Below are 57,671 nucleotides of genomic sequence, written 5' to 3'. Positions count from 1 at the left end.
ATCTGAAGCGCGCCGTCGATTTGCCGGGTGCGAGCTCCGATCTGCGCGCGGCGTATCTGTGGACGCTGGTCGACTACGGCAGCGACGGCGATCTGCGCGAAGCGCTCAAGCGCTGGCGCGGCAGTGCCGATCAAAGCTCGGCCTTGTGGGAGCCGTACGCAGCCGCCGAAATGCGCCTGAACCGGCCCGTCGCGGCGCTCGAATATCTGCGCCGCCAGTCGGCGATGATGTCGCGCGATCCGCTGTGGCTGCTCACCTATGCCGACGCGCAGGAGCAGGCGGGGCATGACGGCCTCGCGTGGTCGATCCGCAAGAAGGTGTGGCTGCAGATGCAGCAGGACGAAGCGCAACTCGTGAAGCTGCATGGCGCGCAGCGCGCGGCGATGCGCGGCCGCACCGCGCAGGACGCCGAGACGCTCGAAGACCTGCGTGGCCGACGCGTGACGCTCTCGGCCGAATACGCAACGGGCGATACGTCCGCTGCGCTGCTCGACAGCCTGATGTCGGCGCGGCCCGCATCGGCTGACAATGCCATCGCACGCCGCACGATGATCGGCACGGCGAAGGGGCTGCCGGGCGGTGCGCCGCTGGACGGCGCAGGGTTGCCGGAGAACGCGCGCGTACGCGGCGCCGTCGCGAAGGAAGTGGCCGTGGCGTGGGCGCTGTCGAAGGAAAGCAATCCGCTGGCGAAGCGCTGGCTCGCGCAGCAATACGCGGAGCGCCTGTCGCGTCCCGCCGATGCGCAGCTGACCATCGCGCTTGCGGAGAACGATATCCCCGAGATGGAACGCCTCCTCGCGGTGGAACGCTCGCGCCTGCCCGTCAACGACCGCATCGACGCGACGATCGCCGTCGACCGGCCGGATCGCGCGCAGCAGCTCGCGTTCAACGCGCTCGACGGCGCGCCGGAAGACACCGACCTGCATACGCGCGTGACGGAAACGACGCTCGACTGGCCGCAATCGATCGACGCCGATGTCGTCAATCACATCGAGCATCCGCTCGATTACGTCGAGACGACGCTCGCGGCCAGCCGCAAGATTGCCGAGCGCTACCTCGTCGGCGTAACGGCCGTGCAGCACTTCCAGCATTCGACGGACATCACGCAGCTGGTCAACGTGCCGTCCGTCGACCGCTGGCTCAACATCTACGGCGAGCGGCAAACGCGCGATACGTCGTTCACGATCACGGGCGGCCGGCGCGTCGGCTCGGCCGCGTTCTATACGCTCGATCTCGCGGGCGAAGTGGGGCGCAACTCGCCGCTGACACTCGGCGTGCGCGCGGGCCGCAACCAGGTCGCGGATGAAAACCAGACGCTGCTGATCGGTGGCATGAAGGACAACGTGATCGGCGATCTGACCTACCGGATGACGGAGCGGATCACGCTCACGGGCAGTGTCGAAGCGGACCGCTTCTATAGCCAGGCGCGCAACTACATCGGCAGCGGCGTGCTGTCGACGGCGGAAGTGACTTACCGCATCCGCACGACTTACCCGGACTACACGTTGCGCGCGCTGATCACGCACGGCGGTTACGGCGCAAGCGGCCAGCCTGACGCGCTGTTCACGCGCCTCCTGCCGACTGCCTTGCAGCCCGCGACCGCGCAGGACTTCATGCCGGACACGTACACGCAATACGGCTTCTACTTCGGCTTCGGCAACGATCTGCTCGAGCAGTACACGCATGCATGGCGTCCTTTCTTCGACGTGGGCATCGTGCATGACTCGATTCAGGGTTGGGGGCCGGACGTGAGTCTCGGCATTGCAGGCGCAGTGTTTGGCGGCGATCACCTGGCGGTGTTCCTTCAGCATCAGCGCGTGTCGAAGATCGGCACGCCCGTCACGTTGCTGGGCGCGCGGTACAAGTGGTTCTACTAATTCAGGTTCTACTGATTCGGGTTCTGCTGATTCGGCGAATTGGGACGATAACGACATTTCTGAGGAGTGGTTCGATGAGCAACATCAACGGCTGGACACGTTTGATCAAGTGGGTGGCGGCAGCGGCCGCTTCGGCGCTGGTGCTGGGCGCATGCGGTTCGATTCGCCAGGCGGGCTCGCCTGCCATCGAATCGAAGGACTCCGTCGCCGTCGTGACGATGGCGAACTTCACGGAAACGCCGGCAGCGGGCAGCAGCGCTGCGGCGATTGCGGCGAATGCGTTGCGTCAGAACGGCTTTGCCGATGTGCGTCTCGCGCCTGTCGATGCATCCGCGAATGCGATGTTCGACACCGCGCAGCGCGATATCGGCGAGAAGAAGCTCGCATGGGCGCGTGAGCAGCGCGTGAAGTACGTGCTGACGGGTGCTGTCGAAGAGTGGCGCTACAAGGTCGGCGTGGACGGCGAGCCCGTCGCGGGCGTGACGTTCGAGCTGATCGACGTGGCGTCGGGCCAGGTCGTGTGGAGCGCGACGGGTTCGAAGAGCGGCTGGACGCGCTCGAGCCTGTCGAGCGTCGCGTCGTCGCTGATCGGCAGCCTGCTGTCGCCGCTGCGCACGCGCGGCTGATGGCGTCGCGCGTCTGTCATGTGCTTCGTGACATGCGCGCGGCAATCTGCAATACCAGAGCAACTCGACACGTGATGAGGAGTCGGCCGTGAATACCGTCAGCGCGCAAAGCGCCGCCAGTGCCGCCAGTAGTGCGGCCAAACCGCGCCAATCGAACCCGTTCGGCAACCTGAGCGCGTGGCGGCGCCTCGTCGCGCCCGCGGTGTCGCGTCCGTTTTCCATCGTGGAGACGGTCGTGTTCATCGGCGTGGTCTTCGCGGTTTCCTATACGCTCGATCGCAACGATCCGTTCCTGCTGCACACGGGCTTTCCGTGGCTGTGGTTCGCGCCGCTCATCATCGCGCTGCGTTACGGCACGCTGCTCGGCCTGCTCGGCTGCGCGATGCTGATCGGCGCCTACCAGGTGTTCACGCAGGTGCTGGTGCAGGGCAGCACGGCCGCATGGCCGACGCTGTTCTTCACGGGCGGCGTGCTGCAGACCATCGTCGCGGGCCACTTCGGCGATACGTGGGGCAGCCGCGCGCAGCGCGCGAACGCGATCAACGACTATCTGAACGACCGGCTCGTCGCGATCACGAACAGTCACTATCTGATGCGGCTGTCGCACGAGCGCCTCGAAAAGGACCTGTTGACGAAGCCGACCACGCTGCGCGATTCGATCACCGAGCTGCGCCGCATTTCCGTCGCGCATGGTCTCGATACAAAACCGCATGGTTCAGGCGACATGCCCGGCACGCGCGAACTGCTCGAATTCGTCGCGCAGGCCTGCCAGATCGAAGTGGCTGCGCTGTATCCCGTGCATGACGGTAAGGTGGGGCGCGACGCGCTCGCGCATATCGGCGATACGTTCGACTTCGATCCGCGCGACGAACTCGTGCAGCGCGCGCTCGAAACGCGTGCCGTCGCGCATCTGAAGAGCGAAGAGCGGCCGGTGACGAACACGCATCTGCTGGTATGCGCGCCGCTGATTTCCGCCGACGGCACCATGCTCGCGATGCTCGCCATCCGTCGCATGCCGTTCCTGTCGCTGAATTTCGACAATCTGCAACTGCTGCTCGTGCTGCTCGGCTACTACGCCGACGGCGTCGAGCACTCGCAGCAGGTGCGCGATATCCAGCACGCGGTGCCCGATTGCCCGTACGAATTCGCGCTCGACGTGAGCCGGCTCACGCGGCTCGAACGCTCGGCAGGCATCACGTCGTCGCTGGTGGCGCTCGTGTTCCCTCATGACGATGCCGGCGATTCGTTCTTCGAGCACGTGATGCGCCGCCGTCGTTCTCTTGACCTGATGTGGCCGGTGAAATCGGCGGGGCAGTCGGTGCTGCTGAACCTGATGCCCGCAACCGACGCAACGGGCGTCGATGGCTATCTCGCGCGGATCGAATCGAGCCTGCGCGCGCAGTTCAATCTCGACCTCGAAGGCGCGCGCATCGGCGTACACACGCTGCATCTGGGCGGCGACGAGCCGGGCGTGGCGTTGAAGCGTCTTCTTCTGCGTAGTGGTCTCGATGGATAAGGCCACCGCAAACCGCTCCAGCGGCGGCGGGTTCGTTGCCGCACTGGTTGCCATGCTCGCGGTGCTGGGCATCGTCATCGTCGCCGGCATTCAGTGCGTGGGCATCGTGTACTTCGCGAATACGCCCACCGCGTACGATCCGCTGCTGCCCGCCGTTGCGTTCAATGTGGTGTGCGGCGTGCTGCAGGCGCTGCTGTTCCGTCTGCTGCTGCCGCTGCGTTATCGCGAGCCGCGCGCGTGGAGCTTGCTGCTGCTCGGGCTTGCTTGTACGTTCGTGCCGCTGCTCGGCGGCCTCGTCGTGCTGGTGAGCTGCATCTGGGCGGCGTGCTATCCGGCCTCGCATGCGGACGACGAAATGGGCGACGTGCCCGCGCCCGAGTTCGTCACGTATCTGATGTCGCGCGTCTCGCACGGCGGCGGCGCGCGCTTGCAGGCGCGGCTCGTGAACACGAAGGTGGCAGCCGCCGATCGCCTGTCGGCGCTCGTTGCGATCCAGAGCATGCCGACCCGCACCACGGGCACGCTGCTGCGCGATCTGCTCGCGGACCCGGTCGAAGACGTGCGCCTGATCGCGTACGGCACGCTGGATCAGGCGGAAAACGACGTGATGCAGCGCATTTTCCATGCTGGCAAGGCGCTGGAATCGGCGCAGTCGGAAGGCGATCGTCATGCGATCAACCGGCAGCTCGCCGAGCTGTATTTCGAACTGATCTATCAAAACCTCGTGCAGGGCGTCGTTTATCGGCACACGCTCGAACAGGCCGACCGCCATGCGCGCGCCGCGCTCGAAATCGACGCGAGCGACGCCGCGCTGTGGATGATTCGCGGCCGCCTCGCGCTGACCAACGGCGCCGCCGACGAAGCCGCGCAGCACATGGACCGCGCGCAATCGCTCGGTTTTCCGCGCGAGCGTCTGGTGCCGTGGCTTGCCGAAGTCGAATATCTGCGCGGCGACTATGCGCGCGTGTCCGAACTGCTCGCGTCGCTCGGCAATGCCGCGACGCTGCCGATGCTCAAACCTGTTGCGCGTTACTGGTCCACATGAAACCGTCACTGATGCGCCGCGCTGCGGACGCCGATGTCTGCCTGCTGCTCGAAGGCACGTTCCCGTATGTGCGCGGCGGCGTGTCGAGCTGGGTCAACGAAATGCTCCGCTCGTATCCGGAGATCCGCTTTGCGATTGCGTTCATTGGCAGCCGCGAAGAGGACTACAAGGCGGCTGCCTATGCGCTGCCCGACAACGTCGTACACTTCGAGGCGCACTATCTGTACGAGACGTCCGGTGCGGACGATCAGGCGGCACGCGAAATTCCCGGCGATGCGCAGGCGTTCGCGCAATCGGCGGCGCTGCACGAAGCCTGGCGCAACGGCGGCGAAGTCGATGCCGGCGCGATGATGGCCGACATGGTGCAACTGATTGGCGACAAGGCGCCGCTCAGCGAGGAACAGTTCCTGACGAGCCGCGCGGCGTGGGACTTTATCGTCGATCAGTATCACCGCTACTGTACGGACCCGTCGTTTACCGATTACTTCTGGACCGTGCGCATCATGCACAAGCCGCTGTGGCAGCTCGCGCGCGTCGCCGAGCAATTGCCGCCCGCGAAGGTCTATCACACGGTATCGACGGGTTATGCGGGCTTTCTGGGCGCCTTGCTGCACTACCGGACGGGGCGGCCGCTGCTCGTGTCCGAGCACGGCATCTATACGAAAGAGCGCAAGATCGATCTGCTGCAAAGCCAATGGATTCGCGACAACCGTGGCGCGTTCGAGCGCGATATTTCGAAGATCAGCTATTTCCGCGAACTGTGGGTGCGTTTCTTCGAAGCGCTCGGCAAGCTCGCCTATGACGCCGCCGACGATATCGTCGCGCTGTACGAAGCGAACCGTCAGCGGCAGATCACGGACGGCGCGCAGGCCGCGCGCACGCGCAACATTCCGAACGGCGTGGACGTCGACGGTCTTGCTCCGCTCGTCGAAAAGCGCACCGTGCGGCCGCGTAACGTGGTCGCGCTGATCGGCCGCGTGGTGCCGATCAAGGACATCAAGACTTACATTCGCGCGCTCTTCATTGCGTCACGCGCGATGCCTGATATCGAAGGATGGATCGTCGGGCCTGAAGAAGAAGATCCGTCGTACGCGCAGGAATGCCGCGCGCTCGCGGAAAGCCTGGGTCTTGCGAACAACGTGAAGTTTCTCGGCTTTCAGCGCATCGACGAGATTCTGCCGAAGGTCGACGTGCTCGCGCTGACGTCGATCAGCGAGGCCTTGCCGCTCGTCGTGCTGGAAGGTTTCGCAGCGGGCATCCCGTCGATCACGACGGACGTGGGTTCGTGCCGCCAGCTGATCGAAGGCTACGGCGACGAGGACCGCGCATTGGGCGCGGCGGGCAGCGTGGTGCCGATCGCCAATCCCGCTGCGTTCGCGCAAGCCGTGCTCGATCTGCTCGGCGACGAGCCGCGCTGGCTTGCGGCGCAACAGGCGGGACTGGCGCGCGTGCGGCGTTTCTATACGAAGGCGCAGATGATCGATCAATATCGTGTGCTGTATCAGCGTTTGATGGCGGCGCCTTCGCAAGTCAAAGCGGCTGAAGGCAAGCAGGGCGGCGGTTGCCCGATGCATGCGGGCAGGGCGGCAGCGGCACAGTCGACGCAGTCGGCACAGACGGAAGGGGTGCGCTGATGGCTGGCATTGGTTTCGAGCTTCGCAAGATCCTGAAGCGGCAGACGCTGTTCGGCGTCGCGCGCGCTTACGCGTATGCGGGGTTGATCAGCTCCGGCCCGCTGATCCTGTCGATCTTCGGCATTCTGATCATCGGTGTGATGAGCCTCGCGTTCGTGATACCGAAGTACGCGATCGTGCAGTTCCAGGTGTCGGTGACTTATCTGATTGCGTGCAGTCTGATCCTCACGGGGCCGCTGCAACTGTCTTTCACGCGCTTCATTTCCGACCGGATCTTCGAGAAGCGCGACGACCTCGTGCTGTCGAACTACAACGGCGTCGTGCTGGTTTCGACGGCGGCCTCGGGCGTGCTCGGCGTGCTTGCCGTCGCGTTCGGCTTTCAGGGCGAGCCGCTGATGTATCGGTTGCTGATGGTGGCGGGCTTCGTCGTCGTCAGCAACATCTGGATCGCGGTGATCTTCCTGTCGAGCGTGAAGCAGTACCGGCAGATTCTCTTTGTGTTCGCGATCGGCTATGGCTGTACCGTCGCGTTCGCGCTGATGCTCAATACGCACGGGCTGTCGGGTTTGCTCGGTGGCTTCGTCGCCGGGCATGTCGTGCTGCTCGCGGGTTTGTCGGGGCTCATCTATCGCAACTATCGCAGCCCGCGCTTCATCTCGTTCGAGGTGTTCCAGAAGCGCTTCGCCTATCCGAGCCTGGCGATGGTCGGGTTCCTGTTCAACCTCGGCGTGTGGCTCGACAAGTTCATGTTCTGGTATGCGCCGGGCACGGGATCGAAGGTGATCGGGCCGCTGCATGCGTCCGTCATTTACGACATTCCCGTTTTCATCGCCTACGTGTGCGTGATGCCGGGCATGGCGACGTTCCTGGTGCGCATCGAAGCCGATTTCGTCGAATACTACGACCGCTTCTATGACGCCGTGCGCAGCGGCGCAACGCTGCGCCATATCAACGACATGCGCGACATGATGGTCGGCAGTGTGCGCGCGGGCCTGTATGAGATCGTGAAGATTCAAGCCGTCGTGCTGCTGCTGATTCTCGCGTTCGGGCACCTGGTGCTCGATGCGCTCGGCATTTCGTCGCTGTATATGCCGCTGATGATGGTCGACGTGATCGCCGCGAGCCTGCAGGTGTTGCTGCTCGGCCTGCTGAACGTGTTCTTCTATCTCGACGCGAGGCGCACCGTGTTGCGTCTGTGTCTTGCGTTCGTGCTGTTGAACGGTATCCTGACGGGTATTACGCTGTACATGCAGCCGGATTATTATGGTTATGGCTTCGCGCTGACGCTGCTGATTCTCGTCGCTGCCGCCGTGCAACTGCTGGATCGCAAGTTCAGCAAGCTCGAATACGAAACTTACATGCTGCGCAACTGAACGGTTTATGACAGCCAGTTCGTTCGCCCGTCTGGGCGTTTCGTGGATCGTCGTCGCTTGCGCGGCGGTGGTCATCCTGTTGCTGTCGGTTGCGTGGGTGCGGCCCGCGCTGGCCGCCTGCAAGCGGGCTTCGTCGACAGGGATCGGGGCGGTTGCGTTCTTCTACGGCGCGAACGTGCAGGCCGAGCGCTTCGAACCGTTCGATACCGTGGTGATCGAACCCGACAGCGGTTTCGATCCGCGCGCGCATACGGCGCATTGCCCGAACTGGTACGCGTATGTGAGCGTCGGCGAAGTGACGAAAGAGCGCGCGTACTATGCGCAGATGCCGAAGACGTGGTTCGCGGGCAGCAATGCGGCGTGGTCGTCGACGGTTGTCGATCAGAGTGCTTCGGGATGGCCCGCGTTTTTCGTCGACCAGATCATCAAGCCGTTGTGGGAACGCGGCTATCGCGGCTTTTTTCTCGATACACTGGATTCGTATCAGCTCGTCGCGAAGACGGACGCCGAACGGATGCAGCAGCAGGCGGGTATTGGCGCGGTGTTGCGCGAATTGAAGGCCCGCTATCCGCAAGCGCGCCTGATACTGAACCGGGGTTTTGAAATCCTGCCGCAGGTGCATGATCAGGTTGCGGCCGTCGCGTTCGAATCGCTGTTCGGCCGCTGGGATCAGGCGAATCAGCGCTACGACGAAGTACCCGGCAACGACCGCGAATGGCTGCTCGCCCAGGCCCGCGAGATACACGAGCGCTACAGCCTGCCCGTCATTTCAATCGATTATTGTCCGCCGGAAGACGAAGCCTGCCGCCGTCAGATCGTGCAGAAGATCAGCACGCTCGGCATCGTGCCGTATGTGGCCGATGGCGGGTTGCAGACCATCGGCATGAGCCACTCGATCATCAAAGACGCCGAACCGCTGACGAAGGTCTCGCTCACGCGCTAAGCGGCGGGTTCGCGTATCAACAAATCAGCGCAACTGCGTGACGGCCAGCAGCAACACCATGCTGCCGATTGCGCCATCCAGCACGCGCCAGGCGGTGGCGCGCTTGAACAGCGGCGCAAGCGCGCGCGCTCCATAGCCCAGTGCGACGAACCAGATCGCGCTGACGGCCATTGCGCCGACCGCGAACGCGGCGCGCGACCCTTGCGCTTCACGCGCACCTGCCGTGCCGATCAACAGAAACGTATCCAGATACACGTGCGGATTGAGCCAGGTGAACGCGAGCGTCATCAGCACGATGGGCAGCGCGCGTTGCGCGGGCGGTGCGGTGTCGGCTTTCGCATCGGCATCGAGGGTGGCATGGCCGGGGCGCACCGCGCGCACCAGCGCGCTGATGCCGAACCACGCGAGGTACGCGAGACCCACGTACAGCAGCGCGTGGATGAAGATCGGATAGCGCTCGACGAGCACCGACGCGCCACCGACACCCGCGCCGATCAGCAGGATATCGGACAGCGTACACAGCAGCACGATCTTGCCGATATGCGAGCGCATGATGCCTTGACGGAGCACAAACGCGTTTTGCGCGCCGATAGTGACGATCAACGAGGCGCACAACGCGGCGCCGTGCGAAAAAGCCAGCCAGTTCATGATGGTGTATGGAGAGAAGGAATCGGATGCGTGAGTGTGCCGTCGTCGATAGAATAAGAGAAACTAATTTCCGTAACGCCGCTTAAGGAACGCTAATGCTCGATTATGCTTTGCTGGATGCGCTTGCGGCCGTCGTGCGCCACGGCTCGTTCGACCGCGCGGCGGCTGCGCTGAACGTGACGCCTTCCGCCGTGTCGCAGCGGGTGAAACTGCTGGAGGAGCGCGTCGGCAGCGTGCTCGTCAAACGCGGGCAGCCTTGCACGGCGACGCGTTCGGGCGCGCTGTTGTGCCGGCATACGGAGCGTGTGCTATTGCTGGAAGCGGAACTCAACGGGCGCATGCCTGAGCTGCCCGGCGCGCTGCTCGAACCGTGGCCGACCTTGCGCGTTGCGGTGAACGACGACAGCGTCGGCACATGGTTCATCGACGCGGTTGCAGACTTTTGCGCGGAGCGCGGCATGCTGCTCGATCTGGTGATCGACGATCAGGACCATACGGCGCAGCGGATTCGCGACGGCAGCGTGCAGGGCGCCGTGACGACGCAATCGGAGCCGGTTCAGGGCTGCCGCTCGACGCGTTTGGGGCGCATGCGTTACCGCGCCGTCTGCACGCCCGCCTTTTATGAACGCTATTTCAGCGAAGGCGTCAGTCGCGACACGCTGCGCGGTGCGCCGTGCGTCGACTTCAATCCGAAAGATCAGCTGCAAAAGCGCTTCGTACACAAGATCACGCGTGGCGAAATCGATGCGCCGACGCACTGGATTCCGCACGTATCCGGCTTCTTGCGCGCGTGCGCGACGGGGATGGGTTGGGGCATGTGCCCGGAGCGGATGATCGCCGCGCAACTGGAAAGCGGCGAACTGATCGATATGGCGCCGGGCAAGCATCTCGACGTCGATCTGTATTGGCAGAGCTGGCGGCTGTCGATCGGTTGGCTCGACGACTTCGGGGCTGCGTTGCGCAAGCGGTCCGCCGAGTTTCTCGACTGACCGCCTGCCGTTCTGTATGTGACCCTCGGCTCAATGCAGCCGGATCACGGGATGCACGCGGCGTCGCAGCCAATGGCTCGCCGTATCGAGCGCCATGCGTGCGAAGCCGGTGACCGTCATCACGTGCCGGCGATAGATCAGCCGGTACACGACGGTGGCGAGCCAGCCGTCGACGAACACAGGCCGCTCGCGCAGGCCGCTCAGGCTGCCGATCGTGCCCACATCGCCGAACCCGACCAGCGTGCCCGCATCGCGATACGTGAACTCGGGCAGGGCTTCACCGCCGACACGGCACTTCAGCGCGCGTGCCAGGAACATCGCTTGCTGATGCGCGACCTGGGCGCGCGGTGCAAGAAAGCCGTCCGCGTGCGAAGGGCAGGCCGCGCAATCGCCGAGCGCGAAGATGTTCGCGTTATTCGTGGTTTGCAGCGTGCGCGTCACGAGCACTTGCGCATTGCGGTTCACGTCGATGCCGTCGAGCACGCGCAACACAGGCGGCCCGGCGATGCCCGCGGTCCAGATCGCGATGTCGCTCGGCAGATGCTGGCCGTCGTGGGTGAGCACGGCATCTGCGCGTACTTCCGTCACACGTGTCGTCGTGAGCACGTCGACGCCGAGCCCGCCGAGTATCCGCTGCGCGCGCGCCGAGATGCGTTGCGACAGCGCGGGCAGCACGCGCTCCGTACCTTCGATCAACCTGATGCGGAAGTCGCGCTCCGGGTCGAGTGCGAAAAGGCTATAGCGGTGCATCAAACGGATGCTGTCGCGCAACGCCGCTGCAAGCTCGACGCCCGTCGCGCCCGCGCCGATGATATTGATCGACACCGGCTGCACCTGTTGCGCGCCGCTTACGCGCCGCACATGATTCGCCCGCGTGCAGGCATCAAGCAGCTTGCGGCGGAACGATTCCGCGTGCGTGACAGACTCCAGCGGCAGCGCATTTTGCTCCGCGCCCTTGACGCCGAAGTAGTTGGTCACGCTGCCGAGCGCCAGCACGAGCGTATCGAATGCAATTTCACGTGCGGGGAGCACTTCGCGGCCATTGTCATCACGCGTTGCGCTGATCGTGATGTGACGCTCCGCGCGATCGAGCGATTGCAGCGCACCCTGCTCGAACTCGAAGCCATGACGCCGTGCCTGCACCGCGAATTGCAGCTGATGCGTGGCGGGATCGATCTGGCCTGACGCGGCTTCGTGCAGCAGCGGCTTCCAGAAGTGCGTCGGCGAGCGGTCGACGAGGACGACTTGCGCATGCCCGCTCTTGCCGAGCGATTCGCCAAGACGCGTTGCGAGTCCCAGTCCACCCACGCCGCCGCCAACGACGACGATTCGGTGCGGCGCAGTTCGTGTGCTACTTGCGGTGTGTCGATCGATCGAGGTCATGATGCGTACTCTCCTGAAACGTTTTCAATGCGGATTCATGCGTGAACATCATCAGTTAGGTCGAGTATAGAATTGAGCGAAACCGCAGCACAATTTAATGTTTGTACCGAACATATAGGTTTTAACTTATGTTAAAGGCAGCGACGTTTCGTCAATTGAAGACGCTTCATACGGTGGCGAAGCTTGGCAGCGTGTCGGGCGCGGCTGAAGAACTGCGGTTGACGCAGCCCGCCGTGTCGCTGCAAATCCGCTTGCTGGAAGACGCAGCGGGCGCGCCGCTCCTGCAGCGCGTGGGACGCGGCGTGCAACTGACGGCGGCGGGCGAGATCCTCGCGCGCTATGCGCTTGAAATTCTCGACCTGTGGAATGGCGCCGCCGACGATCTCGCCGCGTTGCACGGCGAGCAGGGCGGCACGCTGCGCATCGGCGCGATCACGACGGCCGAGTACCTGATCCCGCCGTTTCTCGTGCGCTTTACGGAAGCGCGTCCGCAAGTGAAGGTGCAGTTCAAGGTGGGCAATCGCGCGGACATCATCCGCATGCTCGCGACACATGAAATCGATCTCGCCGTGATGGGCAGCCCGCCGCGTGAATTGCGCACGGTCGCTACCGCATTCGCGAAGCATCCGATGGCATTCGTCGCGTCACCTTCGCATGCGCTGATGAAAAAGAAACGCCTCACGCTTGGCGATCTGGAATCGGCGAACCTGTTCGTGCGCGAGCGGGGCTCGGGCACGCGCTCGACGGTCGAAAACCTGTTCAGGCAGGCGGGTCACAAGCTTCATATCGGTTCCGAGCTGTCGAGCAACGAGGCGATCAAGCAACTGGTGGAAGCGGGGCTCGGCATTTCGTTTCTGTCGCTGCACGCGTGCTCGCTGGAATTTCAGGCGGGGTTGCTGGCGCTGTTGCCGCTGCCCGACAACCCGATCGAACGCGACTGGTATGTGATGCATGTGTCCGACAAGCGCCTGCCGCATGTCGCGAGCCTGTTCCGCGACTTCCTGATCGAACAGGGTGCGAAGGGCAGCGTGCCAATTCCGATGCCTGCCGTTACGGCCGCGAGGAAGCGCCGCCGCGCGTGAAATCTGCCGATTCTTTTCGACGTTTTGCATGTCGCAAGCCGCTTTCGAGACTTTCAGCGACGTGGCTTTCTGTGTGAGAAGCCTTTCTGGGCAAGGATTTCCGGTTACATCGACCGATATCGAAGTAAAGGTTGCGCCGACGATATTTTTGCCCGAATTGTTTCTCTTTACAGTGGCGACCAGACATTCGTTAAAAAGCGGACGCCGCCAGCCAGTCGCGAGCCGCGTGATTTCCCTGGCCGTCAGAGGAGTCGGAGACATGAGCAGCAGCCCCACCGAGATCAACAACAGCAGCATCACGACAGTCGAGACCTTTGGTTTCGAACGCATTCCCGACGCGTCCCGCTATGCGCGGCCCATCGATCTGTTCCGCCTGCTGTTCGGCGGCTGCAATACGTTTTCCACTTCCGTGCTCGGCAGCTTTCCCGTGCTGCTCGGCCTGTCGTTCTGGGCGGGCGTCGCGTCGATCGTGATCGGCGTGCTGGTCGGCTCGTGCATCCTTGCGCCGATGAGTCTGTTCGGCATGCGCAACGGCACGAACGATCCCGTTTCGTCGGGCGCGCACTTTGGTATTCATGGACGGATCGTCGGTTCGTTTCTCGCGTTGCTGACATCCGTCGCGTTCTTTTCGCTCGCAGTGTGGAGTTCGGGCGATGCGCTCGTGGGCGGCGCGAATCATCTGCTCGGCTTGCCTGTGAACGGCTTTACGCTGAGCGCCGCGTACGGCATCTTCGCGGTGCTCGTGTTGACGGTGTGTATCTACGGCTTTCGCTTTATGCTGTGGGTCAACAAGATTGCAGTGTGGACGGCGAGTTTGCTGTTCATCGCGGGCATCTTCGCGTTCGCCGGTCCGTTCGACAGCCACTACGCGGGCAAGTTTGCGATGGGCGCGGTCGGTTTCTGGCCGGCTTTCGTGAGCGCGGTGCTCGTCGCGCTGAGCAATCCCGTTTCGTTTGCATCGACGATGGGCGACTGGGCGCGCTACATTCCGCAGAACACGCCGAGGCATCGCACGATGCTGGCCGTGATGGTCGCGCAGATCGCGACGTTCGTGCCGTTCTTCTTCGGCCTCGCGACGGCGACGATCATCGCGCAGAAGGCGCCTGACTTTATCGCGTCGAACAACTATGTTGGCGGATTGCTGGCGATCTCGCCGAACTGGTTCTTTCTGCCTGTGTGCCTGATTGCGATCATCGGCGGCATGTCGACGGGTACGACGGCGCTGTACGGCACGGGCCTCGACATGTCGAGCATGTTCCCGAAGCTGCTCAACCGCGTGCGTGCGACGTTCGTGATCGGCTGTGCTGCGATCGGCTTCATCTTTCTCGGGCGCTTCGTGTTCAACCTCGTGGAAAGCGTGTCGACGTTCTCGGTGCTCATCAACACATGCAGCTGCCCGTGGATGGTGATCATGATCATCGGCTACGTGACGCGTCGCGGCTTCTATCTGTCCGACGATCTGCAGGTGTTCAATCGCGGCGGACGTGGCGGCCATTACTGGTTCACGCACGGCTGGAACTGGCGCGCGATGGGCGCGTGGGTTCCGAGCGCGCTGACGGGCCTGTGCTTCGTCAATCTGCCGGATCAGTTCGTGGGCCCGCTCGGCGAACTCGCGGGTGGCCTCGATATCAGCTTGCCCGTTGCGTTGACGATGGCTTGTACGCTGTACGTGACGCTGCTGCAATGCTTCCCCGAGCCGGACGGCGTATATGGACCGCAAGGCCGACGATGGCTGCGCGGCAGCCACAAGGCCACGCATGCGCATATCAAGATGGTCGAGCCGCGCACGGCGGAAGGCATGCGAGGCAACAGGATGGCGGCGCCGCGCGAAGAAGTATTCGACACGCAGGATGCCGCGTAAAAAAAGAGAGCATGCCGATGGTGGCATCATTATCAAAGATTGGAATAGAGCAGGTGAGAAGATGAGCGAGTCGGTCAAACGCGCATTCGAAGGTGTCAAGCTGTTTCCGTTCTGGCTGGATAATCCGGCGGCGCCTGCCGTCGAACGCGAGCTGATCGGGCCGACCACGGCCGATCTCGTGATTATCGGCGGCGGCTTTACGGGTTTGTGGGCAGCGATTCAGGCGAAGGAGAACGATCCTCGTCTGGACGTCGTGCTGATCGAAGCGGGCAAGATTGCATATGGTGCGTCGGGCCGTCCGGGCGGGATTATTTCGACGTCCGTGATGCACGGGTTGCCGAACGCGACGCGTGTCTTCCCGAAAGATCTCGATGTGCTCGAGCGTCTGGGCCAGGAGAATCTCGACGGGTTCAAGGAATCGCTCGTGCGTTATGGCATCGAAGCTGATGTCGAATGGAACGGCGAAATGACAGTGGCCGTCGACGAGAAGCATCTTGACCATTTGCAGAATGACTTCGAACTGCATGTGTCGCATGGTCATGACGTGGTGTTGCTCGATAGTGCGAAGGCTCGCGAGCAACTGGATTCGCCATTGTTTGCAGGTGCGATGTGGTCGCGCAATCGTAGCGGGACGATTCATCCGGCGAAGCTTGCTTGGGGGCTCAAGGCGGCTGCCTTGAAACTTGGCGTGCGGCTGTATGAGCATTCGCCGTTGACGCGTCTTGAAGATGCTGGCAAGAAGATGATCGTGCATACGCAGGCGGGGCGGATTGATACGCCGCGTGTGTTGCTCGGCACGGGTACTGCGAATGTCGGTGTGTCGGATATCAACCGGCGGGTGATGCAGGTGCGTGATCACATCGTCGCGACGAGTCCGCTGACCGACGAGCAAATGGCGCGTATTGGCTGGAAGAACCGCCAGGGCGTGTATGACACGCGTACGCAGCTCAATTATTTTCGTCTCACGAAGGACAATCGGATCATTTTTGGCGGGCGTGTTAGTTATCACTTTGGTGGCGATAATAATCCTGCGCAGGATCGCGATGAGCGCACTTATTACAAACTCGCTGAGGCTTTTTATCGGACGTTCCCGCAGTTGGATGATGTGAAGTTTACGCATGCGTGGGGTGGGCCGATTGATTACTGTTCTCGCGGGGCTGTTTTTGCGCGCAAGTATCACGGTGGGAAGACTGTGTTCGTTGCTGGGTATACCGGGTTTGGCGTTGCCGGGAGCCGGTTCGGCGCGAGGATGGGGCTTGAGATGCTGTGGAATCGCGATACGTTGATCACTTCGCTTGATATCTCGCGGAAGGGGCCTTCGTATATTCCGCCAGAGCCTGTGCGGTGGATCGCCGCCAAGATCACTTTTAATGCTTTTGATGGGGCGGATGATCGAGGTGGATGGAGAAGGTGGTGGATTAATTCCATTAAGGCGCTTGGGTTTCCGATGTAGGTTTTTTTTGTCTTGCGACGTCGGGTGGTTTGCTTTGGTTTTGCGCTGGCATCCGCGTTTTGCCTTCGTGGCGTGGTCGGTTTGGTTGTTCTGGCCTTTGCGCTGGCATCCGCGATTTGTTAGCGTGCTTCAGGCGTCGCCCCTGTGCGGGGCGGCACCTACTTTTCTTTGCCGCCGCAAAGAAAAGTAGGCAAAAGAAAGCGGCTCACACCGCCAGTTCTAGTGTTTGCCTGAGGGCCCCCAATCGGTCCCACACTTCACACGGCAGTGCCCTGGTTGGTGCTCGTTGCCAACGCTTCGAATTAACGCCTCACCCGCTTCGAATACCCGTACTCGGGCAAGCGGCAGCGAATGGTATGTGCCGCCCAGGTGGCAAACTGCGTGTAGGTTGTCGCGCCGTATAGCGTGGCGCTCTTACATGGTGGAACGCATGCGCTATCGGTCCGAAGTGAGGCGCGCGAGGCACTACGGCCTACACACAGTTTGCCACCTGGGCGGCGGTGGACTATCTCGCAAGGCATGATGCAGCGCGGGCGCGTGAAGCGGGTGAGGCGCAGCGCAAGAGCGTTGGCAACGAATGTAGGCCACGTGGTTGCCGTGTGAAGCGTAAGACCCTTTGGGGTCCCTCAGGCAGGAAGAAATGTTGGCGGTGTGAGCCGCTTTCTTTTGCCTACTTTTCTTTGCGGCGGCAAAGAAAAGTAGGTGCCGCCCCGCACAGGGGCGACGCGTGAAGCTAGATAACAAGTCGCGGATGCCAGCGCAAAGGCCCGAATCCCACCCTAACAGCAAGCAAAAAAAAGCCGCGCACAAACCGCGCGGCCGGTTTAACCCAGAACCTCACCCACAATAAACAACACTGTACTTCTTAGTAGCAACAGGCATATGCCAGGTACCCGAGAAGCCCTTGTGAAGAATAAAAGCATCACCAGCCCTATAGTGATCGGAACGCCCATCATCGCTGGTGATTACGACTTCGCCTTCAATCAGCACACAGACTTCATGAATCGGCAGATCAGACAACTTGAGCGTCCCGGCGTCGCACTGCCAAACCCCAGCGGTGAGCAAATTCTCAGCATCAGAAAAAGCAGTCGCCGCATGCGGCGCTTTAGCGCCGTCGAGAATCACATCAGCGGGATCATGCAGCGCCGGCTGCAGGCCAGTCGCGCCCGGGCCCTTCACATCGATACGGGTAAAGGTAATGTTGCTCATGTCAAAGTCTCCAGAATGATTCGCAGATCAAAGCGGGTTGATTGGGAACCGCGAGTCTGAGCCAAACACGCTCGCCAATGAATTTCGATTTGAAGACATGTAGTTCGAGAACAGTCGATGTAACGTATCGGACCAATTAGAGGAAAACATCATGCAGCACGCCACGCAGTTCTATATCGACGGAAAATGGATCGATCCGATCGAACCCAAAACACTCGACGTAATCGACCCATCCACGGCTAAACCATTCGCAACGATTTCGCTGGGCAGTGCGGGCGACGTCGATCTCGCAGTAGCGGCTGCCAAAAAAGCATTCGCCTCGTACTCGGAAACCACGGTGCAACAGCGCATCGATCTGCTGCAAGCGATCCTCGAGGTCTATCGCAAGCGCTACGACGACATGGTCGATGCAATCAGCCGCGAAATGGGCGCACCAAAACAGTTCGCCCACGACGCCCAGGCATGGACAGGCACCGCACATCTGGAAACGATGATCCGCACGCTGCAGCATTTCGACTTCGAGCAGCTAAAAGGCAGCATGCTGATCCGCAAGGAGCCCGTCGGCGTATGCGGCCTCATCACGCCGTGGAACTGGCCCGCGTTGCAGATCACGACGAAAGTCGCGCCCGCACTCGCAGCAGGTTGCACGATGGTACTGAAGCCATCCGAACTCGCCCCGATGAGCGCGATGCTCTACGCGGAAATCCTGCATGAAGCAGGCGTGCCCGCAGGCGTGTTCAATCTCGTCAACGGCGAAGGGCAGGTGGTGGGCGATGCCATGTCGCGTCACAAGGACATCGACATGATGTCGTTCACTGGATCGACGCGCGCAGGCGTGCAAGTCGCAAAAGCCGCCGCTGATACCGTCAAGCGCGTGCATCAGGAACTGGGCGGCAAGTCCGCGAACCTGATTCTCGAAGATGCGGATCTGCGCGATGCCGTCACGCGTGGCGCGCGCGCATGCTTCGATAACAGCGGGCAATCGTGCGACGCGCCCACGCGCATGTTCGTGCCGCGCGCGCGGATGGACGAAGCGTTGGCCTATGCGAAGGAAGTGGCCGATGCGCTTGTGGTCGGTCCGGCGGACGCGCCGTCGAGCGATATGGGCCCTGTGATCAGCCAGCAGCAGTTCGACAAGATCCAGTCGATGATCGATGCAGGCGTACGCGAAGGCGCCGTGCTCGCAGCGGGCGGCCCCGGACGTCCCGAAGGCCTGGGCGAAGGCTACTATGTGCGCCCGACCGTATTCGGCCACGTGGAGCACGACATGACGATCGCACGCGAAGAAATCTTCGGACCCGTGCTGTCGATTCTCGGCTACGACACGGAAGACGAAGCCGTCGCGATGGCCAACGACAGCATCTACGGTCTCGCGGGCTATATTCAGTCGGCGTCGCTCGAACGCGCGCGCGCCGTCGCGAAGCGGCTGCGCACAGGCACGATCTACTTGAATTACGCGGAGTACTCGCCGGAAGCGCCGTTTGGCGGCTATCGCCAGTCGGGCAATGGACGCGAGTACGGCGAGTTCGGACTCGAAGACTTTCTGGAGATCAAGGGCGTCGTCGGATACGGGAAATAAGCCCTAGAAAAGCAGTTCGATCGAATGAAACAGACGGCGGCGGTCGGCATCCTGCGACCGCGCGCCTTCGTCGATCACTTCACGCAGGCATTCGATAAAACACGCGGCCGCCGGACTGACAGGCACGCCGCGCCTTGACGTGATGCTGACGATCGTCTCATCGACCACTTCGCCCAACGGCAGCGCGCGCAGATTGTCCTTCGCGATGTTCACCTCGACGAGCGGCCACGGAAAGATGCTGAGGAAATCCGTCTGCTGAAGCAGGCCCAGCACGATCGCAAATGAATGCGCGAGATGGATCGTGTGCGGTACCCTCATCCCGCGCTTGCGGAACAGATTGTCGGCCATCGACTCGCGGCTCGCGGGGTCCCAGTTCAACACCCATTCAGCGTCTTGCAGTTCGTGCAGCGTACGGCATTCGCCCAACGGATGCCCGCGTCGCGCGACGACGGCCGAATGCGTCGAAAAAAGCGGCACGTTGTGAAACTCCGATTGCGGCGACGCAGGCGGCGGCCGCCCGATCGAAAAGTCGAGGCTGCCGTCACGCAGACGCGGCTGCACGACGGCCAATAATCCTTCGAAGAATTCCAGCTGCACGTCGGGCATTTTCTGCTTGAAGCGGTTGACCGTCTCGGGCAGAAACGTCAGCGCGAGCCACGGCGTGACGCCCACCGAGAGTTTTCCCGCCGACGCGCCACGCATTGCTTCGAGCTCGGCCTCGGCGCGCGCGAGCTGACCGAGCACGAGCCGCGCATGCACGACGAGCGCGCGTCCGTATTCGGTGAACGCGACGCCCGATGTGCCGCGTATCACCAGCGGCGCGCGCAGATCCGCTTCAAGTTCGCGCACGGACTTGGTGACGGCGGCAGGGGACAAGCCCAGTTGCCGCGCCGCTGCGCGGATGCTGCCTGTCTCCGCGATCGCGGCCAGCGTGCTGAGTTGATGCAGTTTCATGTCGGGCGGATGAAAGGTGGCATCGAGGGTGACAACCACTGGTTGCCACTGTAACCGTTTCCCGCCTGCCCGTCAAAAAAATGGGCGGCTATGCTGGGTTCACAGACATCAATGGAGACAGCAGCGTGAATACCATGGTCATCCCCGCCGGCATCGCCGATCTCGAAGCAGAAATGATTGCGCTGCGACGCCGCATCCATGCGCATCCGGAGCTTGCGTACGAAGAACACGTGACGGGCGAGCTGGTCGCCGACAAGCTCGCCGAGTGGGGCTACACCGTGACGCGCGGGCTGGGCAGCACGGGTGTCGTCGGGCAACTGAAAGTAGGCAGCGGTACGCGCAAGCTCGGCCTGCGCGCCGACATGGACGCGCTGCCGATTCACGAGCAGACGGGCCTGCCGTACGCGAGCAAGCTGCCCGGCAAGATGCACGCATGCGGCCACGACGGCCACACTGCGATGCTGCTCGCCGCGGCGAAGCATCTCGCGCAGGAACGTTCGTTCGACGGCACGCTGAACCTGATCTTCCAGCCCGCCGAAGAGGGCCTTGCCGGCGCGCAGAAAATGATCGAAGACGGGCTGTTCGAGCGCTTCCCGTGCGACGCCGTGTTCGCGATGCACAACATGCCGGGTCATCCGACGGGCAAGTTCGGCTTTCTGCCGGGTTCGTTCATGGCGTCGTCGGATACCGTCATCATCAAGGTGACGGGGCGCGGCGGACACGGCGCGGTGCCGCACAAGGCCGTCGATCCCGTCGTCGTGTGCGCGCAGATCGTGCTGGCGTTGCAGACCATCGTGTCGCGCAACGTCGCGCCGCTCGATATGGCGATCATCACGGTCGGCGCGATTCACGCGGGCGAGGCGCCCAACGTGATTCCGGAGACGGCGGAGATGCGCCTCTCCGTGCGCGCATTGAAGCCGGAAGTCCGCGACTACCTGGAGACGCGCATTCTGGAAGTCGTGCATGGGCAGGCATCGGTGTACAACGCGCGCGCCGAGGTCGACTATCAGCGCCGCTATCCCGTGCTCGTCAACGATGCGCAGATGACGGCATTCGCGACGCAGGTCGCGCGCGACTGGGTCGGTGACGATGGCCTGATTGAAAACATGCAGCCGCTGACGGGCAGCGAGGACTTCGCGTTCATGCTCGAAAAATGCGCGGGCGCATATCTGATCATCGGTAACGGGGACGGCGAGGGCGGCTGTATGGTGCATAACCCTGGCTACGACTTCAACGACGATTGCCTTGCGACGGGCGCCGCTTATTGGGTGCGACTCGCGCAATCATTTCTCGTCTGACGCATCCGGGAGACGGATATGACTTACACAGCCGCAACGACTTCCACGTCGGACGACAGCGTTTCAACGAGCGGTACACAGCCGCAGCGCGCGAGCCACGCAAAAGCGATCGCTGCGATCACGCTTGGCAACGGCCTCGAGTTCTTCGACTTCACGATCTACAGCTTCTTCGCGACGATCATCGGCAAGCTGTACTTTCCTGTCGAAGGGCAGCTTGCGCAACTGATGCTCGCGGTCGGCACGTTTGGCGTGGGCTTCATCATGCGGCCGGTGGGCGGCGTGGTGCTCGGCGCGTATGCGGACCGCGCGGGCCGCAAGGCGGCGATGAGCCTGACGCTGTGGCTGATGACGTTGGGCTCGGCGATCATCGCGTTCGCGCCGACGTATGCGTCGATTGGTCTTGCTGCGCCCGTGCTTGTGATTCTTGCGCGGCTGATTCAGGGGTTTGCGCTGGGCGGCGAGATAGGTGCGTCGACGTCTCTGTTGATGGAGTACGGCAGCGACCGCACGCGCGGTTTTTATGGCAGCTGGCAGTTCGTGAGCCAGGGCTTGAACACAGTGGTTGGTTCGCTGCTTGGCGTCGCGTTGGCCGCCATGCTGTCGACGCATGCGCTCGAAAGCTGGGGCTGGCGCGTGCCGTTTGTGATCGGTATGGCGATGGGGCCGATTGGCGTGTACATCCGGCGGCATCTGGATGAAACGTTGCCGTTGCCGGCGGCTTCAGATCATTCGCCTGCTCTCGAGGCTGCGACGGTTGCCAAGCCTGTGCGCGAGATTTTCGGCACCCATATGGGATCGATTGTGACGGGCGTCGTGACGACGATTGGTGGCACCGCCGCGAACTATATCGTGCTGTTTTATCTTTCTACTTATGCGATCAAGATCTTGCATATGCCGATGTCGCTGGCGTTGTGGGCTTCCTGGACGGCTGCTCTTGTTACGGTGATCTGCTCGCCGTTTGCTGGGTCGTTGTCGGATCGGTATGGGCGCAAGCGGGTGCTTTGGGTTTCGCGGGTTCTGTTGATCGCGGGTGTCTATCCTGCGTTTATGGTTATTAATGCTGTGCCTACGGTGCCGGTTTTGCTTTCAGTTGTTGCTGTGCTCGGTGTGCTTGTTGCGTTTACGGCTGTGCCTAATATCGTCATGCTGCCTGAGATGTTTCCGCGCGAAATTCGCGCTACCGGGATGTCGATTGTTTATTGTCTTGGGGTGTCGATTTTTGGTGGCTTTGCTCAGTTCTTTGCTACGTGGCTTATTCAGTTGTCAGGGAATACGCTTGCGCCGGCCTGGTATCTGATTGGGTGTGGTTTGGTCTCTTTGTTGGCGTTGCCGTTTGTTCGTGAGACGGCTGGGCGGGCTATTGATTGAGGGTTTTGTTTTTGTCTGCGACGCTGGGTGGTTTGCTTGTGTTTGCGCTGGTATCCGCGTTTTGCCTTTGTGGCGCGGGCGGTTTGGTTGTTCTGGTCCTTGCGCTGGCATCCGCGATTCGTTAGCGTGCTTCAGGCGTCGCCCCTGTGCGGGGCGGCACCTACTTTTCTTTGCCGCCGAAAAGAAAAGTAGGCAAAAGAAAGCGGCTAACACCGCCAACATTTCTCATTGCCTGAGGGCCCCCACAGGTTCCTACGCTTCATACGGCAACGGCTCTGTTGGCGCGTGTTGCCAACGCTTTGAATAAACGCCTCACCCACTTCGAATACCCGTACTCGGGCCAGCGGCAGCGAATGGTATGTGCCGCCCAGGTGGCAAACTGTGTGTAGGTTGTCGCGTCGTATAGCCTGGCGCTCTTACAGGGTGGAGCGCATGCGCTATCGGTTCGAAGTGAGGCGCGCGGAGCACCTAGGGCAGACACACAGTTTGCCACCTGGGCGGCGGTGGACTATCTGGCAAGGCATGCTGAAGCGTGGGAGCGTGAAGCGGGTGAGGCGCAGTGCAAGAGCGCTGGCAACGAACGCGGAACAAGCAGGTTACCGTGTGAAGCGTAGGAACCTGTGGGGGCCCTCAGGCAAACAAAAGGATTGACGGTGTTAGCCGCTTTCTTTTGCCTACTTTTCTTTGCGGCGGCAAAGAAAAGTAGGTGCCGCCCCGCACAGGGGCGACGCGTGAAGCACGCTAACAAATCGCGGATGCCAACGAAAAGGCAAAGCGCGGATGCTGACGCAAAGGCCAATACACCGAATGGCGACGCGTGAAGCGCGAAGAAACGACGCGAATGCCAGCGAAAAAACCGGCAACCCACCCAGCGTCGCAAGACCAAAAAAACCGCGTCACTTAGCCCGCTTCAAAGACCCATCATCAGCGGGTGCAGGCTTCTCCTGCACATCTCCATTCGCATCGCGAGTCTCAGGCATAGCCGCCCACACAAGCAACACAGCAAGCGCCCCCGCACCGGCGAGCCCAAAAAAGCTAACCGCATTGCCAAAGCGATCGGCGACAAACCCGGCAACAGCAGTAGAGAGCGTCGCCCCAATCCCAGCCGCGAGGCCAAACAGCCCAATGGTGAGGTTATAACGCCCCTTGTCGCCGGCAACATCAGCAGCAATCAGAGGCAGCATCACACCGAACACAGCGGCGCTAATGCCGTCGAGCATCTGCACAGGCACGAGCAGGTAAGGGCTGCTAACGCCAGCAAACAGCAAAGCCCGCACCGGCAGCGCAGAAAACCCAAGCAGCAGAATTGGCCTGCGTCCCCAGCGCTCTGCAGTACGCCCAACCCAAGGCGACAACATCGCCACAATCGCCTGCGGCACGATAATGCACGCAGCAATCACAAGCTGCACGTTATCGCCCATACCCGCCGTCACTTCACCCGCCGCGAGATTGAGCATCGCCGCATTCGACAAATGGAACAGCACGACGCAGGCGGCAAAGATCAACATCCGCTTGTCGCGCAGCAACTCGAAGATCGATTCCTTTTCTTCGGCGTCGTCGCGCTCCTTCTTCGCAGGTTGGTGCGCGGGCAGAGGCTGATGCTCCGGCATCATGATCATCGACAACGCAAACAGCGCAGGCGCCGCAAGCACGGCAGTCAGCCAGAACACCGCGCGCGCCGAGAAATATTCGCCGAACAGCCCCATCAGACCCGCAGCGACAGCGCTCCCAATCGACGCCCAGCGCGCATTCCGCCCAAGCCGGTCGCCCAGATCGTGTCGCCCGACGAGCGCAAACGAAATGGCCGCCATCGCCGGCACGAGCATGCAGCTCGCAAAGCCGTGAAAGACCTCGGCGGCCATCACGGGCAGCACGGTCGGGCTCGCCGCAAGCAGCACGGCGCTGAGAATGATCGCGATGATCGCCCAGGCAGCAGCGCCTTTCTTGTTGCGCAGCGCATCGACGGCCGCGCCGCCAGGCACCTGGCTCACCATCGCGCTGATCGTGCCGACTGAAAGCGCGAGTCCGATCTCGCCCTGCGTCCACTTGTGCGACGCGAGGTATGACGCGATGAACGGCCCGAATCCCGTCTGCACGTTGGCGACGAAGAAGTTGAGCCAGTCGAGGGCGCGGAGACTGCGTGCGTTGACCATGAGACGGCTCGTCATCGTGAAGTGCGTGCGGTTGAGGCCGCCGCAGCGGACGATGAAGGGCCAGCCGTCGTAGCGGGCGCAGGAGCGGACGCGGGAACGGGAGACGGAGGAGGGGCGGGCGAGACCGCGCGGATCGGTTTATCTGCCTCGTAAGTGGGCGACGCCTTGATCTGCGCGTCATTGAGATCCATCAACGGACGCAGCGTCTTGTCCTTCGCGACGAAGCGCAGCGCCGACCAGTTCGCGGCGATCGCGCGGCGATCGGGGCTGATGATGCCGCTGACGTCGAGCACGACAGCCTGCGGCTGCGCGTTCACGTCGACCAGCACGTCGATCACGCGGCCCACCTTGCCGCCGTTCGGACGCTCGACGTCCGCGTCCAGCAGTTCCATTTGCCCCGGCGGCACCGCGGGCGCGGCTGTCACGGCCGCAAGCGGCGTCGCGAGCGAAGCCGACGGCTTCGGCCGGTTGGTCGCGGCTAGCTGGTTCGGCGGAGTCGTGATCGTGATGGGCGCGCCTTTCGCGTTCGGCGTGAAGCGGAACGCAGTCCACGGAAAACCGACCTTGCGGTCGCCAATGCCGAGAAAGCCCTGCAGGTTGACGATCATCTGGCGCGGCGTGCCGCTGCCGTCAGCCGTCATGTCGATGGCGCGGCCGATCACCTTGCCGTCGAGCTTCTGCACTTCGCTGTCGAGCAGGCCATGCGTCGTGTTGCGATCGAGCGTGCGGGTCACGATGATCGGCGCGGGAGCGGGCGGCGGAGGCGGCGGCGCGGGCGCGACGACGGGCGGCGGCGGCTCCGGCTTGTGCGGGCGCACGACGGGCGGGCGCGGCTTCTTCGGTTCCTTGGGTTCAGGCGCCTCAGCCTGGTCCGGCTCGGAGGCGGGCTCGAGGGCGGGAACGACGAGCGGCGTCACCGTGGCTTCGGTGATGGGCGCAGGCGGCTGCTCGGTCGGGCCGAACAGGCTGCAGCCCGACATCATGGCGGCAAGGGCCGCAAAAACGGCCAACAGCAAAAGACGGAAGGCTGGACGTAGGAAACCGCCAATCATCAAGTGGGACTCCGTGGCCAGGGCGGCGGGCACGATGCAGGTGCTGTCGCAAAAGACGATCCAGCGATTCATGCAGGCATCGAGAGCCTCGCCGGCAATGCGTTAAAGGCATGGTTTGCCGAGAGTTTAACCCGTGACGTCGAAAGGCCTTTGTTTTGTCTGCGTTGGACAGGCCCGCCGCAGGCTTCAAAGCCCTTTCAGCAGGGCATCCCGCGCGCGCCAGGCGAGCTGCAACCGTAGGTGTTAACACCCGGGTGTGCAGCCCGCATTGCCGTGTCTCAAACGATATAAGGATTGCGACATGCGCGGCATGCTTTTATTGCGATGGGAGATATATTGGGATTCGCCTAACCTTCGTTTCAGCATAAAAAGAACGGCGTGAAGTGGGTCGTGGACTGGTGAAAACGGAACGCGATGTAACTCGATCGTCCAACGACGGATTACCCGCCGTAACGAGGACGATGCGCACCTGCCCGCCATGCGGAAGGCGCAACACGCACTACATCTACTACTCAACGAGACGAACCTGATGACGGCGAGCCCGAGACGGCAGCCGTTTCGGCATGCTGATAAAGGAGGCACTCATCATGATGGAACCCCAGGCCCAGAGCATCGCGGAAGCCGGGAGCGAGGCATTCGACAACACTCGCGACCAGCCGGCGGCGTTCATTGACCGCTATTTCGACATCACCGCGCGCGGCAGCACGGGACGCCAGGAAATCATCGCTGGCGTCACGACGTTTCTCGCGATGGTCTATTCCGTGTTTGTCGTGCCGGGCATGTTCGGCAAGGCGGGCTTCGACACCAGCGCGGTGTTCGTCGCCGTGTGCCTGACGACGGCATTCGGCTCGCTGCTGATGGGCATCTGGGCGCGCCTGCCCATTGCGATCGGCTGTGCCATTTCGCTGACGGCCTTCACGGCGTTCGGGCTCGTGCTCGGCAAGGGCTTGCAGCCCAATGTCGCGCTTGGCGCGGTGTTCCTGATGGGCCTCGTGTTCACCGGGATTTCGGTGACGGGCGTGCGCTCGTGGATTCTGCGCAATTTGCCTGCGGGCGTCGCGCACGGGACGGGGATCGGCATTGGTCTCTTTCTGCTGCTGATTGCCGCGAACGATGTCGGCCTCGTCGTGAAGAATCCTGGGCCGGGGCTGCCCGTCGCGCTGGGGCATATTACGTCGTTGCCTGTGCTGATGTCGGTGGGCGGGCTCGCCGCCATCTTCGGTCTGGTGCGCCGTCGTGTGCCGGGCTCGATCTTGATCGTGATCGTCGCGATCTCGGCGCTTGCGTTGCTGCTTGATCCCGCTGTTGCGTTTCATGGTGTGTTCGCGCTGCCTTCGTTGAGTGCGCCGGGCCATGCTTCGCTGATCGGGGCGATGGATATCAAGGGCGCGTTGTCGCTTGCTGTGCTGCCTAGCGTGCTTGCGCTGGTGATGACGGCTGTGTTCGATGCGACGGGGACGATCCGCGCTGTTGCCGGGCAGGCCGGGCAGCTTGACGAGAATGGCCGAATTATCAACGGTGGCCGTGCGTTGACGGCTGATTCGCTGAGCTCGATTTTCTCGGGTTTTATGGGCGGTGCGCCGGCTGCTGCTTATATCGAGTCGACAGTTGGCGTCGCTGCGGGCGCGAAGACGGGTCTGGCTGCTGCTGTCGTTGGGCTGCTGTTTCTCGTCGTGATGTTCTTCTCGCCGCTTGCCGCGCTCGTGCCTTCTTATGCTACTGCGCCTGCTTTGATGTATGTCGGGCTGCTGATGCTCTCCAGCGTGAGCAAGCTGCATATGGATGATATGGTCGATTCGATGTCGGGCCTCGTGTGTGCTGTTTTTATCGTGCTGACGGCTAATATCGTGACGGGCATTATGCTTGGGTTCTGTACGCTGGTGATTGGGCGTGTTGTTAGCGGGGAATGGCGCAAGCTCAATGTCGGGACGGTCTTGATCGCTGTTGTGCTGGCTGTGTTTTATCTTGGGGGTTGGGCGATCTGACGTTGGTTGTCTGCGACGCTGGGTGGTTTGCTGGGTTTTTCGCTGGCATCCGCGTTACGGTGTCTGCCGTTCACGCGTCGCCCCTGTGCGGGGCGGCACCTACTTTTCTTTGCCGCCGCAAAGAAAAGTAGGCAAAAGAAAGCGGCTAACACCGCCAGTGCTAGTGTTTGCCTGAGGGCCCCCAAAGGTTCTTACGCTTCGCACGGCAACCACGTGACCCACGTTCGTTGCCAGCGCTCTTGCGGTGCGCATCACCCGCTTCACGCTCCTGCATTGCAGTATGCCGAGCCAGATAGTCCACCGCCGCCCAGGTGGCAAACTGTGTGTCGGCCCAAGTGCTCCAAACGCCTCGCTCCGGACCGATAGCGCAGGCGGTTCATGTAAGAGCGCCACGCTATACGACGCGACAACCTACACACAGTTTGCCACCTGGGCGGCACATACCATTCGCTGCCGTTTGCCCGAGTACGGGTATTCGAAGCGGGTGAGGCGCTCGTTCGAAGCGTTGGCAACGAACGCGAACAGAAATGCTGCCGTGTGAAGCGTAAGACCCTTTGGGGGCCCTCAGGCAAGAAGAAATGTTGGCGGTGTTAGCCGCTTTCTTTTGCCTACTTTTCTTTGCGGCGGCAAAGAAAAGTAGGTGCCGCCCCGCACAGGGGCGACGCTTGAACGGCAGACACCGTAACGCGGATGCCAGTGCAAAGGCCAGAACACCGACCGGCGGCGCGTGAAGCAAGCTAACAAAGCGCGGATGCCAGCGACAAAGGAAAAAAACCAAACCGCATGCGCAGCAAACCCCGCCTCCCGCGAAGCGGCAAAAAAAACCAAACCCTTGACACATCGCCCCAGCGACCTAAACTTAACCTCATGGTTAAGTTACAAGACCTTGATCGCACTTTCGCAGCGTTAGCGGACCCAACCCGCCGCGCGTTGCTCGCACGTCTATCGGAAAGAGGAGACGTATCAGTCTCCAAACTCGCAGAACCATTCGCCATGTCTCTGCCGGCGGTCATGAAGCACCTCGACGTGCTGGCCGACGCGGGCCTCATCACGCGCACCAAGACGGGCCGCACAGTCGCATGCCGTCTGTCCGCCGCGCCGATGGAACAGGCCATGTCATGGCTGCAGCGCTATCAGCAGTTCTGGTCCGAAGCACTCGATCAATTGGCCGCCTATGTGGAGGAGCCGTCATGTCCGCCCGCCCCAGTCTCACGCTCCAGCGACACCTCAAGGCGTCCCCGGAAAAAGTCTTCAGCGCGTGGACCGACCCGCAGCAGATCGTGAAGTGGCTGCATCCCGGCGGCTGTGACGTGATCCTCTCGGAGATGGAGTTGAAAGTGGGTGGCCGCTTTCACATGATCATGCGCGCGCACGATGGCGAAGAGCATGACGTGAGCGGTCTGTTCCGCGAAGTCGCAATCAACGAAAAGCTCGTCTATAGCTGGGCATTCCGCTCGACACCGGAACGTGAGTCTATCGTCACGTTTTCGCTGAAAGCCGATGGCGACGGCACATGGCTCACGCTCACGCACGAACAATTCTTCGATGAAGCCGCGCGCGACGCACATCGCGGTGGATGGACGGAAGCGCTCGACGGACTCGAACGCTATTTCTCGTGAAGGCTGCGACCGCTTGCAATAAACGATACGGTCGCGCAACTGGAGGAGCAGATGGAAGAGCACAAGATCGTTTCACGCGAAGCATGGCTGGCCGCGCAACGCGCGCATCTCGCGGAAGAAAAGGCTTTTACGCGCGCCCGTGACGCGCTCGTGAAGAAGCGTCAGGCGCTGCCGTGGATGAAGATCGACAAGACCTACACGTTCGATACGCGCGAAGGCACGAAGACGCTTACCGATCTGTTCGCGGGACGCAGCCAGTTGATCGTCTATCACTTCATGCTTGGGCCGGATTGGGAGCAGGGCTGTCCCGGCTGCTCGTTCCTGTCCGATCACATCGACGGCGCGCTCGTGCATCTCGCGCACCGCGACGTGACGTATGTGGCCGTTTCGCGCGCGCCGCTTGAGAAGATCGATGCGTACAAAACACGCATGGGATGGCAGTTCCCTTGGGTGTCGTCGTTCGGCAGCGACTTCAATTACGACTTCGACGTGTCGTTCACGCCGGAGCAGGAAGCGCATGGGAAGGTCGTCTACAACTTCGAGACGCAGGACTATGCGTGCGACGAACTGCCCGGTATGAGCGTGTTTTACCGGAACGACAAGGGCGAGATCTTTCGCACGTTCTCGTCGTATGGTCGCGGCGGCGAGCCGTTGATCGGCACCTATACGCTGCTCGATTTCGTGCCGAAGGGCCGCGATGAGGACGAGAACAAGATGATGGGCTGGCTGCGTCGTCACGACAGCTACGAAGACGGCGTGACGGGCAAGACACTGGCGCAGGAGAAGCAGGGCACGGGCGCCTGCTGTCATGAAGCGGCACACAAATGATGTGCTCTCAGGCGGCGAACGGCGCCACGCCGACACGAGCGACGCCCGCGTTCAAAGCGACATTTCGAATGCGGGCCTGAGAAACTCCTGGATGCCCATCACGATGAGGCCCATCGCGCCCGACGCGAGCGTCAGCGTGCCGTACTCGTCGTAGCGCGAGTCGTACAGGCACGCGACCACGAAAAGAATCGCGAGCAGATTGGTCAGCCAGTCGAAATTGAGTGCAAGCAACATTGAATGATCCGGGCTCGAGCCGAAAGATCGAGGTTGTCATCAACCTGATCGAACATCGCCGATTCTAGCGATGCGAGCTTACGGATACGCAACAGCCTGGCTTACAACGTGTGCGCTGGCCAACGTTCTATGCGCGCTTCGACGCGTGTTTTACGCGTCTTTCATCATGTCGTTCTCGATCCACTCGATCACCGACGTGTGCTCTGGCTGCCAGTCGAGCAGTTTGCGCGCGCGAGTGCCGCGCACGCGGCTGTTCGAGCCGAGACCATACGACGCCATTTCATAGCCCCATTCGTCGATCGCCTGATCGAGCGGCCAGTCCTGCGCCGGGCCGAGGTGCATCGCTTTGGCGATCGCGTCCGTCATCTCGCGGAACGACGCTTCGCCGCTTTCGACGAAATAGAACGTGCCCGCCGGGCTCTTGTCGAGCGCGAGCCGATACAGTTCGACCACGTCGTCGATGAACACGTTCGACCAGATGTTGCCGCCGCTGCCCACATGCCGCACGATGCCGCTCTTTTGCGCCTGACGAACGAGTCGTGGCAGTTGCACGCTCGAACTGCCTTTGACGGCGCCATGCCCGTAGATCAGCGTGTTGCATAGCACCGACGAGCGGATGCCGCGTTTTGCTGCGTCGAGCACGAGGCTGTCGATGGCGACGCGCGGTGCTTTGTCTGCTGTCGGCTCGGGTAGCGCGTCTTCCGTGTAGATCTTTGCGTCGCCGCGTTCGCCACCCGACGCGTCGCCGACGATGCTCGAACCGCTCGTATGCAAAAACGGCTTGCCGGAGCCTTCGAGACCTTCGATTAGCGCTTCCACCGCGCCGCGATGGTCGCTGCTCGCCGCGTTGATGACGGCGTCGGCGGCTTTGGCTTGGGCGATCAGCAAGTCGCGGTCGTCGAGCGTGCCGACGACAGGCTCGATGCCGAGGCGCTTCAGTTCAGCCGCATGCTCCGGGTTGCGGATCAGGCCAGTCACGCGATGGCCCGCGCGCACGAGACCCGCCGCAATGGATCCGCCGATAAAACCGCTTGCGCCAGTGATGAAGATGTTCAAGACGTTCTCCTTTGAGAGAAAACTGGGAATGACTTGAGTATGGAGGCGGGCGAGTTTTGCAAAAAGTGGGTTGGTTTCAAATCACTCTTGATTTGAAGTCAAGAATGACTAGCGGCGGGAAACACGGCGGGCGCGGACGACGAGCGGCAAATCGCGACAAGGCCGGGTTTTTGTCCGCTTGCCAACCCGAAAATTGGACGTGTATATACAAGTTATCGGGCTTTCTCTGGCGGGACCGCGCCTCAACCACGCTCGCCGCCGCAACCGGACAGGGCGGCTCAAACTGCCAGAACCATGCCAGCAAACCCGCTGCGCCTAATGGAAAGTCCCTATCTCAAACCCCAAAATTTGAGTTGTATATACAAGCTGACGCCGCTACACTTTCTCAAAATTTGTATAGACAGGAACTCACATCATGATCCTTACGCCCGGCACCCTGACTTTGTCCCAACTGCGCCAGATCGCTCGCGAGCAGGTCACGTTGGAACTCGATCCCGCGAGCTTCGCCGACATCGACGCATGCGCTCAAGCCGTCGCGGACATCGCCGCGAAGGGCGAGCCGGCGTACGGCATCAATACGGGCTTTGGCCGTCTGGCGAGCACGCATATTCCGCACGACCAGCTCGAACTGCTGCAGCGCAATCTGGTGCTCTCGCATGCCGTCGGCGTCGGTGCGCCGATGTCGCAGCCCGTCGTGCGGCTGTTGATCGCGCTCAAGCTGTCGAGCCTCGGCCGCGGTCACTCGGGCATCCGCCGCGAAGTGATGGAGGCGCTCATCAAGCTGTTCAACGCCGACGTGCTGCCCGTGATTCCCGTGAAGGGTTCGGTCGGCGCATCGGGCGACCTTGCGCCGCTCGCGCATATGTCGGCCGTGCTGCTCGGCGTCGGTGAAGTGTTCGCGAAGGGCGAGCGCGTGCCGGCGACGGAAGGCCTGCGCCTCGTTGGCCTGAAGCCGCTGACGCTGCAAGCAAAGGAAGGCCTCGCGCTGCTGAACGGCACGCAGGCATCGACGGCGCTCGCGCTGTACAACATGTTCGCGATCGAAGACCTGTACCGCACCGGTCTGGTGGCGGGCGCGCTCTCGGTGGACGCAGCGATGGGTTCCGTCAAGCCGTTCGATCACCGCATTCATGCGCTGCGCGGCCATCAAGGCCAGATCGACGCCGCGGCTGCGTATCGCACGCTGCTCGAAGGCTCGGCCATCAACGTGTCGCACGCCGACTGCGACAAGGTGCAAGACCCGTACAGCCTGCGCTGCCAGCCGCAAGTCATGGGCGCGTGCCTCGACCAGATGCGCGCCGCTGCGCAAGTGCTGCTCGTCGAAGCAAACGCCGTGTCGGATAACCCGCTGATTTTCCCGGACACGGGCGAAGTGCTGTCGGGTGGCAACTTCCACGCGGAACCTGTCGCGTTCGCCGCCGACAACCTCGCGCTCGCCGTAGCGGAAATCGGCGCGCTGGCCGAGCGCCGCATCGCGCTGCTGATCGACGCGACGCTGTCTGGCCTGCCGCCGTTCCTCGTCAAGGATGGCGGCGTCAACTCGGGCTTCATGATCGCGCACGTCACGGCTGCTGCGCTCGCATCGGAGAACAAGACGCTGGCTCACCCGGCTTCCGTCGATTCGCTGCCGACGTCCGCCAATCAGGAAGATCACGTGTCGATGGCGACCTTCGCCGCGCGCAAGCTCGCCGACATCGCCGAGAACACCGCGAACATCCTGTCGATCGAACTGCTCGCCGCCGCGCAAGGCGTCGATCTGCGTGCGCCGCACAAGACCAGCCCGTCGCTGCAAAAGGTGATGGACACGATCCGCGCGCAGGTCGCGCACTACGAACTCGATCACTACTTCGCGCCTGACATCGCTGCATGCACGAAGCTCGTACAAGACGGCACGATCGCGGCGCACAGCCCGTTCTCGTTCATCTCCGAGCAACGTTAATTCATCCGCATAGCGAGACGCCCGGCATGAACGCACCGGCCTATCAGGGAATCAAGGACTTCATCCTCGCCCGCATTCACGCGGGCGAATGGAGCGAAGGCCATCAGGTTCCATCGGAGAACGAGCTTGCGCGCGAATTCAACGTTGCGCGCATGACGGTCAACCGCGCGTTGCGTGAGTTGACGGCCGATCAGGTGCTCACGCGCGTTCAGGGCTCGGGCACGTTCGTCGCGCGGCCGAAGTACGAGTCGACGCTGGTGGCGATCCGCAGCATTTCCGACGAGATCGTCGCGCGTGGCCATCGTTATCACGCGAAGGTGCTGCACGTGGGCGCCGCGATCGCCGACGACGAACTCGCTGCCGAAATGCAGGTGAGTGCGGGCAACCCGATTTTTCATTCGCGCGTGCTGCACCTGGAGAACGACGAGCCCGTCCAGCTCGAAGAGCGCTGGGTGAACCCGGCCGTCGCGCCCGAATACGCGTTGCAGGACTTCACCAACACGACGCCTAACCAGTATCTCGTGCGCGTCGCGCCGCTGCAGCGCGTCGAGTACCGCATCGAAGCCTCCGCGCCGGATGCCGACACCCGTCGGCATCTGACGATGGACGACGCCGAACCTTGCCTCGTGCTGCACCGGCGCACGTGGTCGCAGGGTGTGGTCGCTTCGGTGGCCAACCTTTGGCATCCGGGCAACCGCTACCGGTTCACCGGCCACTTTTAAGTTCCAGTTTCCGTTCAATCTTCGACTCCGTTACCGAGTTATCAGCGCTTCCGAGGGCATCATGAACAACCCGAAACACATCGACCCGCGTCTCGACCCGACCCGCACGATCCGCGCACCGCGTGGCAGCGAGAAAACCTGCAAGACCTGGATCGCGGAAGCCGCGTACCGGATGATCCAGAACAACCTGGACCCGGAAGTGGCCGAGCATCCGCATGCGCTCGTCGTGTATGGCGGCATCGGGCGCGCGGCGCGTAACTGGGATTGCTTCGATCAGATCCTCACGTCGCTGAAGGACCTCGAAGAGAACGAGACGCTGCTGATTCAATCGGGTAAGCCCGTTGGCGTGTTCCGCACGCATGCCGACGCGCCGCGCGTGCTGCTCGCGAACTCGAACCTCGTGCCGCACTGGGCGAACTGGGATCACTTCCACGAACTCGACCGCAAGGGCCTGATGATGTACGGCCAGATGACGGCGGGCAGCTGGATCTACATCGGCAGCCAGGGCATCGTGCAGGGCACGTACGAGACGTTCTTCTCGGTGGCGAACCAGCATTTCAACGGCGACCCGAAGGGCCGCTGGATCCTGACGGGCGGCCTGGGCGGCATGGGCGGCGCGCAGCCCCTCGCAGCGACGATGGCGGGCTTCTCGATGATCGCCGTCGAATGCGATGAGTCGCGTATCGACTTCCGTCTGAAGACGCGTTACGTCGACAAGAAGGCAATGACGCTCGACGAAGCACTCGCGATGATCGAAGAGGCGAAGAAGACGGGCAACCCCGTTTCGGTCGGTTTGCTCGGCAATGCCGCCGATGTGTTCGCCGAACTCGTGAAGCGCAACATCACGCCGGACTGCGTGACCGACCAGACCAGCGCGCACGATCCCATTCACGGCTACCTGCCGCAAGGCTGGAAGATCGAAGACTGGCGCGAGCGCATGAAGACGGACCCGCAGAGCATCGTGACGCCCGCCAAGCAGTCGATGGCCAAGCAGGTGCAAGCCATGCTGACGCTGCAGGAACGTGGCGCCGCGACGCTCGACTACGGCAACAACATCCGTCAGATGGCGCTGGAAATGGGCGTGCAGAACGCGTTCGATTTCCCCGGCTTCGTGCCCGCGTACATCCGTCCGCTGTTCTGCGAAGGCAAGGGTCCGTTCCGCTGGGTCGCGCTGTCCGGAGATCCGGAAGACATCTACAAGACGGATGCGAAGGTCAAGGAACTCATCCCCGACGATCCGCACCTGCACAACTGGCTCGACATGGCACGCGAACGTATCGCGTTCCAGGGCTTGCCGGCGCGTATCTGCTGGGTTGGCGTGAAGGATCGCTATCGTCTGGGCCAGGCGTTCAACGAAATGGTCAAGAACGGCGAACTGAAGGCACCGATCGTCATCGGCCGCGATCACCTGGATACGGGTTCCGTCGCGAGCCCGAACCGAGAAACGGAATCGATGAAGGACGGTTCGGACGCCGTCAGCGACTGGCCGCTGCTCAACGCACTGCTGAACACGGCAGGCGGCGCATCGTGGGTGTCGCTGCATCATGGCGGCGGTGTCGGCATGGGTTTCAGCCAGCACTCGGGCGTCGTGATCGTCGCCGACGGCACGGATGAAGCACGCGAACGTCTCGGCCGTGTGCTGTTCAACGACCCCGCGACGGGCGTGATGCGTCACGCGGACGCCGGTTACGAACTCGCGCAGGAAACGGCGCGCGAAGCCGGTCTCAAGCTGCCGATGCTGGGCCGCTGATCGTGTCCGCGACGCCATCGTCTGCAAGCGTGTCGCTGATTCGCGGCGCGGACCTCGTGGCGTCGCCGTGGAAGAACGGCGGCGGCGTCACGCGCGAAGTCGCCGCGTTCCCCGAGGGCGCGGCGCTCGACGCGTTCGTGTGGCGAGTGAGTGTCGCCGACGTTGCGCAAGCCGGTCCGTTCTCGCGTTTCGCGGGAATCGACCGGACGCTCGCGCTGCTGTCGGGCGCGGGCATGTTGCTCGATGAAGCGGGCGGCGTGACGCACGCGCTGCGCGAGCCGCTCGACATCGCGCGCTTCGAAGGTGAAACGGCCATCGACGCGCGGCTTATAAACGGCGCGACGCGCGACTTCAACCTGATGGTGCGGCGTGGCGCGGCAACGGGCGACGTCGCTATCTGGCGCGACGAAACGCGTGCGCGACTCGATGCCGATGTCGTGCTGCTGTTCTGCGCGCAAGGCGAGTTGCATGTCGCGACGCACGACGCTGCCAATGCAACGACGCTCATCGCCATGGACACCTTGCGCATCGACAACGCCCGCGCGCTGTCATGCGAAGTCAAAGGAAAGGGCGCGTTGCTCGCCGTCAGCATCCGCTACACCGACACATCGCAAGCCTGAGCGCTTGCACACATCACAGACAGCCCTGCCATGAAGCGAACCGTCTGGAACCACCTGAAGCTCTGTCCGCAGGGCGATCCCAATCAAACGATCGACGACGCCGCGATCGCCGTCGAGAACGGCCGCATCGCGTGGCTCGGTTCGTCGCGCGAGTTGCCTGCTCAATACGCCGCGTGGCCGCGCGAAGACCTGGGCGGCGCGTGGGTCACGCCCGGTCTCGTCGATTGCCATACGCATCTCGTGTACGGCGGCCAGCGCGCCGACGAATTCGCGCAGCGTCTCGCGGGCGTCAGCTACGAAGCCATCGCGAAGCAGGGTGGCGGCATCGTATCGACGGTGCGCGCCACGCGTGCCGCCGATGAAGCGTCGCTATTCGCGCAGTCGGCCGCGCGGCTCGAAGCGATGCTCGCCGAAGGCGTCACGGCCATCGAAATCAAATCCGGCTACGGGCTCGACCTGCCCAGCGAGCGCAAGATGCTACGCGTCGCGCGGCAACTCGGCGAGCGTTACCCTGTGACGGTGTACACGACGTTTCTCGGCGCGCATGCGTTGCCGCCGGAATTCGCGGGCCGCGCCGATGACTACATCGACGAAGTCTGCGAGCGCATGCTGCCCGCACTGGCCGACGAAGGACTCGTCGATGCCGTCGATGTGTTTTGCGAGCGCATCGGCTTTTCGCTCGAACAGAGCGAGCGCGTGTTCAATGCGGCTGCGCGTCGCGGGCTGCCCGTCAAGATGCACGCGGAGCAGTTGTCGAACGGTGGCGGCACGGCGCTGGCCGCACGGCATCGCGCGCTGTCGGCGGATCACCTGGAGTTTCTCGACGAGGCGGGCGTCGCCGCAATGAAGGAAGCGGGCACGGTGGCCGTGCTGCTGCCGGGCGCGTTCTACTTCATCCGCGAAACGCAATTGCCGCCGCTCGACCTGTTGCGCCGTTATGAAGTGCCCATCGCGATTTCGACGGACAGCAATCCGGGCACCTCGCCCGCAACCTCGCTGCCGCTGATGATGAACATGGCGACGACGCTGTTCCGCATGACCGTGCCCGAAGTGCTGCAAGGCGTGACGCGCCACGCGGCGCAGGCACTCGGCAAGGCGGATACGCATGGCGCGCTCGCCGTCGGCCGCGCTGCCGATTTCGCTGTGTGGTCGGTGCAATCGCTCGCGGAACTTGCTTACTGGATTGGACGCCCGCTGTGCGCGCGCGTCGTGCGCGGCGGCGAAACCGTCTATACGCGTCGGGCGTACTGAGCGCGACGCGAAAACCGGATCGAACATGACTCAAGCCACTCAATCGCTTTTCGCCGATCACGCGTATCTGCCCGAAGGCTGGCGGCGCGACGTGCTGCTGCAATGGGACGCGCAAGGCGCGCTCGTCTCGGTGACACCCGATGCGCAAGCGCCCGCGGGCGTCGCCAAAGCCAGCGGTCCTGTGTTGCCCGGCATGCCGAACCTGCATTCGCACGCGTTCCAGCGCGCGATGGCGGGCCTCACCGAATATCGTGCGAACGCTACAGACAACTTCTGGAGCTGGCGCGACCTGATGTATCGCTTCGCCGCGCGCATCACGCCGGAAGGGCTCGCGTCGATCGCGCAATGGCTTTACATCGAGATGCTGAAGGCGGGCTACACGTCCGTCTGCGAATTCCATTACGTGCATCACATGCAGGACGGCAAGCGCTACGCGAACGACGCGGAACTCGCGCAACGCGTGGTCGATGCGGCGGGCGCGAGCGGCATCGGCATCACGATGCTGCCGGTGCTGTATCAGTACGCGGGCTTCGGCGCGCAGGCGCCGCGCGACGACCAGCGCCGCTTCATCAACACGCCGGACAGTCTGCTCGGGTTGCTCGACACGCTGCGCCGCGCGCGTCCCGAGCATGGCGCGCTGCGCTATGGCGTCGCGCCGCATTCGTTGCGCGCGGTGTCCAACGATTCGCTGCGCGAGTTGCTGAATGGACTCGACGCGATGTCGCCGGGCGCGCCCGTACACATTCATATCGCCGAGCAGACGGCGGAAGTGGACGCGTGCGTCGCAACGGAAGGCGCGCGGCCCGTGCAATGGCTGCTCGACCGCTTCGATGTCGACGCGCGCTGGTGCCTCGTACACGCGACGCATGTCGATGCCGATGAAACGGCTGCGCTGGCGAAAAGCGGCGCCATCGCGGGCCTGTGCCTGACGACGGAAGCAAACCTCGGCGACGGCATCTTTCCGGCGCACGATTATCTGGAGCAAAAGGGGCGCATCGGCGTCGGCAGCGACAGCCATATCGGCGTCGACTGGCGTTCGGAACTGCGGCTGCTCGAATACGGTCAACGCTTGTCGAGACGGCAGCGCAACGTGCTTGCGTCGGCTGACATGCCGCGTGTCGCGGATCGTCTGTTCGCGGCGTCGCTGGAAGGCGGCGCGCTCGCGACGGGCCGCGCGGTGGGCGCATTGCGCACGGGCGCGCGGGCCGACTTCATCGTGCTCGATGCAGACCACGCGAGCATCGCCGAGCATGCGAACGACGCATGGCTTTCAGGTGTCGTATTCTGCGAGCATGGCGAGACACCCATTCGCGATGTGTATGCGGGCGGCGCGAAAGTCGTCGACAATCGCAGGCATCGCGATGAAGAGCACGCGTATGCGCAATATCGCGCGGCGCTCGCCGAACTGCTGAAGTGAACCCGAGTCAACTTTGAGAAGTACCGACGACATGACCGCCACCGATACCTTGCCCGTCTTCTCGCTGCATCGGGGAAGCCTGCCGTTCCTGATCTCGATCCCGCATCTGGGCACGCGTCTGCCCGCCGATATCGCCGCGCAGATGACACCCGTCGCCGCGCGCACCGACGATTGCGACTGGCATCTCGACCGCCTGTACGCGTTCGCGAAACGCATGGGCGCGTCGATTCTGACGCCGACGTATGCGCGCTACGTGATCGATCTGAACCGTCCGCCCGATGGCGCCAACCTCTATCCGGGGCAGGACACAACAGGCCTGCTGCCCGTCGATACGTTCGACAAGGAGCCGCTCTATCGCGACGGCCACCTGCCCGACGACGCCGAAGTCGCGCGCCGCCGTGACTTGTACTGGAAGCCGTATCACGAAGCCTTGCAGGGCGAGCTGGCGGCGCTGAAGGCGCAGCACGGCAAGGTGCTGCTGTGGGAAGCGCATTCGATCCGCTCGCATGTGCCGCGCTTCTTCGATGGCCGCTTGCCCGACTTCAACTTCGGGACGTCGAACGGTGCGAGCGCGGCGCCGGGGCTTGCCGAAGCGCTCGCGAAGATCGTCGACGGACATGGCGGCTATACCGCCATCGCGAACGGCCGCTTCAAGGGCGGCTATATCACGCGCCAATATGGCCAGCCAGAGCAGAACGTGCATGCGGTACAGCTCGAGCTGTCGCAGATCACGTATATGCAGGAACAGATGCCGTATGCGTATGACGAAGCGCTCGCCGGCAAAATCGAGCCGCTGCTCGAAAAGCTCGTGAAGACGGCGCTCGCGCACGTCGCGGCGGCCTGAAAGACGCGTGCGCGCGGGCTTCGGGCCTCGCGCGCAGCGACCCCGCAGGCGTCCGTCCGGCCGCCTCGTTCCTCTCCGTTGATTTGCCGCGTGGCGAAATCCACATGGCGAAATTCATCCGTCCTCGCACCTCGGTGCGGAACGCCGCCCGCTCGCCGGGGTCAATCGTCAGTGAAACCCGCATACGCCGCGGTGCGCGCCGGTGTTGTCTTTGCGCAGCAACCGCCGTGCGAATCCGGTTGCGCGCCGCATGGCGATGCGACTATCGTTGTCGGACGCGGCGCACGGGCATGCGCGTTGCGGTGCGTGTGGCCCGATCAACGCAGGCTTAGCAGCAAGACTGATGAAGGAAGACCCAGCGATGGAATATTCCGACGAATCCCTGCTTCCCATCTGGCGGGCCAATCTGGCGTTGCTGACGCGGGAAGTCGGCGCCGTCACGCGTCTTGCACGGATGATGACGTTCTCCGCGTCGTACCTGAAGCTGATGCTCGCCGACCAGCGCGACTTCAGCGAGGAATTCGTGCGCGGCGTCGAATCGGTGACAGGGCTGCCCAGCGGCTGGATGGATGCGCCGCACGAACCCGCCGACGTGCCGGGCAACGCGCGCGAAGCGATCGACAACGAAACGCCGCTCGCGCGTTTTCGCGGCACGGCACATCCGGTACGCAAAAAATCGGTGCTGCGTCCGCCGGAGCCGATTTTCGGACAGCAGCCGCAGCGCCGTCCGGAAGACGAAGTCGCCGAGGCCGAACTGCACCGGCGCCAGGCGTATTTCCGCAAGGTGCGCGATCTCGCCGTGCAGGAGGTGCGGCGCTTCGAGCGCTCGCTGACGCATCCGACCGTCGAGTTCGCGTCGGTGCGTTCCAAAGTCGAAGACGTGCTGTCGGCCGCCGAGCTCGATGATCCCATTCACGCCGATCTGGCCGGCCGCCTCGAACAGATCGACAAGCATCGGAACATGCTGCTGCGTCACACCGAGCGGCTGCACGCATTGCTCGTGCAGCTGGGCGAAGAGGGATGAATGCGCAGCGTAGCAGCCGGTATCGCATGGCGTGTCAGAGCCGCGCGAGCGCGCCGCTGTCCAGAATGCGAATCTGCTTGCCGCGCGCCTGCACGAGCCTTTCCTGTTGCAGCCTGGAGAACATGCGGCTCGCCGTTTCGAGCGTGATGCCCAGATAGCTGCCGATCTCACTGCGCGTCATGCGCATGTTGAACTCCGTGGCGGAATAGCCGCGCGTGCCGTAGCGGTCGGCGAGATTCAGCAGGAACGTCGCGACACGCTGCTCGGCGCGCATCGTGCCGAGCAGCATGATCATGTTCGATTCGCGGACGATCTCGCGGCTCATGACCTTGTGCAGATGCCGCTGCATCGGCTTGATTTCGCGGCACAGGTCTTCGAGCGACTCGAATGGAATCACGCAGACGGTGCTGCGCTCGAGCGCGATGGCGCCGCACAGATGCTGCCCGCCAACGATCCCGTCGAGCCCCAGCATTTCCCCTGCGATCTGAAAGCCCGTCACCTGTTCGCGTCCTTCGCGATGCATGACGACTGTCTTGAACGAGCCGCTGCGCAGAATGTAGACGTTGTGAAACGGATCGTTCGCGCGATAGAGGCTCGCGCCGCGCTGCACGGTGCGCACTTCCTGAACCAGCGAATCGACTTGCGCGAGTTCCTCGGCGCTCAGTTCGCCAGGATTGCAGAGCGGGCTGATCGCACATTGCGAACAGCGCGGCGCGGGATGCTGCGTGCCGCCTGGCTGGAACCTGCGCACGAAGTCGGTTGCCTGTGTGAACGGCGGGGGCGTGATCGTCGGTGCATCGGCGAGTAGCATGGTGGCTTCCTTTTCGGGAATGCGCGCGCGGGCCATGATGCACGCGCGATGAAATGGTGTCGTACGGCGTCCGCGTCGCTGCAGTTGGACAGCACGGCACGCAATGTCAATGCTGAAAGTATGTTGGGTGCTGTTTCAAAATTGAATCGGCGGCGAATGAATCTGCGGTCAGTCAATCGGAGCGCGTGTAGGGTGTCGCCTACATCGGACCCGTTCACGGCTCTTCGCTGTCGTCGAACAGCTTGTGGCGCATTGCATAGCGCACCAGCGCCGCGCCGTGCGGCATCTGCATCTTGTCGAGGATGCGCGCCTTGTAGGTGCTGATCGTCTTGGTGCTGACGCACAACTGCGTGGCGATCTCGCCGATCGTCTGGCCTGCCGTGATGCGGCGGAACACGTCGAACTCGCGGTCGCTCAGCCGTTGATGCGGCAGCATCTCGAGCGGCTCGTGCAGGTTGCGCGCAAAGCGCTCGGCCATCGAAAGGCTCATATAGACGCCGCCGCCCGCGATCTTCGTCAACGCGCTCACCAGTTCGCCGCTCGCGCTTTCCTTCGTCAGATAGCCGGACGCGCCCGCCTTGAACGCGCGCACCGCGTACTGATGCTCGCCGTGCATCGTCAGCACGAGGATGTGGAGGGCGGGATTGGTGGCCCTGATTTGCGGGATCATTTCGACGCCGTTGCGTCCCGGCATCGACAGGTCGAGGATCAGGATGTGCGCATCCGTCGAGCGCACGAGCGCGATCGTGCTGGCCGCGTCCGCGGCTTCGCCGGCCACTTCGAACTCGGGTGAGCCCTTCAGGATGTGGCGCAGACCTTCGCGTATCAGCGCGTGGTCGTCGGCGATGAGAATGCGGATCATGGCTGCGTCTCTTCAGATTGCAATGCGTCGAGCGGAAACGTGATGGACAGGTTGAAGCCGTGGCCGGGCTCGCCCGTCGATAGCGTGCCGCCGAGCATATGGACCCGCTCGCGAATGCCGAGCAGCCCGAAATTCCTGCCGGTGCGTGGATCACGCGCGTGTTCGACGGCGGGCAGGCCGCGGCCGTCGTCGACGATGTCGAGCGTGCAGTGCTCGCCGTCGACCCGCATCGCGAGCGTGACGAGCGACGCTTGTGCATGTTTCGCGACATTCGTCAGCGCTTCCTGGACGATACGGAAAATCGCCGTCGCTGCACCGTGCGAAAACGCTGCCGATCCAACCTCGAGCCGGCGCGCGACGCGGATGCCATAGCGTTGGGAGAAATCGTCGGCGAGCCAGTCGATCGCCGCGACGAGGCCGAGATCGTCGAGCATTGCGGGCCGCTGGTTTGCCGCGATCCGCCGCACGGACGCAACGGTCGCGTCGATCACGCGCGCCATCGCCTGCAGCCGCTCATGCACGTAGGCGTTGTCGATCCCCTCGCTTTCCAGCGCATGCCCGATCACCGACAGGTCCATTTTCAGCGCAGTCAGCGATTGCCCGAGATCGTCGTGCAACTCGCGCGCGATGTGCGCCTTCTCTTCCTCGCGTACACGTTGCAGGTTCGCCGACAACTCGCGCAGGTCCTCGCGCGACTGCCTGAGCGCTTCTTCGGCGCGCATGCGCCCGGTGATGTCGCGCAGCATCACGGTGTAGAGCTTCTCGTTGCCATACTGGCTTTGCGAAATCGACGCTTCGATAGGGAACTCGCGACCGTCGGCGCGCAACGCATACAGCACGCGCGGGCTGCCCATGCGCCGGTCGGACCCGCTCGTCGCGCCGAAATGCTCGACATGCTTCGCATGCGCGATGCGAAACCGTTCGGGGATGAAGCGCGAGAGCGGGCCGCCTATGACCTTTGCCGCATCGCAACCTAGCAGTTCCTCCGCCATCGGGTTCATCAGGACGATGCGCTGCATGGCGTCGATCGTCACGATTGCCTCGCGCGACGAGCGGATGATGGCCGTCAGGCGCGCTTCGTCGAAAGTTTGCATGGATGTTGCGCCGTGCAGATCGTTCTCGTGCGATCGTGCGCGGGCGAGGCGGTTGCGCCGCTCCTCGCGATGCGACCACACGATGCACGCAACCAGGATCGCGAGCACGGTTGCGCCCGCGACGGTCGTCGTCCATCGCAGGGTGAGACAGGCTGTGAACGAGGCCGCGAGCACGCCCGCCATGAAGGTGGCGAGCATCGTCAATGCCGTGCGAAGGCTTTGACCGGTTGGCGAGGCAACAGTATTCATGTTGTGGTTCAGATCGTCGGGTTGCGGCGTGGCGCGCCCGGATTCCTGCTGCCGCATCGTTTCTGCGCGCCTGTCCGCGCCTTGGCCGCGTGCGTGCGTGATGCGGCGTTGTAGTCTGCTGGTGTTGCCGTCAATGGGCGCGATTGTGAGCGGGCGATGCGCCGTGGGTTGTGCTGCTTTCTCGCGCCGGGCTGCGAGCGCGACGCTCACACGGGAGCGGGCGCATCATGCGGGTAATCCTGTGCCGCGGCGCGACCATCGCATGCGACGCTTCGTCGGATGATCTTCGCGAATGCTTGCACACAATGATATGTCGAATAGGATAACTATCAATACATGCGGCTGGAAACGACGTTCTCAAATCTGGAAGTCTCCGCGAATGCCTGGTCGTTGCGCGGCAGGTTCGTATCGGGGTCATGCCGCCTCGAAGCGCGGCGCACAACCACAACAGGACGATGACGATCCGGATGGCGGTTACGCCGCGAGCGGCTCCGTCGCCTGCCGTTCGACACCGCGCTGAACGCCGTGAACGAGCGACGCAAGCAGCGCGCAGTCGTCGAGCGCGAAACGGCAGAACAGCATGTTCGTGGCGGCGAGCTTCGCGATCTGTTCGGGCGGCAAGCTTGCAATCTCCTTCACCGATTCCTCACCGACTCTGAGCAAACGCATGGCCCTCGGGCTATCGATGCGTGCAAGCCGCTGCGCGAGAGATAGAAATGACAGATTGACCTCCCGTATTTCCCTAAGCATTGCGTTGTGGTCCAACTTTCGAATCTCCAGTGACTAATAGCATGTCCGGTGCGCCGCCTGTGTCTGCGCGCGGGGTGCGTCCCGTCGTGCGGGGCGAGGGCCGTTATTCGGCTTTGGCGGGGCGGCCTGTCTTTCCCGCCCGCGAAGGCGGCTTGCATAGCCCGCAGACGTAGCCGAGTTCCAGCTCGTAGGCGAGCACGAGGAAGCTGCCTTTGCAGCAACTACACGTTCTCAGATGCAGCATGTCGTGCTCGACGAATTTCACGAGTGTCCACGCGCGGGTAAAGCTCAACACGGGCTCCGTGCCGCGCGGGACATGTTCGAGATAGAGGCGGTATGCCGCGATGATCGCCGCGATCCGCCTGATGTCACGCTGCGCGGAGACGGACCGGTACAACGCATGGAACAGCGAAGCGTGGATGTTCGGCATCCACGTCACATACCAGTCCTCGGAAAACGGCAACATGCCCTTGGGTGGCGATTCGCGGTGCAATTCCTTATAGAGACGAATCAGGCGGTCACGCGACAGCGTGGTTTCGGCTTGCGTGACCTGCAACCGCGCGCCGAGTTCGAACAGCTCGATTGCAAGCAACGTCTCGTTGACGTCGTCGAGCAGGCGCCGTTGTCCCGGGTCTGCGCGCGCGACGACGGCCTTCAGCGAAGCAAGCGCGGTCATCACACGGTCCTCGCAGGCAATTGAGCGAGCAGCATCGCGGCGTGCATCGTCTGCATGTCGTGCCGGCTCAAGGTGTCGTTGAGTGCGCTCAGCATGGACCGCTCCTGCAGACCGACGCCGCACAGCAGCACGTCCGAATCGGCGAGCCGCACGATCTGCGCGGCAGAAAGCCCGCCGATGATCGTGATGAGTTCCGCCGACATGCCAAGACGGACTTGGGCCTCGACGGGATTCCTGCGCGCGAGGCGTTGAGCCAGCATCAGATACGCCAGATTGACTTCGCGTATCTCCGAAAAAACTTCGTCAGCGTTCATGATTTCCTCGCAGGCAGGGCGACGTGGCTACGATCAGCGGGTGTGATGCAGACGGGCTGGCGTCGCAATGCAACCTGCGATGTATCTGTAGCGCTTACGTCAAATTCCCGACCGAGAGTATTGCCCGCGCTGTCTCAAAATAAAATGGGTGTTCGGTTGAATCGTACGTAGGGCGGGCTACTGTCGTGTAGGGAATGGATGACATGAGTGTTTCCAACGGACGTGTTGCACGTGGCGACGGATTGCCGTGGCGCCCGTTCGATCTTGCCTGGTGCGACACGATGTCGCGGACCTCGATATCGCGTCGGGCGAATCCTTCGATCAACCAGGTATCGCAACAGGCAACCTGATCCATAGATGACGTAGAAAACGTGTTTGCTGAACGGCGCTAGCACGTCGATTCGCCGCTCTTTCGCCTACGAATAACGAGTGAATAACGCGCCGAAATAATAAATAGACATCCTGAGTAACGCCACGATTTTCCGCTTATCTCGTTATTGATATCCATCATTGCCCCCATGCCCGGTCAACCTTACGATCGCAGTGGACAGTAGCCCCGAATGACGCATGTCGTTCGTTGCGGCTCGATCGACATGAGAACGCGACCTGACGAAGACGCGTTCCGCGATGGCAGCGCGATGCGCGCGCGAGCCGTCTTCTTCTTCAATCGCGAGGCGCGGCAGGTGAGCCGCCCGAGCGCCATCATCCGGCAGAATGGAATGACTCAGTTTTTTCAAACGATCCGCTTCAGGATCATCGCGGCCTTTGCCGTGTGTACCGTGTTACTGGTTGGCAATGCGCTGTATGGCATGCGTGCTGTCAAAACGATGAGCGACAACATGCAGACCGCCTACACGGGCAATCTGGTGCCCGTTACGCAGCTCGCCATGTTTCGCATCCACGAGATCGAAATCCGCCGTCTGCTGTGGCAGACGCTCGTGACGCAGGACAAGGACAACTTGCGGCGCGTGCGTGAACTGCAGGCCGCAATGGATTCGTGCTGGGCGCAATACTATTCGGGCGGCATCAGCAGCGCCGATGAGCAGGTGATCGCCGACAAGATTCACGCTCAGGCCAGCACGTTCAAATCAATGATCGATCAGGAGGTCGCGCAGATCGAGCAGGGCGATGTGGCGGGCGCTATCGAGTTCCAGCGCAATTCCGTGGTGCGCGTGGCCGAGGCGCTCAATACGCTGATCCAGCAGGACATGGACTTGAACCAGGCTCAGGCTAAAGACTTCACGAATGATAGCGAGCGCTCGTCGAAGCAGATGTTCTGGATCGCGCTGGGCATGCTGGCGTCGAGCGCGATCGTGTGTCTCGGCGCGACGGTGTATCTGTCGAAGGCGATCACGCGCCCGTTGAACCGCTCGGTCGACCTCGCCAACGACATCGCTGACGGCCGTCTGGACCGTCCGATCACCGTCGACGTGAGGGGCGAGTTCGGCTCGCTTCTCGACGCCATGAGGCGCATGAGCGGCCAGCTTGCGGACACCGTGCGCCGCATCAAGACGTCGAGCGACTCGGTGACTGTTGCCTCGCGCGAGATCGCGGCGGGCAACATGGAACTGTCGTCGCGCACGGAAGAGCAGGCGGCGTCCGTCGAAGAGACGGCCGCGACGATGACGGAACTGGCCGAAACGGTGAAGCAGAACGCCGACAACGCGCGCCAGGCCGATTCGCTGTCGGCCAACGCACGCTCGATGGCCGATGCGAGCAACGACGCGGTGCAGGCGATGATGCGCACGATCGGCAACATCAGCGAAAGCTCCGCGAAGATCGCCGAGATCACGACGCTGATCGAAGGCATTGCATTCCAGACCAACATCCTCGCATTGAACGCGGCTGTCGAAGCAGCGCGTGCGGGCGAGCAGGGGCGCGGCTTCGCCGTCGTCGCGGGTGAAGTGCGCTCGCTCGCGCAACGTTCGTCGTCGGCCGCGAAGGAGATCAAGGACCTGATCGAATCGTCAACCACGCTCGTCAAGGACGGCTCGCGCCAGGCTGAAGAAGTCGGCTCGACGATGGGCCAGGTGATGCGCGCGATCAAGCAGGTGTCCGATATCGTCGGTGAGATTTCGGCAGCGTCGGAAGAGCAGAGCCAGGGCATCGGGCAGGTGAGCCAGGCGATCAGCCAGATCGACACGGTCACGCAGCAGAACGCGGCGCTTGTCGAGCAGTCAGCAGCGGCAGCGCAGGCGCTCGAAGAGCAGGCCATGCAGATGACGGGCGCGATCACCGTCTTCAGGCTCGCCGAGGCGCCCAGCGCCGCGCCTGCCGTGTTGCTGCCGCGCGCCGTGCGCGCGCCCGTCGCCGCCGCGAAGCATGCCCTGGCTGTGCGCCGCGTCGAACCCGCCGCGAAGCCCGCAGCGGCAAAAGAGACCGTATCCGCCGATGGCGATTGGGAATCGTTTTGAACGTCAGGGAAACATCGATGCAAGCATCTTCCATTCATCGTGCCGCCTGTGGCGACGACGGCACGAGCGCCGGCTCGTCTGTCGATCTGCTCACGCAGCTTTCGTCGCTGCAAAGCGATGCCCTGATCCAGTATGGCGCGCGGCTGATCGTGGCCGGTGAATTGCTGGAGGCGATTCTCGTTAGTCTGATGCCGGCGACGCGAGCCGAGGTCAGGGCCGAATTCGACGCACGCATCAGGAGAGTGTTGAACGAACCGCGCACGAGCGACTTGCCCGAGTGCTATCACTCGACGATTGCCGCCGAAGTCGGTCACTTCAACGAGGCGCTCCGCTAGTGTGCTGGCGTGCCCGCTCCATACGCAGCGCGCGTTGCTAGACGTGGAAAAAAAGGGGCTCCGCAGCCGGGGAACTGCGGAGCCCGAAGAGACGTCGCGCACTGTGGAGTGTTATGCGCCCGCCTCGTCGACTATGAGCTAGCCGATGAAGAGATTGTCGGCACTGTGTCCGCTGAAGGCATTGATATTGGTCAGCGTCCTCGATCTGGCGCATTCAAGGAATGGTAGGTATCCATGATTGCCTGGCATTCCGTATCAAGGTGATCACATCGCCGATCCACGCCGCACATGTGGCGACTTGCGCACATGCTTCCCCAACATTTCGGCCAGACCATTTATGAGCAGATCAACTTCAACCGGCTCCGCTGCGGCGCCTCGCCCCGCGCCTCGGCGATGGGCCGACATGCTGCGCGATGACGCGTTGTGCATGCACTATCAGCCGCTACTCGACCTGCGCGTCGGCCGCGTGACGAAGGTCGAGGCGCTCGCGCGGCTGCGCGACGGCGACGTGCCGATCGCGCCAGGCCAGTTTCTGCCGTCGCTGTGCAGCGACGACCATCTCGTGCTGTATATGCGCGGCCTCGCGCAGGTGCTGACGCAGCGCAACGCATGGCGGCGCGTGGGCATCGACGTCGTCGTGTCCGTCAATCTGCCGCCAGCCGCGCTCTGCGATTCGCGCTACTTCGACGCGACGCGCACCGCGTTCGATGAATTCGGCTGCGAGGCGGGCGAGCTGATGCTCGAAATCCTGGAGTCCGGCGCGCTGCCGCAGGGCGTCGAGCTCGATAAGCAGATCGCGGGTTACAAGACGCTCGGCGTCGACTTCGCGCAGGACGATCTGGGCACAGGGCATAGCAGCCTGAGCCGGCTGCGCGAGTTGCCGTTCGATTGCGTGAAGATCGACCGTAGCATCGCGGATCTGCAGGATCATGACGCCGCCGACGTGCTGCCGTTCATCCATCATCTGACGCGGCTCGGGCAGGCGCTCGGCAAGGCGGTGGTGGTCGAGGGCGTCGAAGACCCGGCGCTGCTCGATGCGCTGCGGATCTTCGGTGTCGATCTCGCGCAGGGCTACGGGATCGCGCGTCCGATGCCGGGCGAGCAACTCCCCGATTGGATCGCGCAGACGCATTTCGAGCCGCAGTTCACAGCGCGCGCGAGCCGCTGCGCGCGGCTCGCGCATTTGATGGTGTGGGAAGAGCGCATGCTCGCTGACGCGCATCTGCGTACGCGGAGCGCTGCCGGGCAGCATGGCTCGCAGGCCGACTTCGACACATGGCTTCCCGACGATGCCCCCAGCACACAGGCACGCGACGGCCTGCTGGACGCAGCGCGGGATTTGGGCGTGCATAGCGGCGCTTATCGCGCGGCGCGGCAACGATTGATCGCGGCGATGTGAAGCGCACGCCGCGCGAATCTATTCAGTCGCGCAGTTCGCTGAGGATCTGTTCGGCCAGATAGTCGCACGGCGGCCGGTTCGAGCGCGCGCTGCGCGCAAGGATGATCTCCAGCTCCGGCAGCTTCGGCAGGCCATGCTGGCGGCCGAGCGTGACGAATCGCTCGGGCACCGCGCAGCGCGCGAGCGGCGCGACCGCGAGGCCCGCGTCGACCATGCTGAACAGTCCCATCAGGCTCGGGCTTTCATACGACGTGCGATAGGTGATCTTCGCGCGCTCCAGCGTCTGAATCGCATTCGAGCGCGCGACGCTGCCCACGCCGAACAGCGCGATAGGCAGCGGGCGCTCCTTCCACACTTCGCGTCCCGCCGTGGATGTGCCTGCCCACACCATCGGCTCGAGCCGGATAAATTCGCCCGCCAGCCCCTTCACGCGCGTCACGCATGCGAGGTCGATCTTGTTGTCCTTCAGTAGCGGCTCGAGCGCGTTGCTCGGCAGGCCGACCACCTGGATTTCGACCTTCGGATAGGTTGCCGAGAAGTTGCGCAGCACGGATGGCAGCAGCGACGACGCGTAATCGTCCGGTACGCCGATCGCGACGCGGCCTTTCACGTCGGGATGCACGACGGATGCCCACGCTTCGTCACGCAGCGCGAGCATGCGGCGCGCGTAGCTGAGCATCACCTGGCCGTCCTGCGTGAGCGTCACGCTGCGCGGGCCGCGCACGAACAGCGGCTTGCCGAGCGCGGTTTCGAGCGAACGGATCTGCATGCTCAGCGCGGACTGCGAGCGATGCACGAGCGCCGCGCCGCGCACGAAGCTGCCGGTGTCGGCGATGGCGACGAACATCGCGAGCACGTCGAGATCGAGGGCTTTCATCCGCTTGCATCCCCTTGAAGTACGTATCAGAAATATTGATCGAAATGTTCAATATAACGCGTTTGTCTGAACTCAGGGGCGGCGGCATACTGGCTTCATACACTGCGCTCGATACCCGACGCGAGCGCGCTCATCCGGGAACATCATGGCGACGCCTTCCACTTACGACGAATTCCGGCAGCTTGCGATGCGGCTCGACATGTCGCGCGGCAAGCCGTCGCCCGAGCAACTCGACCTGTCGCGCGCGCTGCTCGACGAAGCGGGCACAGCCGGGTACGTGTCGCGCGACGGCATCGACTGCCGCAACTACGGGCACTTGCTGGGCTTGCCCGAGGCGCGCGAGTTCGGTGGGCAACTGCTGGATGTCGATACGGCGCAAGTGGTCGCGGCGGGCAATTCGAGCCTCGAACTGATGCACGATGCGCTCGCGTTCGCGATGCTGCACGGCATGCCGGGGCACGCGCCGTGGAGCAAGCAGGGCGAGGTGGCGTTCCTGTGCCCGGTGCCCGGCTACGACCGGCATTTCGCGATCTGCGAGGCGCTCGGCATCCGCATGATTCCCGTACCGATGACGCAGGACGGCCCCGACATGGACGCCGTGGAAGCGCACGTAAAAAACGACGCTTCGATCAAGGGCATCTGGTGCATGCCGCTCTACAGCAACCCGAGCGGCGCGATCTGGTCGCGCGAAACGGTCGAGCGACTCGCCGCGCTGCCCGCTGCCGCGAGCGACTTCCGCCTCTTCTGGGACGACGCGTACCGTTTTCATCATCTGACGGACACGCCGCGTAGCACGCCCAACATCGTCGACCTGTGCGAACGGGCGGGGCATGCGGACCGCGCGCTGGTGTTCGCGTCGCTGTCGAAGGTCACGGTGGCGGGCGGCGGCATCGCGTTTCTCGCGGCGTCGCAGCGCAATATCGGCTGGTGGCAAAAGCATATGAGCGTGCGCACGATCGGTCCGGACAAGTTGAACCAGTTGCGGCACGTGCGCTTTCTGCGCGACCGAGAAGGGCTCGAACGCCTGATGGCGAAGCATCGCGCGCTGCTGCGTCAGAAGTTCGACGCCGTGGTCTCGACATTCGAAGCGCTGCTCGCCGATATTCCCGGCGTGTCGTGGAATCGTCCCGAAGGCGGGTATTTCATCAGCCTGTACGTGCCGAAGGGGTATGCGAAACGCACGGTCACGCTCGCGGCCGAGGCGGGTCTCGTGCTGACGCCAGCGGGCGCCGCGTATCCCTACGGACGCGACGACGAAGACCGGCACCTGCGCATCGCGCCGTCGTTCCCTTCGCTCGATGAAGTGACGCTCGCGGCACGCGGCATCGCGCTTTCGTTGCGGCGCGCGCTCGAAGAAGACGCGCGCTGACGGGCACCGTGCGTACAAGACGTGCCTCGTCGGGCCGTAGCGGGCGCAACAAACCGTAACACCGCGCGTGCCGCTGGACTCGCCATCGGCGGCTGTTTTGCGGTAAAAGAACGGGATGACCGACCGCGCCCGCATCATTCCGCTGATCGTTGCCTGTCCGCTGTTCCTGCAAAACCTCGATACGTCGATCATGGCGACCGCGCTGCCTTCCATCGCGCGTTCGCTCGGCGTCGAGGCGCTGCATCTGAATCTCGCGATCACTTCCTATCTGCTCAGCCTCGCCGTGTTCCTGCCGGCGAGCGGCTGGCTTGCCGACCGCTTTGGCGCGCGTCGCGTGTTCTGCTCGGCCATCGGGCTGTTTTCTCTGGCTTCGGCGCTGTGCGGGATCGCGACATCGCTGCCGCAGCTCGTTGTGTTCCGCGTGCTGCAGGGCATGGGCGGCGCGATGATGGTGCCCGTCGGCAGGCTGATCCTGCTGCGCAGCGTGCCGCCCGCGCGGATGGTCGCCGCGATGGTGTGGTTCACGGTGCCGGGTGCGGTAGGGCGGCTCGCGGGTCCGCTGCTCGGCGGCGTGGTGGTGACGATCACGTCGTGGCGCTGGATTTTCCTGCTGAACGTGCCGTTCGGCGTGATCGGCGTGCTGTGCGCGCTCGCGTTCATCGACGACACGCACGAACGCATCGACGAGCGCTTCGATCTGCCTGGCTTCGTACTGCTGTCGACGGGTCTCGTGGGTCTTGTCGGCGGGCTGGATACGGCCGGCCGTGGGCTCGTGCCGCAATGGGTGACGTTCGCATTCACGGGCACGGGCGCGCTGTCGATGCTGCTGTATTGGCTGTATAGCCGCCGTCACGTCGATGCGATCATCGATCCCTTGCTGCTGCGCTACAAGGCGTACCGGACGGCCGTGCTCGGCGGCATGCCGCTGCGCATCGGCATTGGCGCATCGCCGTTCCTGATGCCGTTGATGCTGCAACTGGGCTTTGGCCTGTCGCCGCTCACGTCGGGGTCGCTGAGCGTCGCGACGGCGGTCGGTTCGCTCGCGGTGCGCGGCGTGATGACCAAGGCGATTCAGCGCATCGGCTTTCGCACGCTGCTGATCGTCGCGACCTGCATGACGGGCTGCTTCTATGCGTGCTATGGGCTGTTCAAGCCCAGCACGCCGCATCTGCTGATCTTCTGCACGCTGCTGGTGGGCGGCCTGTTCAATTCGCTCGCGATGGTCACGCTCAACACGCTCGGCTACTCCGACATGCCGAAGCCGAAGATGAGCCGCGCGACGGCGCTCTCCGGCATGGCGCAGCAGCTCTCCGTGAGTCTCGGCGTCGCGTTCGGCGCGTCGCTGCTCGCGCTGACCGCGCATCTGCATGGCGGCAGCGCCGCACATCTCACCGCGCGCGATTTCTCGCCCGCGTTCTTTGTTGTCGGCGCGGCCGTGCTGTGCTCGCTGTTCTTCTTCGTGAAGCTGTCGAAGGACGAGGGCGCGGAATTGCGACAGGCCTAGTCCGTGCGCGCGGCCCGCTGCAAATGCGCTAGCCGCGCCTGCGCCGCGCGACGAATTCGCCTTCCAGATTCCACGTGACGCCATCGGCGGCAAGCGCAACGCCTGTCCAGCGGAACGAATCATCGGTGATGTCGGTGAAGTTCCAGCGGATCGGCGTACCGTTCGCATGCGTACCGATCTGCACGATATCGCCGCCGATTTTGCGGCCGGTCAGTTCGTCGCGCTGTCCATTCGCGGGATTGATGTAGGTGACGCGCCACGCTTCGATCGACGGGTCCCATACGCGCAGCGTCGTGCCGTACATGTCGAAACCGTCGTCGTTGCGCGCGCCGCGATCCGCACGGCGCGGCATGATCCACACGTCCTGCACAGCACGCCCTTCGAGCGCCCAGCCAAAGTGAATTTCGCCCGTCAGATGCCGCTCGCGCACGTCGACGCGATAGTGCAGCACGTCCATGTCCCAACTGCCGATGAGCCAGCCGTAGAGGTCGTCGGCGGCATCGATGTCAGCCGCGCGGCCGGGCGCGGCGAGTGCTGCATGAAATCCGGCAGCGGGACCGTGATCCAATGCATTCATTGCGGGTTGCTCCGTATGCTGAAGCGGGTTGAAAAGGGTGGCGAACGCGTCGCGCCGCGCCTGCCGCCGTTGTGATAAAACGAGCATACGGACCTGCCGAGGTGACATCTTGGGAAAAATTGCCGTCGATCTCGAAGCCGCGCTCGCACGCCGCGACACGCTCGGCGCGCCCGGCAACACGCAGATGCGCGCGCTTGCCGCGGGCGACGGCTGGTCGGCGATGGACGTGCTGTGTACCTTCGGTCCGCGTGACAGGCCGTTCGAGGAACGTCACGCGGGCGTCTGCATCGCGATCGTGGCGGCGGGCGCGTTCGGCTACCTGTCGGCAGCGGGGCGCGAGCTGCTCACGCCGGGGTCGCTGCTGCTCGGCAATGCGGGCGAGTGCTTCGAATGCGGACATCGGCATGCGCCCGGCGACCGTTGCGTGTCGTTTCACTATCAGCCTGCGTACTTTGAGCAACTCGCCGCCGATGCGGGCTTCGCTCGTTCCGATACGTCGTTCCGGCATGGCCGCATGCCGCCGTTGCGCGCGTTTTCCGGCCTGATCGCGCGTGCGTGCGCCGGGGCGACGGAAAGCGCGTCGTGTACGGCTTGGAACGAACTCGCTGTCGAACTGGCCGGGGCCACGCTGCGGGCGACGCAGGCGGATGCGAAGCGGCGTGTCGTGACGACGAGCGCGTCCGCATGGTCGCGCGTCACGCAGGCCGTGCGCCTGATCGACGAAACGCCCGATGCGCCGCATACGCTCGCGAGTCTCGCGCAAATGTGCGATCTGTCCGACTTCTACTTTCTGCGCACGTTCGAGCGCGTCACGGGCGTGACGCCGCATCAATACGTGCTGCGCGCGCGCCTGCGCCATGCAGCGCTGCGTCTAGCCGACGAGGACACGAAGATCGTCGATATCGCACTCGATAGCGGCTTTAACGACGTGTCCAATTTCAATCACGCGTTTCGCGTCGAGTTCGGCATGAGCCCGCGTGCGTGGCGCATGCAGCGCGGCGCGCGCGCGAATCTCGCAGGGCGTCGTCACACGGTGCGCGAGGCATGAGCCGGCGAGCGCACCGCTTGCGCGCGGCGGCCGTGTTGCCGCTGATCGTCTGCGCATACGGCGCGGGCGCCGCGCACGCGCAGGAACGGGTCGCAGGCGACGACATTCCGCCATCGACGATCGAGCGCGACGTGCATCTGTTCGTCGTACAGAAGGACGGCTCGATCGAGGAACACGACGATACGGTGCTGCGCGCGAACACGACCAGCGGCGTCGACGATATCGCGCAGCGCTATGTGTGGTTCAACAAGGATATCGAGCAGGTGCAACTGCTCGCAGCGGAAACGATCGATCCCAACGGCGTCGCGCATCCGGTAGGACCGGAGGGCATTCGCGACGTGCAGGAGCCGCGCTCGGCGGGCGCGCCGACCTTCCAGGACGGCGTGCTGCGTACGGTGATTTTTCCGGGCGTCGAGCCGGGCTCGCGCGTGCATCTGGCGTTTCGCAAGACGCGCGCGCTGCCGTTGCAAGGCGGCACGTTCGCCTATTTCGTCGAGCCGACGCGCGGGCCCGTCGACATGCAGCAACTGATCTTCGACTTGCCCGCCGACGTCCCGCTGTACGCCGACGCGCGCGGCTATGTCGCGCTGCCGCCCGTGACGGAGAACGGCCGCACGCGTTATACGTTCGAGTATCGGCATGGGCCGTATGCGCCCATCGAGTCGGGCGCCGTCGGCTACGCGACGTGGGGCGACCGTCTGATGGTCTCGACGACGCGCGACTTCGCATCGTTTGCCGAACGCTATCGGAACGCGGCGCTGGACCCGACGTGGCGCGATCCTGCGATTGCGCAGCTTGCGCAGGCGTTGACGGCGCAGACTGACGATCCGCGCGTGAAGGCGCAGATTCTGTACGACTGGGTACGCCTGAACATTCGCTATGTCGCGCTGTTTTTGGGCGAGACGGCTGCCGTGCCGCACAAGGCGAGCGATATCCTGCGCAACCGCTATGGCGACTGCAAGGATCACGTTGCGCTGTATGGCGCGATGCTCGCGGCGGTGGGCATCGACAGTCAGGCTGTGCTGCTCAACCTGGGGCCCGTCTATACGCTGCCCGATGTGCCTGGCTATGGCGCAAGCGCGATCAATCATGCGATCACGTGGATACCTTCATTGCGCCTGTATGCGGATACGACGGCGGGCGGTATCGGCTTCGGTTATCTGCCGCCGGGCGCGATGGACCGGCCGGTGCTGCTGGTCGACGATGGCGTGCTCGCGCGCACGCCCGCGACGCAGGAACGCGGGCGCAACGTGCGGCTCGAGATCGATATCGACCGGACTGGCACGGCGGCGTTCACGTATCGCGTGGAGGATGTGGGGGTGTCGGCAGAACTCGAGCGCAATGTGTTTCGACGCGCGACGCGGCAGCGCTGGCAACTGATTGCCGCTGATCGTTTGCGGCAGACGGGGTTGCATGGGATTGCACGGATGCAGCCTGGCGAAGTGACGCCGACCATGGGGCCGTTTACGACTTCCATGCACGGTTCGCTGGAGCACTTCACGTGGCCCGACGGCACGACGGCGTTGCCTGCGTTGACGAGTTTGTCGGGGGGGATCGCGACGCAGGTGCAGGCCTGGCTCGCCGAGCCGGAGCGGACGCAGCCCTGGGTCTGTATTGGCGGCGATTTTGATGAGGTGGCGCAGATTGCGTTGCCGGATAGTGTTCGTGTTACTGATATGCCGCAGGATGTTGTCGTGCGGGACCGGTTTTTTGATTATGAATCGCGGTATGTGTTTGATTCCGCTACGCGGGTTGTGCAGATTTCGCGGCGTTTGAGTGCCCGGTTTGGGCGCCAGGTGTGTAGTGCTGGTGAGTTTGCCCTGGCTCGGGCTTCGCTCGTTAAGATTGAGAGGGATGCGTTGGCGCAGATTGTTGTGAGAGCACGGTAGGGGGTTTTTGTTGTCTGCGACGCTGGGTGGTTTGCTGGTTTTTTGCTGGCATCCGCGATTCGTTAGCGTGCTTCACGCGTCGCCCCTGTGCGGGGCGGCACCTACTTTTCTTTGCCGCCGCAAAGAAAAGTAGGCAAAAGAAAGCGGCTAACACCGCCAGCCCGTGTTCTT

At 63.2% G+C, this 57,671-nt stretch carries 48 protein-coding genes and 1 pseudogene (1 of these 49 only partly in view); 33 read left to right on the top strand and 16 right to left on the bottom strand.

What is annotated here, in order from left to right:
- From BLT65_RS13950 to BLT65_RS13920, 7 genes are all read left to right on the top strand, one after another.
- A protein-coding gene (locus tag BLT65_RS13950) for a tetratricopeptide repeat protein (RefSeq protein ID WP_091778469.1) crosses the window boundary here: on the top strand, window positions 1-1,877 show its final stretch. Its footprint begins 2,104 nt before the window's first position; only the last 1,877 of its 3,981 coding nucleotides appear in the window; the start codon falls outside the window, past its left edge; it ends in the stop codon at window positions 1,875-1,877.
- Window positions 1,878-1,951: 74 nt separating this feature from the next.
- Window positions 1,952-2,503: a hypothetical protein gene (locus BLT65_RS13945; RefSeq protein ID WP_007590510.1), complete on the top strand. Its 552-nt coding sequence runs from the start codon at window positions 1,952-1,954 to the stop codon at window positions 2,501-2,503.
- An 88-nt stretch (window positions 2,504-2,591) separates the two neighbouring features.
- Window positions 2,592-4,019, top strand: a complete 1,428-nt coding sequence (locus BLT65_RS13940) for a PelD GGDEF domain-containing protein (RefSeq protein WP_091778467.1) — start codon at window positions 2,592-2,594, stop codon at window positions 4,017-4,019.
- Complete coding sequence (locus tag BLT65_RS13935) at window positions 4,012-5,064, top strand: tetratricopeptide repeat protein (protein WP_091778465.1); 1,053 nt, start codon at window positions 4,012-4,014, stop codon at window positions 5,062-5,064. The genes BLT65_RS13940 and BLT65_RS13935 overlap by 8 nt, the downstream gene beginning before the upstream one ends.
- Entirely contained in the window at window positions 5,061-6,698 is a 1,638-nt protein-coding gene (gene pelF, locus BLT65_RS13930; protein ID WP_091778463.1) for a GT4 family glycosyltransferase PelF, read from the top strand. The genes BLT65_RS13935 and pelF overlap by 4 nt, the downstream gene beginning before the upstream one ends.
- Window positions 6,698-8,071, top strand: coding sequence for an exopolysaccharide Pel transporter PelG (gene pelG, locus BLT65_RS13925; RefSeq protein WP_042311561.1), 1,374 nt, complete (start codon window positions 6,698-6,700; stop codon window positions 8,069-8,071). Before pelF ends, pelG begins: the two co-directional genes overlap by 1 nt.
- A gap of 7 nt (window positions 8,072-8,078) precedes the next feature.
- The gene (locus BLT65_RS13920; RefSeq protein WP_091778461.1) at window positions 8,079-9,014 is read left to right on the top strand and encodes an endo alpha-1,4 polygalactosaminidase; all 936 of its coding nucleotides are present in this window, start codon (window positions 8,079-8,081) and stop codon (window positions 9,012-9,014) included.
- A 24-nt stretch (window positions 9,015-9,038) separates the two neighbouring features.
- On the opposite strand, the gene BLT65_RS13915 is transcribed toward BLT65_RS13920, so the two are convergent.
- A complete protein-coding gene (locus BLT65_RS13915; RefSeq protein ID WP_091778459.1) occupies window positions 9,039-9,662 on the bottom strand; it encodes a LysE/ArgO family amino acid transporter in 624 nt (207 codons plus the stop codon).
- Between the two features lie 95 nt (window positions 9,663-9,757).
- Between BLT65_RS13915 and BLT65_RS13910 the strand changes: the two genes are divergently transcribed.
- Window positions 9,758-10,651, top strand: coding sequence for a LysR family transcriptional regulator ArgP (locus BLT65_RS13910; RefSeq protein WP_007748882.1), 894 nt, complete (start codon window positions 9,758-9,760; stop codon window positions 10,649-10,651).
- A 30-nt stretch (window positions 10,652-10,681) separates the two neighbouring features.
- Here BLT65_RS13910 and BLT65_RS13905 read toward each other — a convergent pair whose 3' ends face one another.
- A complete protein-coding gene (locus BLT65_RS13905) occupies window positions 10,682-12,034 on the bottom strand; it encodes an NAD(P)/FAD-dependent oxidoreductase (RefSeq protein ID WP_091778457.1) in 1,353 nt (450 codons plus the stop codon).
- A gap of 128 nt (window positions 12,035-12,162) precedes the next feature.
- On the opposite strand from BLT65_RS13905, the gene BLT65_RS13900 reads away from it, so the two are divergent.
- The 3 genes from BLT65_RS13900 (at window position 12,163) to BLT65_RS13890 (ending at window position 16,430) form a co-directional block, all read left to right on the top strand.
- Entirely contained in the window at window positions 12,163-13,116 is a 954-nt protein-coding gene (locus BLT65_RS13900) for a LysR family transcriptional regulator (RefSeq protein WP_042311551.1), read from the top strand.
- 259 nt (window positions 13,117-13,375) lie between these two features.
- Window positions 13,376-14,977, top strand: a complete 1,602-nt coding sequence (locus BLT65_RS13895) for a purine-cytosine permease family protein (RefSeq protein WP_091778456.1) — start codon at window positions 13,376-13,378, stop codon at window positions 14,975-14,977.
- Between the two features lie 61 nt (window positions 14,978-15,038).
- Complete coding sequence (locus BLT65_RS13890; protein WP_091778454.1) at window positions 15,039-16,430, top strand: NAD(P)/FAD-dependent oxidoreductase; 1,392 nt, start codon at window positions 15,039-15,041, stop codon at window positions 16,428-16,430.
- Window positions 16,431-17,267: 837 nt separating this feature from the next.
- Here the strand turns inward: BLT65_RS13890 and BLT65_RS13885 are convergent.
- A complete protein-coding gene (locus BLT65_RS13885) occupies window positions 17,268-17,639 on the bottom strand; it encodes a cupin domain-containing protein (RefSeq protein WP_042308316.1) in 372 nt (123 codons plus the stop codon).
- A gap of 151 nt (window positions 17,640-17,790) precedes the next feature.
- Between BLT65_RS13885 and BLT65_RS13880 the strand changes: the two genes are divergently transcribed.
- On the top strand, window positions 17,791-19,218 hold the full coding sequence (locus BLT65_RS13880) for an aldehyde dehydrogenase family protein (protein ID WP_091778452.1): 1,428 nt from the start codon (window positions 17,791-17,793) through the stop codon (window positions 19,216-19,218).
- A 3-nt stretch (window positions 19,219-19,221) separates the two neighbouring features.
- Here BLT65_RS13880 and BLT65_RS13875 read toward each other — a convergent pair whose 3' ends face one another.
- Window positions 19,222-20,172, bottom strand: coding sequence for a LysR substrate-binding domain-containing protein (locus BLT65_RS13875; protein WP_042308322.1), 951 nt, complete (start codon window positions 20,170-20,172; stop codon window positions 19,222-19,224).
- Between the two features lie 125 nt (window positions 20,173-20,297).
- Between BLT65_RS13875 and BLT65_RS13870 the strand changes: the two genes are divergently transcribed.
- Together BLT65_RS13870 and BLT65_RS13865 are read left to right on the top strand one after the other, a co-directional pair.
- Window positions 20,298-21,470, top strand: a complete 1,173-nt coding sequence (locus BLT65_RS13870) for a M20 aminoacylase family protein (protein ID WP_091778615.1) — start codon at window positions 20,298-20,300, stop codon at window positions 21,468-21,470.
- Window positions 21,471-21,488: 18 nt separating this feature from the next.
- Complete coding sequence (locus BLT65_RS13865; RefSeq protein WP_091778450.1) at window positions 21,489-22,838, top strand: MFS transporter; 1,350 nt, start codon at window positions 21,489-21,491, stop codon at window positions 22,836-22,838.
- An 896-nt stretch (window positions 22,839-23,734) separates the two neighbouring features.
- Here the strand turns inward: BLT65_RS13865 and BLT65_RS13860 are convergent.
- Window positions 23,735-25,006: an MFS transporter gene (locus BLT65_RS13860; RefSeq protein ID WP_091778448.1), complete on the bottom strand. Its 1,272-nt coding sequence runs from the start codon at window positions 25,004-25,006 to the stop codon at window positions 23,735-23,737.
- Complete coding sequence (locus BLT65_RS13855) at window positions 25,003-26,043, bottom strand: hypothetical protein (protein WP_042308508.1); 1,041 nt, start codon at window positions 26,041-26,043, stop codon at window positions 25,003-25,005. The genes BLT65_RS13860 and BLT65_RS13855 overlap by 4 nt, the downstream gene beginning before the upstream one ends.
- Before the next feature lie 668 nt (window positions 26,044-26,711).
- Here BLT65_RS13855 and BLT65_RS13850 point away from each other — a divergent pair.
- From BLT65_RS13850 to BLT65_RS13835, 4 genes and pseudogenes are all read left to right on the top strand, one after another.
- A pseudogene (locus BLT65_RS13850) lies at window positions 26,712-28,028 on the top strand (NCS2 family permease); the annotation flags it as partial.
- A gap of 783 nt (window positions 28,029-28,811) precedes the next feature.
- Window positions 28,812-29,312, top strand: coding sequence for an ArsR/SmtB family transcription factor (locus BLT65_RS13845; protein ID WP_341865831.1), 501 nt, complete (start codon window positions 28,812-28,814; stop codon window positions 29,310-29,312).
- On the top strand, window positions 29,219-29,647 hold the full coding sequence (locus BLT65_RS13840; RefSeq protein ID WP_091778446.1) for an SRPBCC family protein: 429 nt from the start codon (window positions 29,219-29,221) through the stop codon (window positions 29,645-29,647). The genes BLT65_RS13845 and BLT65_RS13840 overlap by 94 nt, the downstream gene beginning before the upstream one ends.
- A 51-nt stretch (window positions 29,648-29,698) precedes the next feature.
- Window positions 29,699-30,475, top strand: coding sequence for a DUF899 domain-containing protein (locus BLT65_RS13835; protein ID WP_091778444.1), 777 nt, complete (start codon window positions 29,699-29,701; stop codon window positions 30,473-30,475).
- Between the two features lie 51 nt (window positions 30,476-30,526).
- On the opposite strand, the gene BLT65_RS13830 is transcribed toward BLT65_RS13835, so the two are convergent.
- Complete coding sequence (locus BLT65_RS13830) at window positions 30,527-30,709, bottom strand: hypothetical protein (protein ID WP_007750066.1); 183 nt, start codon at window positions 30,707-30,709, stop codon at window positions 30,527-30,529.
- A 150-nt stretch (window positions 30,710-30,859) separates the two neighbouring features.
- Window positions 30,860-31,765, bottom strand: a complete 906-nt coding sequence (locus tag BLT65_RS13825) for an NAD-dependent epimerase/dehydratase family protein (protein ID WP_091778442.1) — start codon at window positions 31,763-31,765, stop codon at window positions 30,860-30,862.
- A 415-nt stretch (window positions 31,766-32,180) separates the two neighbouring features.
- Here BLT65_RS13825 and hutH point away from each other — a divergent pair, with 415 nt between their 5' ends.
- From hutH to BLT65_RS13785, 8 genes are all read left to right on the top strand, one after another.
- Complete coding sequence (gene hutH / locus BLT65_RS13820; RefSeq protein WP_042308337.1) at window positions 32,181-33,704, top strand: histidine ammonia-lyase; 1,524 nt, start codon at window positions 32,181-32,183, stop codon at window positions 33,702-33,704.
- 26 nt (window positions 33,705-33,730) lie between these two features.
- Window positions 33,731-34,426 (top strand): histidine utilization repressor, encoded by a 696-nt coding sequence (gene hutC / locus BLT65_RS13815; protein ID WP_042308338.1) that lies wholly within the window; start codon window positions 33,731-33,733, stop codon window positions 34,424-34,426.
- A 61-nt stretch (window positions 34,427-34,487) separates the two neighbouring features.
- Window positions 34,488-36,176: a urocanate hydratase gene (hutU, locus tag BLT65_RS13810; protein WP_042308340.1), complete on the top strand. Its 1,689-nt coding sequence runs from the start codon at window positions 34,488-34,490 to the stop codon at window positions 36,174-36,176.
- Between the two features lie 2 nt (window positions 36,177-36,178).
- The gene (locus BLT65_RS13805) at window positions 36,179-36,796 is read left to right on the top strand and encodes a HutD/Ves family protein (RefSeq protein WP_091778440.1); all 618 of its coding nucleotides are present in this window, start codon (window positions 36,179-36,181) and stop codon (window positions 36,794-36,796) included.
- 30 nt (window positions 36,797-36,826) lie between these two features.
- A complete protein-coding gene (hutI, locus tag BLT65_RS13800; protein ID WP_091778438.1) occupies window positions 36,827-38,047 on the top strand; it encodes an imidazolonepropionase in 1,221 nt (406 codons plus the stop codon).
- A 25-nt stretch (window positions 38,048-38,072) separates the two neighbouring features.
- Window positions 38,073-39,464 carry a formimidoylglutamate deiminase gene (locus tag BLT65_RS13795; RefSeq protein WP_091778436.1) on the top strand — a complete coding sequence of 464 codons (1,392 nt, stop codon included), beginning with the start codon at window positions 38,073-38,075 and terminating at the stop codon, window positions 39,462-39,464.
- 31 nt (window positions 39,465-39,495) lie between these two features.
- On the top strand, window positions 39,496-40,308 hold the full coding sequence (hutG, locus tag BLT65_RS13790) for an N-formylglutamate deformylase (protein ID WP_091778434.1): 813 nt from the start codon (window positions 39,496-39,498) through the stop codon (window positions 40,306-40,308).
- Between the two features lie 361 nt (window positions 40,309-40,669).
- Entirely contained in the window at window positions 40,670-41,332 is a 663-nt protein-coding gene (locus tag BLT65_RS13785; RefSeq protein WP_042308512.1) for a hypothetical protein, read from the top strand.
- Between the two features lie 34 nt (window positions 41,333-41,366).
- Here BLT65_RS13785 and fnr read toward each other — a convergent pair whose 3' ends face one another.
- The 6 genes from fnr to flhD form a co-directional block, all read right to left on the bottom strand.
- Window positions 41,367-42,143 (bottom strand): fumarate/nitrate reduction transcriptional regulator Fnr, encoded by a 777-nt coding sequence (fnr, locus tag BLT65_RS13780; protein WP_081920962.1) that lies wholly within the window; start codon window positions 42,141-42,143, stop codon window positions 41,367-41,369.
- A 214-nt stretch (window positions 42,144-42,357) separates the two neighbouring features.
- Window positions 42,358-43,005, bottom strand: a complete 648-nt coding sequence (locus tag BLT65_RS13775) for a response regulator (protein WP_042308349.1) — start codon at window positions 43,003-43,005, stop codon at window positions 42,358-42,360.
- Entirely contained in the window at window positions 43,002-44,348 is a 1,347-nt protein-coding gene (locus BLT65_RS13770; RefSeq protein ID WP_091778611.1) for a PAS domain-containing sensor histidine kinase, read from the bottom strand. Before BLT65_RS13770 ends, BLT65_RS13775 begins: the two co-directional genes overlap by 4 nt.
- A gap of 474 nt (window positions 44,349-44,822) precedes the next feature.
- Window positions 44,823-45,098: a flagellar transcriptional regulator FlhD gene (locus BLT65_RS13765; protein ID WP_229513460.1), complete on the bottom strand. Its 276-nt coding sequence runs from the start codon at window positions 45,096-45,098 to the stop codon at window positions 44,823-44,825.
- A gap of 103 nt (window positions 45,099-45,201) precedes the next feature.
- Window positions 45,202-45,774, bottom strand: coding sequence for a flagellar transcriptional regulator FlhC (gene flhC / locus BLT65_RS13760; protein ID WP_042308352.1), 573 nt, complete (start codon window positions 45,772-45,774; stop codon window positions 45,202-45,204).
- Window positions 45,774-46,088: a flagellar transcriptional regulator FlhD gene (flhD, locus tag BLT65_RS13755; RefSeq protein WP_091778428.1), complete on the bottom strand. Its 315-nt coding sequence runs from the start codon at window positions 46,086-46,088 to the stop codon at window positions 45,774-45,776. Before flhD ends, flhC begins: the two co-directional genes overlap by 1 nt.
- 560 nt (window positions 46,089-46,648) lie before the next feature.
- On the opposite strand from flhD, the gene BLT65_RS13750 reads away from it, so the two are divergent.
- The 3 genes from BLT65_RS13750 to BLT65_RS13740 all read left to right on the top strand — a co-directional run bounded on the left by BLT65_RS13750 (window position 46,649) and on the right by BLT65_RS13740 (window position 50,236).
- The gene (locus tag BLT65_RS13750) at window positions 46,649-48,502 is read left to right on the top strand and encodes a methyl-accepting chemotaxis protein (RefSeq protein ID WP_091778426.1); all 1,854 of its coding nucleotides are present in this window, start codon (window positions 46,649-46,651) and stop codon (window positions 48,500-48,502) included.
- Window positions 48,503-48,519: 17 nt separating this feature from the next.
- Window positions 48,520-48,837, top strand: coding sequence for a hypothetical protein (locus BLT65_RS13745; protein WP_091778424.1), 318 nt, complete (start codon window positions 48,520-48,522; stop codon window positions 48,835-48,837).
- A 403-nt stretch (window positions 48,838-49,240) separates the two neighbouring features.
- Window positions 49,241-50,236: an EAL domain-containing protein gene (locus BLT65_RS13740; protein WP_091778422.1), complete on the top strand. Its 996-nt coding sequence runs from the start codon at window positions 49,241-49,243 to the stop codon at window positions 50,234-50,236.
- Window positions 50,237-50,258: 22 nt separating this feature from the next.
- On the opposite strand, the gene BLT65_RS13735 is transcribed toward BLT65_RS13740, so the two are convergent.
- Window positions 50,259-51,113 carry a LysR substrate-binding domain-containing protein gene (locus BLT65_RS13735; RefSeq protein ID WP_042308360.1) on the bottom strand — a complete coding sequence of 285 codons (855 nt, stop codon included), beginning with the start codon at window positions 51,111-51,113 and terminating at the stop codon, window positions 50,259-50,261.
- A 145-nt stretch (window positions 51,114-51,258) separates the two neighbouring features.
- Between BLT65_RS13735 and BLT65_RS13730 the strand changes: the two genes are divergently transcribed.
- Both BLT65_RS13730 and BLT65_RS13725 read left to right on the top strand, forming a co-directional pair.
- Window positions 51,259-52,482: an aspartate aminotransferase type Ic gene (locus tag BLT65_RS13730; protein ID WP_091778420.1), complete on the top strand. Its 1,224-nt coding sequence runs from the start codon at window positions 51,259-51,261 to the stop codon at window positions 52,480-52,482.
- 115 nt (window positions 52,483-52,597) lie between these two features.
- Window positions 52,598-53,986: a DHA2 family efflux MFS transporter permease subunit gene (locus BLT65_RS13725; protein ID WP_086919163.1), complete on the top strand. Its 1,389-nt coding sequence runs from the start codon at window positions 52,598-52,600 to the stop codon at window positions 53,984-53,986.
- 28 nt (window positions 53,987-54,014) lie between these two features.
- On the opposite strand, the gene BLT65_RS13720 is transcribed toward BLT65_RS13725, so the two are convergent.
- Window positions 54,015-54,563: a hypothetical protein gene (locus tag BLT65_RS13720; RefSeq protein WP_091778609.1), complete on the bottom strand. Its 549-nt coding sequence runs from the start codon at window positions 54,561-54,563 to the stop codon at window positions 54,015-54,017.
- Window positions 54,564-54,672: 109 nt separating this feature from the next.
- Here BLT65_RS13720 and BLT65_RS13715 point away from each other — a divergent pair, with 109 nt between their 5' ends.
- Together BLT65_RS13715 and BLT65_RS13710 are read left to right on the top strand one after the other, a co-directional pair.
- Complete coding sequence (locus BLT65_RS13715; protein WP_091778418.1) at window positions 54,673-55,611, top strand: helix-turn-helix transcriptional regulator; 939 nt, start codon at window positions 54,673-54,675, stop codon at window positions 55,609-55,611.
- Entirely contained in the window at window positions 55,608-57,500 is a 1,893-nt protein-coding gene (locus tag BLT65_RS13710) for a DUF3857 domain-containing transglutaminase family protein (protein WP_091778416.1), read from the top strand. The genes BLT65_RS13715 and BLT65_RS13710 overlap by 4 nt, the downstream gene beginning before the upstream one ends.
- Window positions 57,501-57,671 lie beyond the last annotated feature (171 nt).

The organism is Paraburkholderia steynii, assembly GCF_900100565.1.
In the GTDB taxonomy this organism is placed as follows: Bacteria; Pseudomonadota; Gammaproteobacteria; order Burkholderiales; family Burkholderiaceae; genus Paraburkholderia; species Paraburkholderia terrae.
The sequence above is the reverse complement of the archived record's forward strand: the minus strand, read 5'-3'. Positions and strand labels throughout refer to the sequence as shown.

Bases quoted from the DNA above. Each gene is read 5' to 3' on its own strand.
- BLT65_RS13945 (WP_007590510.1), top strand. From the start codon at position 1,952: ATGAGCAACATCAACGGCTGGACACGTTTGATCAAGTGGGTGGCGGCA.
- BLT65_RS13935 (WP_091778465.1), top strand. From the start codon at position 4,012: ATGGATAAGGCCACCGCAAACCGCTCCAGCGGCGGCGGGTTCGTTGCC.
- pelF (WP_091778463.1), top strand. From the start codon at position 5,061: ATGAAACCGTCACTGATGCGCCGCGCTGCGGACGCCGATGTCTGCCTG.
- pelG (WP_042311561.1), top strand. From the start codon at position 6,698: ATGGCTGGCATTGGTTTCGAGCTTCGCAAGATCCTGAAGCGGCAGACG.
- BLT65_RS13920 (WP_091778461.1), top strand. From the start codon at position 8,079: ATGACAGCCAGTTCGTTCGCCCGTCTGGGCGTTTCGTGGATCGTCGTC.
- BLT65_RS13915 (WP_091778459.1), bottom strand. From the start codon at position 9,662: ATGAACTGGCTGGCTTTTTCGCACGGCGCCGCGTTGTGCGCCTCGTTG.
- BLT65_RS13910 (WP_007748882.1), top strand. From the start codon at position 9,758: ATGCTCGATTATGCTTTGCTGGATGCGCTTGCGGCCGTCGTGCGCCAC.
- BLT65_RS13905 (WP_091778457.1), bottom strand. From the start codon at position 12,034: ATGACCTCGATCGATCGACACACCGCAAGTAGCACACGAACTGCGCCG.
- BLT65_RS13900 (WP_042311551.1), top strand. From the start codon at position 12,163: ATGTTAAAGGCAGCGACGTTTCGTCAATTGAAGACGCTTCATACGGTG.
- BLT65_RS13895 (WP_091778456.1), top strand. From the start codon at position 13,376: ATGAGCAGCAGCCCCACCGAGATCAACAACAGCAGCATCACGACAGTC.
- BLT65_RS13890 (WP_091778454.1), top strand. From the start codon at position 15,039: ATGAGCGAGTCGGTCAAACGCGCATTCGAAGGTGTCAAGCTGTTTCCG.
- BLT65_RS13885 (WP_042308316.1), bottom strand. From the start codon at position 17,639: ATGAGCAACATTACCTTTACCCGTATCGATGTGAAGGGCCCGGGCGCG.
- BLT65_RS13880 (WP_091778452.1), top strand. From the start codon at position 17,791: ATGCAGCACGCCACGCAGTTCTATATCGACGGAAAATGGATCGATCCG.
- BLT65_RS13875 (WP_042308322.1), bottom strand. From the start codon at position 20,172: ATGAAACTGCATCAACTCAGCACGCTGGCCGCGATCGCGGAGACAGGC.
- BLT65_RS13865 (WP_091778450.1), top strand. From the start codon at position 21,489: ATGACTTACACAGCCGCAACGACTTCCACGTCGGACGACAGCGTTTCA.
- BLT65_RS13860 (WP_091778448.1), bottom strand. From the start codon at position 25,006: ATGACGAGCCGTCTCATGGTCAACGCACGCAGTCTCCGCGCCCTCGAC.
- BLT65_RS13855 (WP_042308508.1), bottom strand. From the start codon at position 26,043: ATGATTGGCGGTTTCCTACGTCCAGCCTTCCGTCTTTTGCTGTTGGCC.
- BLT65_RS13845 (WP_341865831.1), top strand. From the start codon at position 28,812: ATGCGCAGCAAACCCCGCCTCCCGCGAAGCGGCAAAAAAAACCAAACC.
- BLT65_RS13840 (WP_091778446.1), top strand. From the start codon at position 29,219: ATGTCCGCCCGCCCCAGTCTCACGCTCCAGCGACACCTCAAGGCGTCC.
- BLT65_RS13835 (WP_091778444.1), top strand. From the start codon at position 29,699: ATGGAAGAGCACAAGATCGTTTCACGCGAAGCATGGCTGGCCGCGCAA.
- BLT65_RS13830 (WP_007750066.1), bottom strand. From the start codon at position 30,709: ATGTTGCTTGCACTCAATTTCGACTGGCTGACCAATCTGCTCGCGATT.
- hutH (WP_042308337.1), top strand. From the start codon at position 32,181: ATGATCCTTACGCCCGGCACCCTGACTTTGTCCCAACTGCGCCAGATC.
- hutC (WP_042308338.1), top strand. From the start codon at position 33,731: ATGAACGCACCGGCCTATCAGGGAATCAAGGACTTCATCCTCGCCCGC.
- hutU (WP_042308340.1), top strand. From the start codon at position 34,488: ATGAACAACCCGAAACACATCGACCCGCGTCTCGACCCGACCCGCACG.
- hutI (WP_091778438.1), top strand. From the start codon at position 36,827: ATGAAGCGAACCGTCTGGAACCACCTGAAGCTCTGTCCGCAGGGCGAT.
- BLT65_RS13795 (WP_091778436.1), top strand. From the start codon at position 38,073: ATGACTCAAGCCACTCAATCGCTTTTCGCCGATCACGCGTATCTGCCC.
- hutG (WP_091778434.1), top strand. From the start codon at position 39,496: ATGACCGCCACCGATACCTTGCCCGTCTTCTCGCTGCATCGGGGAAGC.
- BLT65_RS13785 (WP_042308512.1), top strand. From the start codon at position 40,670: ATGGAATATTCCGACGAATCCCTGCTTCCCATCTGGCGGGCCAATCTG.
- fnr (WP_081920962.1), bottom strand. From the start codon at position 42,143: ATGCTACTCGCCGATGCACCGACGATCACGCCCCCGCCGTTCACACAG.
- BLT65_RS13775 (WP_042308349.1), bottom strand. From the start codon at position 43,005: ATGATCCGCATTCTCATCGCCGACGACCACGCGCTGATACGCGAAGGT.
- BLT65_RS13770 (WP_091778611.1), bottom strand. From the start codon at position 44,348: ATGAATACTGTTGCCTCGCCAACCGGTCAAAGCCTTCGCACGGCATTG.
- BLT65_RS13765 (WP_229513460.1), bottom strand. From the start codon at position 45,098: ATGCTTAGGGAAATACGGGAGGTCAATCTGTCATTTCTATCTCTCGCG.
- flhC (WP_042308352.1), bottom strand. From the start codon at position 45,774: ATGACCGCGCTTGCTTCGCTGAAGGCCGTCGTCGCGCGCGCAGACCCG.
- flhD (WP_091778428.1), bottom strand. From the start codon at position 46,088: ATGAACGCTGACGAAGTTTTTTCGGAGATACGCGAAGTCAATCTGGCG.
- BLT65_RS13750 (WP_091778426.1), top strand. From the start codon at position 46,649: ATGACGCATGTCGTTCGTTGCGGCTCGATCGACATGAGAACGCGACCT.
- BLT65_RS13745 (WP_091778424.1), top strand. From the start codon at position 48,520: ATGCAAGCATCTTCCATTCATCGTGCCGCCTGTGGCGACGACGGCACG.
- BLT65_RS13740 (WP_091778422.1), top strand. From the start codon at position 49,241: ATGCTGCGCGATGACGCGTTGTGCATGCACTATCAGCCGCTACTCGAC.
- BLT65_RS13735 (WP_042308360.1), bottom strand. From the start codon at position 51,113: ATGAAAGCCCTCGATCTCGACGTGCTCGCGATGTTCGTCGCCATCGCC.
- BLT65_RS13730 (WP_091778420.1), top strand. From the start codon at position 51,259: ATGGCGACGCCTTCCACTTACGACGAATTCCGGCAGCTTGCGATGCGG.
- BLT65_RS13725 (WP_086919163.1), top strand. From the start codon at position 52,598: ATGACCGACCGCGCCCGCATCATTCCGCTGATCGTTGCCTGTCCGCTG.
- BLT65_RS13720 (WP_091778609.1), bottom strand. From the start codon at position 54,563: ATGAATGCATTGGATCACGGTCCCGCTGCCGGATTTCATGCAGCACTC.
- BLT65_RS13710 (WP_091778416.1), top strand. From the start codon at position 55,608: ATGAGCCGGCGAGCGCACCGCTTGCGCGCGGCGGCCGTGTTGCCGCTG.